At 69.7% G+C, this 50,497-nt stretch carries 40 protein-coding genes and 1 pseudogene (1 of these 41 running past the window's edge); 13 read left to right on the top strand and 28 right to left on the bottom strand.

Annotation, left to right across the window (positions count from 1 at the left end; genetic code table 11):
- On the bottom strand, positions 1-944 hold the 5' portion of the coding sequence (locus tag WFQ05_RS18685) for a 3',5'-cyclic-nucleotide phosphodiesterase (protein WP_337054893.1). Its footprint begins 76 nt before the window's first position; the window shows 944 of its 1,020 coding nt (coding positions 1-944); the start codon lies at positions 942-944; its stop codon lies off the left edge, out of view.
- Between the two features lie 99 nt (positions 945-1,043).
- Here WFQ05_RS18685 and WFQ05_RS18690 point away from each other — a divergent pair, with 99 nt between their 5' ends.
- Both WFQ05_RS18690 and coaE read left to right on the top strand, forming a co-directional pair.
- Entirely contained in the window at positions 1,044-1,547 is a 504-nt protein-coding gene (locus WFQ05_RS18690; RefSeq protein ID WP_235872770.1) for an isoprenylcysteine carboxylmethyltransferase family protein, read from the top strand.
- 195 nt (positions 1,548-1,742) lie between these two features.
- Positions 1,743-2,354, top strand: a complete 612-nt coding sequence (gene coaE, locus WFQ05_RS18695) for a dephospho-CoA kinase (protein WP_337054894.1) — start codon at positions 1,743-1,745, stop codon at positions 2,352-2,354.
- A gap of 15 nt (positions 2,355-2,369) precedes the next feature.
- Here coaE and WFQ05_RS18700 read toward each other — a convergent pair whose 3' ends face one another.
- Positions 2,370-3,329, bottom strand: a complete 960-nt coding sequence (locus tag WFQ05_RS18700) for a Nudix family hydrolase (RefSeq protein WP_337054895.1) — start codon at positions 3,327-3,329, stop codon at positions 2,370-2,372.
- A 351-nt stretch (positions 3,330-3,680) separates the two neighbouring features.
- A complete protein-coding gene (locus WFQ05_RS18705) occupies positions 3,681-4,664 on the bottom strand; it encodes a YafY family protein (RefSeq protein ID WP_130523262.1) in 984 nt (327 codons plus the stop codon).
- A 121-nt stretch (positions 4,665-4,785) separates the two neighbouring features.
- On the opposite strand from WFQ05_RS18705, the gene WFQ05_RS18710 reads away from it, so the two are divergent.
- Together WFQ05_RS18710 and WFQ05_RS18715 are read left to right on the top strand one after the other, a co-directional pair.
- Complete coding sequence (locus tag WFQ05_RS18710; RefSeq protein ID WP_337054896.1) at positions 4,786-5,400, top strand: hypothetical protein; 615 nt, start codon at positions 4,786-4,788, stop codon at positions 5,398-5,400.
- Positions 5,401-5,562: 162 nt separating this feature from the next.
- Positions 5,563-6,315: a DUF481 domain-containing protein gene (locus tag WFQ05_RS18715; protein ID WP_130515669.1), complete on the top strand. Its 753-nt coding sequence runs from the start codon at positions 5,563-5,565 to the stop codon at positions 6,313-6,315.
- A gap of 365 nt (positions 6,316-6,680) precedes the next feature.
- Here the strand turns inward: WFQ05_RS18715 and hemC are convergent, their stop codons facing one another.
- The 5 genes from hemC to WFQ05_RS18740 all read right to left on the bottom strand — a co-directional run bounded on the left by hemC (position 6,681) and on the right by WFQ05_RS18740 (position 10,446).
- Positions 6,681-7,601 (bottom strand): hydroxymethylbilane synthase, encoded by a 921-nt coding sequence (gene hemC, locus WFQ05_RS18720; RefSeq protein WP_337054897.1) that lies wholly within the window; start codon positions 7,599-7,601, stop codon positions 6,681-6,683.
- Positions 7,602-7,739: 138 nt separating this feature from the next.
- Positions 7,740-8,480, bottom strand: a complete 741-nt coding sequence (locus WFQ05_RS18725; protein ID WP_205953480.1) for a LytTR family DNA-binding domain-containing protein — start codon at positions 8,478-8,480, stop codon at positions 7,740-7,742.
- 7 nt (positions 8,481-8,487) lie between these two features.
- Entirely contained in the window at positions 8,488-9,540 is a 1,053-nt protein-coding gene (locus WFQ05_RS18730; protein ID WP_337054898.1) for a histidine kinase, read from the bottom strand.
- A gap of 3 nt (positions 9,541-9,543) precedes the next feature.
- Entirely contained in the window at positions 9,544-10,212 is a 669-nt protein-coding gene (locus tag WFQ05_RS18735; protein WP_130523259.1) for an alpha/beta hydrolase, read from the bottom strand.
- A 42-nt stretch (positions 10,213-10,254) separates the two neighbouring features.
- Complete coding sequence (locus tag WFQ05_RS18740; protein ID WP_130515663.1) at positions 10,255-10,446, bottom strand: rubredoxin; 192 nt, start codon at positions 10,444-10,446, stop codon at positions 10,255-10,257.
- Between the two features lie 64 nt (positions 10,447-10,510).
- On the opposite strand from WFQ05_RS18740, the gene thiE reads away from it, so the two are divergent.
- The gene (gene thiE / locus WFQ05_RS18745) at positions 10,511-11,134 is read left to right on the top strand and encodes a thiamine phosphate synthase (protein WP_337054899.1); all 624 of its coding nucleotides are present in this window, start codon (positions 10,511-10,513) and stop codon (positions 11,132-11,134) included.
- Between the two features lie 27 nt (positions 11,135-11,161).
- On the opposite strand, the gene WFQ05_RS18750 is transcribed toward thiE, so the two are convergent.
- Entirely contained in the window at positions 11,162-12,427 is a 1,266-nt protein-coding gene (locus WFQ05_RS18750; RefSeq protein WP_337054900.1) for a dipeptidase, read from the bottom strand.
- Between the two features lie 117 nt (positions 12,428-12,544).
- A complete protein-coding gene (locus WFQ05_RS18755) occupies positions 12,545-15,748 on the bottom strand; it encodes a TonB-dependent receptor (RefSeq protein WP_337054901.1) in 3,204 nt (1,067 codons plus the stop codon).
- Between the two features lie 312 nt (positions 15,749-16,060).
- On the opposite strand from WFQ05_RS18755, the gene hemL reads away from it, so the two are divergent.
- The gene (gene hemL, locus WFQ05_RS18760; protein ID WP_337054902.1) at positions 16,061-17,353 is read left to right on the top strand and encodes a glutamate-1-semialdehyde 2,1-aminomutase; all 1,293 of its coding nucleotides are present in this window, start codon (positions 16,061-16,063) and stop codon (positions 17,351-17,353) included.
- Positions 17,354-17,534: 181 nt separating this feature from the next.
- Complete coding sequence (locus WFQ05_RS18765; RefSeq protein ID WP_130523691.1) at positions 17,535-20,288, top strand: LuxR C-terminal-related transcriptional regulator; 2,754 nt, start codon at positions 17,535-17,537, stop codon at positions 20,286-20,288.
- 48 nt (positions 20,289-20,336) lie between these two features.
- Here the strand turns inward: WFQ05_RS18765 and WFQ05_RS18770 are convergent, their stop codons facing one another.
- The 5 genes from WFQ05_RS18770 to WFQ05_RS18790 form a co-directional block, all read right to left on the bottom strand.
- Complete coding sequence (locus WFQ05_RS18770) at positions 20,337-21,560, bottom strand: pyridoxal phosphate-dependent aminotransferase (protein ID WP_131660157.1); 1,224 nt, start codon at positions 21,558-21,560, stop codon at positions 20,337-20,339.
- Between the two features lie 22 nt (positions 21,561-21,582).
- Complete coding sequence (locus tag WFQ05_RS18775; protein ID WP_205953491.1) at positions 21,583-22,077, bottom strand: RidA family protein; 495 nt, start codon at positions 22,075-22,077, stop codon at positions 21,583-21,585.
- A gap of 38 nt (positions 22,078-22,115) precedes the next feature.
- Entirely contained in the window at positions 22,116-22,583 is a 468-nt protein-coding gene (locus tag WFQ05_RS18780; protein ID WP_130523254.1) for a cytochrome c, read from the bottom strand.
- A complete protein-coding gene (locus WFQ05_RS18785; RefSeq protein ID WP_130516213.1) occupies positions 22,580-24,166 on the bottom strand; it encodes a flavin monoamine oxidase family protein in 1,587 nt (528 codons plus the stop codon). The genes WFQ05_RS18780 and WFQ05_RS18785 overlap by 4 nt, the downstream gene beginning before the upstream one ends.
- A gap of 135 nt (positions 24,167-24,301) precedes the next feature.
- Positions 24,302-27,082, bottom strand: a complete 2,781-nt coding sequence (locus WFQ05_RS18790; protein WP_130530866.1) for a TonB-dependent receptor — start codon at positions 27,080-27,082, stop codon at positions 24,302-24,304.
- Between the two features lie 264 nt (positions 27,083-27,346).
- Here WFQ05_RS18790 and WFQ05_RS18795 point away from each other — a divergent pair, with 264 nt between their 5' ends.
- Positions 27,347-28,006: an HAD-IA family hydrolase gene (locus WFQ05_RS18795; RefSeq protein WP_337054903.1), complete on the top strand. Its 660-nt coding sequence runs from the start codon at positions 27,347-27,349 to the stop codon at positions 28,004-28,006.
- A 685-nt stretch (positions 28,007-28,691) separates the two neighbouring features.
- On the opposite strand, the gene WFQ05_RS18800 is transcribed toward WFQ05_RS18795, so the two are convergent.
- Positions 28,692-29,270, bottom strand: coding sequence for a YceI family protein (locus WFQ05_RS18800; RefSeq protein WP_130515646.1), 579 nt, complete (start codon positions 29,268-29,270; stop codon positions 28,692-28,694).
- Between the two features lie 79 nt (positions 29,271-29,349).
- On the bottom strand, positions 29,350-29,940 hold the full coding sequence (locus WFQ05_RS18805) for a malonic semialdehyde reductase (RefSeq protein ID WP_337054904.1): 591 nt from the start codon (positions 29,938-29,940) through the stop codon (positions 29,350-29,352).
- A gap of 171 nt (positions 29,941-30,111) precedes the next feature.
- Here WFQ05_RS18805 and WFQ05_RS18810 point away from each other — a divergent pair, with 171 nt between their 5' ends.
- Positions 30,112-31,080, top strand: coding sequence for a mitochondrial fission ELM1 family protein (locus tag WFQ05_RS18810; protein WP_337054906.1), 969 nt, complete (start codon positions 30,112-30,114; stop codon positions 31,078-31,080).
- 462 nt (positions 31,081-31,542) lie between these two features.
- On the opposite strand, the gene glnE is transcribed toward WFQ05_RS18810, so the two are convergent.
- Entirely contained in the window at positions 31,543-34,308 is a 2,766-nt protein-coding gene (gene glnE / locus WFQ05_RS18815) for a bifunctional [glutamate--ammonia ligase]-adenylyl-L-tyrosine phosphorylase/[glutamate--ammonia-ligase] adenylyltransferase (RefSeq protein ID WP_337054915.1), read from the bottom strand.
- Between the two features lie 125 nt (positions 34,309-34,433).
- Between glnE and WFQ05_RS18820 the strand changes: the two genes are divergently transcribed.
- Entirely contained in the window at positions 34,434-34,964 is a 531-nt protein-coding gene (locus WFQ05_RS18820; protein WP_337054907.1) for a hypothetical protein, read from the top strand.
- Here the strand turns inward: WFQ05_RS18820 and lipB are convergent.
- The 10 genes and pseudogenes from lipB to WFQ05_RS18870 all read right to left on the bottom strand — a co-directional run bounded on the left by lipB (position 34,917) and on the right by WFQ05_RS18870 (position 45,975).
- Positions 34,917-35,639, bottom strand: coding sequence for a lipoyl(octanoyl) transferase LipB (gene lipB, locus WFQ05_RS18825; protein WP_130530852.1), 723 nt, complete (start codon positions 35,637-35,639; stop codon positions 34,917-34,919). The genes WFQ05_RS18820 and lipB overlap by 48 nt on opposite strands.
- Complete coding sequence (locus WFQ05_RS18830) at positions 35,627-35,905, bottom strand: DUF493 family protein (protein WP_130515636.1); 279 nt, start codon at positions 35,903-35,905, stop codon at positions 35,627-35,629. The genes lipB and WFQ05_RS18830 overlap by 13 nt, the downstream gene beginning before the upstream one ends.
- Before the next feature lie 176 nt (positions 35,906-36,081).
- Complete coding sequence (locus WFQ05_RS18835) at positions 36,082-37,281, bottom strand: D-alanyl-D-alanine carboxypeptidase family protein (protein ID WP_130523248.1); 1,200 nt, start codon at positions 37,279-37,281, stop codon at positions 36,082-36,084.
- A gap of 71 nt (positions 37,282-37,352) precedes the next feature.
- Entirely contained in the window at positions 37,353-38,768 is a 1,416-nt protein-coding gene (locus WFQ05_RS18840; protein ID WP_235871531.1) for a septal ring lytic transglycosylase RlpA family protein, read from the bottom strand.
- A complete protein-coding gene (mltB, locus tag WFQ05_RS18845; RefSeq protein ID WP_337054908.1) occupies positions 38,765-39,919 on the bottom strand; it encodes a lytic murein transglycosylase B in 1,155 nt (384 codons plus the stop codon). The genes WFQ05_RS18840 and mltB overlap by 4 nt, the downstream gene beginning before the upstream one ends.
- 130 nt (positions 39,920-40,049) lie before the next feature.
- Positions 40,050-41,165, bottom strand: a complete 1,116-nt coding sequence (gene rodA, locus WFQ05_RS18850) for a rod shape-determining protein RodA (protein ID WP_130530844.1) — start codon at positions 41,163-41,165, stop codon at positions 40,050-40,052.
- Between the two features lie 170 nt (positions 41,166-41,335).
- Positions 41,336-43,171 (bottom strand): annotated as a pseudogene (gene mrdA, locus WFQ05_RS18855) (penicillin-binding protein 2); the annotation flags it as partial.
- Between the two features lie 16 nt (positions 43,172-43,187).
- Positions 43,188-43,667: a rod shape-determining protein MreD gene (mreD, locus tag WFQ05_RS18860; RefSeq protein ID WP_130515623.1), complete on the bottom strand. Its 480-nt coding sequence runs from the start codon at positions 43,665-43,667 to the stop codon at positions 43,188-43,190.
- Positions 43,664-44,785 (bottom strand): rod shape-determining protein MreC, encoded by a 1,122-nt coding sequence (mreC, locus tag WFQ05_RS18865; RefSeq protein ID WP_337054909.1) that lies wholly within the window; start codon positions 44,783-44,785, stop codon positions 43,664-43,666. The genes mreD and mreC overlap by 4 nt, the downstream gene beginning before the upstream one ends.
- A gap of 143 nt (positions 44,786-44,928) precedes the next feature.
- A complete protein-coding gene (locus tag WFQ05_RS18870; protein ID WP_130515619.1) occupies positions 44,929-45,975 on the bottom strand; it encodes a rod shape-determining protein in 1,047 nt (348 codons plus the stop codon).
- A gap of 301 nt (positions 45,976-46,276) precedes the next feature.
- On the opposite strand from WFQ05_RS18870, the gene WFQ05_RS18875 reads away from it, so the two are divergent.
- The 3 genes from WFQ05_RS18875 (at position 46,277) to WFQ05_RS18885 (ending at position 50,257) form a co-directional block, all read left to right on the top strand.
- Positions 46,277-47,209: a carbohydrate kinase family protein gene (locus WFQ05_RS18875; RefSeq protein ID WP_337054911.1), complete on the top strand. Its 933-nt coding sequence runs from the start codon at positions 46,277-46,279 to the stop codon at positions 47,207-47,209.
- Between the two features lie 521 nt (positions 47,210-47,730).
- A complete protein-coding gene (locus WFQ05_RS18880; protein ID WP_337054912.1) occupies positions 47,731-49,254 on the top strand; it encodes an oligosaccharide flippase family protein in 1,524 nt (507 codons plus the stop codon).
- A 13-nt stretch (positions 49,255-49,267) separates the two neighbouring features.
- Positions 49,268-50,257: a glycosyltransferase family 2 protein gene (locus WFQ05_RS18885; RefSeq protein ID WP_130515612.1), complete on the top strand. Its 990-nt coding sequence runs from the start codon at positions 49,268-49,270 to the stop codon at positions 50,255-50,257.
- Positions 50,258-50,497 lie beyond the last annotated feature (240 nt).

Consider the following 50,497-nt stretch of genomic DNA (forward strand, 5'->3'; position numbering starts at 1 on the left):
GTCTTCACCAGCGCGCGCGGATCGCGCCCCTGCACCAGGCTCGGCTTGATATGCCCCACCAGCACTGGCAGCCCCTTCAGCGGCGCGGTGCCGCCGGTCGCGGCGGCCAGCGCGTCCAGCTCGCGCAGCAGCCAGGCCGGTGTGAGATGGCCGAACAGCTGCGCATCCGGCACATCGTCCGGGAACGAGGCCTCGATCAGCAGCCCCTTGAGCGCGTGCCGGCGCACCAGCGGCGCCAGCACCTGCCAGATGTCCGCCAGCCGATGCTGGCCGCCGGACAGCGCATCGGGCCCGGTATCGCCGAAGTAGGCGAAGTACGCATCGCCGCTGCGCACCAGCAGCATCGTCGAGGTGAGCCGGTCGTGCCACAGCGGATAGGCGCAGGCCGAGAGCGAGGTCCGGGGCACGTCGAACCACTGCCCCGGTACGACGTCGGTCAGCACATAGCGGCCTAGCGCCGGTGCCGGCCCGCGGTCGGCGAAGTTGGGCCAGGCCTGCCAGTTGAAGTAGTCGGCGCTGAGCGTCTCCAGCGTCGGCGCCAGCCCGTAGATCGGCTTGCGGCCGGCATCGTCGGTGGCCGCGACCAGCAGCCCGCCGACATGGTCCAGATGCGCATGGCTGATGAAGGTGCCGGCGATCAGGTTGCGCAGCACCTGTCCCTGCGGGGTGAGCCCGTCGGCCGGCCGCAGATCGGCGAACGCGCCCTGCCGCAGCGCCTGCGCGATGCCTGGCAGCACGGTGCCGGCATCCAGCGCCAGATAGCGCGTGTCGGCCTGGGCGCGGATCAGATAGGACGACAGGTTGCCCTCATCCAGCCCACCCTCGACCCCAAGCGCCACCAGCTCGAATCCCGCGTCCTTCGGCGCGGCCAGCGCGAGGCTGGCCGGCAGTACCAGCGCCAGCAGGCCAAAGCGGAAGAGCGTACGAAGACGGGCGATGGACATCGGCGAACCCTGGCAGGTGGGGCGGCCAGTCTACGGGCGCTTTCCCGCAGGCCGCGGGCTAAGATGTCGCCCCGGACCCAAGGACGATCACGCGGCGTGCTGGAAGAACACACCCTGGAAGGCGCTGCGCGCCTGTCGAACACCCCGCTGCTGGTCCGCCTGACCGCGCCGGTGCATTTTCTGCTCGCCTTCGGCCTCGCCGCGCTGGCCCAGCGCGTGCTGGCCCTGCCGCTGCCGCAGGGCGGCGCGCTGCTGGCGATGCAGTGGGCCGGCTCGCTGCTGGCCCTGGCCGCGCTGGGCCTGGCGCTGTGGTGCTTCGCGCTGTTCGCCACGCGCCGCACCACCATCCTGCCCTCCAGCCAGCCCTCGTCCCTGGTGGAGCGCGGCCCGTACCGCCTGACCCGCAACCCGATGTATGTCAGCCTGCTGGCCAGCTATATCGGCCTGGCCGGCTATCTGGTCGTGCCCTGGGCGCTGGTCCTGCTGCCGCTGCCGTGGCTGGCGCTGCGGCAGGTGGTGATCCCGTTCGAGGAAGCGCGCCTGCGCGCCGAGTTCGGCCCCGCCTACGCGCGCTACTGCGCCCGCGTGCGCCGCTGGCTGTAGAGCGGAGCTTGCTCCGCTGGGGCCTTGCTCACGGACCGAACGAAGCGCAGCGGAGCTTGCTCCGCTGGGGCCTTGCTCACGGACCGAACGAAGCGCAGCGGAGCAAGCTCGGCTGGGGCCTTTCCCACGAACCGAACGAAGAGCAGCGGAGCAAGCTCCGCTCTACCGTGGCAGGGACGCGTGGATAATGCGGTCATGAGCCAGACCTGCATCGGACTCACCGGCGGCATTGCCTCGGGCAAGAGTGCGCTGGAGCGCGCCTTCCTGGCGCGCGGCATCGTCGTGGCCGACGCCGACCGCATCGCGCGCGCGGTGGTCGAGCCCGGCACACCGGCGCTGGCCGCCATCGTGGCGCACTTCGGCGCGGACGTGCTCGATGCGCAGGCCGGGCTGGACCGCGCGGCGATGCGCCGGCGCGTGTTCGAGGACGAAAACGCGCGCCAGGCGCTGGAGGCCATCGTCCATCCGGCCGTGCGCGCGGCGCTGGAGGCGCAGTGCCGCGCCGCCGCCAGCCCGTATGCGGTGGCGATGATCCCGCTGCTGGCCGAAGGCGGCGGGCGCGAGCGCTACCCGTGGCTGCAGCGCATCTGCGTGGTCACCGCGCCGCTGGAAGTGCGCATGGCGCGGCTGCTGGCGCGCGATGGCATCGACCAGGCGCTGGCCCAGCGCATGATCCAGGCCCAGGCCAGCGACGCCCAGCGCCTGGCCATCGCCGACGACATCGTGCGCAACGATGGCAGCCTGGATGAGATCGACCAGGCCGTGGCCGAGCTGGACGCGCGTTACCGCCTGCTCGCCGGCGCCTGAGCGCCGCACAAGACCTCAGCCCGAAGGCCACAGCCCGCGGAGCGCGGCGATGCCCTGCGCGCCGTGCTGGTGCGCCTGGGCCATGTCGTCCACCCCCAGCCCACCGGTGGCGTAGATCGGCAGCGACACGATCTCGCGCAGGGCGGCGAAGGCGTCCCAGCCCAGCGCGGGCTGGGTGTCGGTGCCGCGCACCGGGCCCAGGGTGACGAAGTCGCAGCCCAGCGCCTCGGCGCGGCGCAGGTGCTCGGCCGATCGGCACGAGGCGGCCAGGCCCACGCCGGCCGCGACCGGGCGCGCCTCGATGCGCATCAGCTGCTCGGTGCGCAGGTGCAGGCCCACGCCCAGATCGCGTGCCAGCTTGGCCGCGCCCTCCAGCAGCACCTCGGCGCCGGCATCGCGGCACAGCGCCACCGCGGCGGCGGCCAGCGGCGGCCAGCCCGCGTCGCCCTCCAGGCTGCGCGCGCGCAGCCGCACGCGGCGCACGCCGCCGGCCAGCGCGGCCTCCAGGCCGGCCAGCCAGGCCGCGGGCTCCGCACCGGGTTCGGGCGTGATCAGGTACCGGTCGGGCTGCTGCAGCACCGCCACCACGGGCTTGTCGGCCGCCGGCATCGGATAGCGCTGCAGCTTGTCCTGCGCCACCCAGGCCAGCGCCTGGCCCTCCATGCCGCGCGGCACGCCCTTCCAGGTGGTCACCCGGCGCACGTCCAGCAGCAGGCGCTTGTCCGGATACAGGTGCGGCACGCGCATGATCGGCGCGCCGACCTGCACGGTGATGCCCAGCTCCTCCTGCAGCTCGCGCACCAGCGTCTCCTCGGTGGATTCGCCCGGCTCGCGCTTGCCGCCGGGGAACTCCCACAGCCCGGCCAGATCGCGGCCGTCGCCGCGCCGGGCCAGCAACAGGCGGCCGCGCGCATCGGTGATGGCGGCGGCCACGACATGGATGAAGCGCAGCGGTGCGGGCTCGGTGGTGGACACGGGCGGTGCGGGATCGTCAGAGGGGAAGGTGCGCACTCGGACCCGGCAGCCGCCAACCGCGCGGCCACCGCACCGATCATGCGGGAACGCCACCATGGTACCGGACGAGCGCCCGTGGGAGCCGCCATGGCGGCGATGGGGCTTTCCTGGTAAAGCCCTCGCCGCCGTTGCCCGACGGCCACAAGGGCGGCCCCCACCTGTAGCTGGGGCCTTCCCCACCAACCGAACGAAGAGCAGCTGAGCTTGGTCCGCCGCGTTTCGGCCGGATCGGCGGAGAGCCCCAGCGGAGCGAGCTCCGCTCTACAGGGAGTCCGCGATTGGATTGGAGGGTACAGCTGTTCCCACAACCGCTCAGTGCTTGTCCGGCACGCGCTCGTAGTTGGACAGGGCCAGTTCGAGCAGGGCCTTGGCCTGCTCGCGCAGCACCGGCGGGGCGACGATCTCGGCGTCCGAGCCGTAGTGCAGCACGTCCATCAGCAGCTCGCGCGAGGCGCTGTAGGGCACCTTCAACTCGTAGCGGCCATCGGGCAGGAAGCGGCCCTCCTGGCGCGCATGCCACTGCTCGTCGGCGACCCAGCGCGCCGCCTTGGGGCTGAACACGATCGTCGCCCAGCCCTTGGGCTCGCCGGAGAAAATCCCGTAGCTGGAGGCCAGGTGCTGGCTCAGCTCGTCCTTGCCCATCTCCACCGCCGCCTCGTCCAGCGCGCGGGCGTTGCTGATGCGGTCCACCGCGAAGCTGCGCAGCGCCTCGCGGCCGTGGTCCCAGGCGTCCAGGTACCAGTTGTCGCGGTAGTGGGTGATGCGCTGGGGCGAGACGACGCGGCGGGTGCGCTCGTCGGTGGAACGGGCGCGGTATTCGAAGCTCAGCTGGCGCCGCTCCAGCACGGTGCTGGCCACGCAGCGGAACGCGGCCTCGTCCAGGCGCCGGCCGCGGTGCGGGATCACCCGCACGCGTTCGACCGGCCAGCGCTGGGCGCCGGCGTGGTCGGCCAGCAGGCCCTCCAGGCGCTTCTGCAGCGGCGCCAGCGCGCCGGCCAGCACCCCGCCGCCGGTGCGCAGCAGCAGCTGCTGCGAGGCGACCAGCGCGTAGAGCTCGTCCGAGCTGAGCCACAGGCCCGGCAGCTCGAAACGGTCGCTCTGCCCGGCCGCATAGCGGAAGCCGGCCTCGCCGTCGCCCTCCACCGGCGCCATCAGCGCATCGCGCAGGTAGGCCAGGTCGCGGTAGACGGTGGCGCGCGAGCACCCCAGCTCGTCCTGCAGGCGCTTGACGGTGACCGGGTAACGCGCGCCCTTGAGGATGCGATGCAGCGCGGTGATGCGTTCGATCTTGTCCATGCGCCCGATTATGGCCGAGCATGGCATCAAGAAGACGCAGGTGCGCTTCAGCCGCCCGCGCGCAGTCTTGCGCCCGCGGGACGGGTTCCCGCCCTGCCCGCCGCCGGAGTCCGTTCGCCCCATGCACCGCCCCGCCGTCCCCGCCCTGGCCTGCCTGCTGCTGGCCGCCTGCAGCCCCTCCTCGCCACCGGCCAGCTCCCTGCCCGCCACGGCAGCCGGCACGCCGCTCGAACGGGTCACCGCGTCGATGCAGGCCTTCCAGGACGCGCGCAGCTTCCATGCCGAGATGCACCTGCAGGGCGCGCGCGAGACCCGCGACACGCTGGATTTCGTCGCCCCCGACCGCTACCGCCTGCAGATGCCCATCGGCACCCAGGTGATCGTCGGCAACGTGCTCTACCTGCAGTCGCAGGGCCGTACCGAGAAGCTGCAGCTGCCCGAAGGCATGGTGGCGCAATGGCGCGATCCGATGCGCGTGCACGAGAGCCGCGGCCAGCTGCGCGTGCGCGAGGCCGGCATCAGCCAGATCGACGGCGTGCAGGCGCGGCAGTACGAGGTGACCAACGGCCCGGCGCAGGCGCCGGTGCAGTTCACCTACTGGATCGGGCCGGACGGCCTGCCGCTGCAGCTGCGCCACAGCGGCCTGTCCCAGCAGCAGCCCTACACCATGACCGTGCGCTACAGCCGCTTCAACGACCCGTCCATCATCATCGACACGCCCGTCTCCACGCCCTGAGGGCGTCGCCGTCTCGGACTCGCCTAGCGTCTGGAGACGAGGACGGCAAGCGGGCGCATTACGTTGACATTCAACGTTGCGAAAAGACACTTTCGCGCCGAAGGCCGGGGATCACCGGCCTTTTTGCTATCCCCGCGTCCCCACCCCACACGGAGATTCCTCATGTTCCGACGCCTTCCCTGCGCCCTGTTGCTCGCCGTGGCAGCGCCGCTGCCCGCCCTGGCCGGCAACCTGGTCGACACGCCCAGCCTGGCCAAGATCGACAACAACACCGGCTGGACCGGCAACGGCGAACTGGGCCTGGCCATCTCGAAGGGCAATACCGACAACGAGACCTTCGTCGGCAAGGCCAACCTCGCCTACAGCGACGACACCTGGAAGCACGCCTTCGGCGTGGCCGGCCAGTACGCCAAGGACGACGGCGAGGAGACCGCGCGCCGCTATGAACTGTTCGGCACCAGCGGCCGCCGCCTGAGCGAGCGCAGCTACATCTGGGGCTCGGTGCGCAACGAGCGCGACCACTACACCAGCTACGAGTACCAGTGGACCACCGCCGTCGGTTACGGCTACGAGGCGATCAAGAACGACACCCAGCACCTGACCTTCGAGATCGGTCCGGGTTACCGCTGGTCCAAGGACCAGGGCGTGCAGGTGCACCACAACGAGACCATCGGCCGCGGCATGATCGACTACGGCTACAAGCTGACCTCGACCACCTCGCTGGTGGACACGCTGCTGGTCGAGTCGGGCAGCGACAACACCTTCATCAAGAACCTGTTCGGCCTGCAGGTGGCCATGTCCGAACGCCTGGCGCTCAAGGCCGGGCTGGAGACGCGCCACAACACCGAGGTCGATCCGGACACCAAGAAGACCGACAACCTGACCACGGTCAACATCGTCTACAACTTCAAGTAAGCCGCGCGCCCGCGCGATCAAAGCCCTCGCCGTGGCGACACGGCGGGGGCTTTTTATGTTGAAGCCCGAGTGCATCGAAGACGCGGGACTCCCCTCCCGTCATTCCCGCGAACGCGGGAACGACGCTTAGAGGTTTGCTCGCGGCCTAGCGCTGCCACCTCAAAGCTCGCCATCCCCGCGAACGCGGGGATCCATGGACTCCCATGCAGGTCCCGCAACGTCCTTGGGTTCACGCCTTCGCGGGAACGACGATGCGTGTTGGGCATGCTGAAGGGACGACGCAGCCCGTCGTTCTCGAACAATGATGCTGCCGGGCGTCGACGCCGCGCAGGGTTCGACCTGCCACCGGCAAGCGATCTGGTGCCTCAGACTTCCAGCTCGGCCAGCAGCGCATCGGCGCCATTGGCCAGCAGCGCCTGGGCGACCTGATGGCCCAGGTTCTCCGGCGTCAGATCGGGCGAGGAGGCCTCCGCGTGCACCAGCGTGCCGGCCTGCGCCGAGCCCACCAGGCCGCGCAGGCGCATGCCGCCGGCGGTTTCCTCGGCGAACGCGCCGACCGGCACGTGGCAGCTGCCGTGCAGGGCGCGGTTCATGGCGCGCTCGGCTTCCACGCAGCGGCGCGTGGGCAGGTGGTCCAGGGCGGCGAACAGCGCCAGCACCTGCGGCGCATCGCTGCGGCATTCCACCGCGATGGCGCCCTGCGCCGGTGCCGGCAGCCACTGCGGTGCGGCAAGGCGCGTGGCGATGCGCGCGTCGAAGCCCAGCCGCTGCAGGCCGGCGCAGGCCAGGATGATGGCGTCGTAGCTGCCCGCGTCGAGCCGGGCCAGACGGGTGTTGACGTTGCCGCGCAGGTCGACCAGCTCCAGATCCGGCCGCAGCGCGCGCAGCTGCGCCTGGCGCCGCAGCGAGGAGGTGCCCACGCGCGCGCCATGCGGCAGCGCATCCAGCCGCCGATAGGCATTGGAGACGAAGGCATCGGCCGGATCGGCGCGCTCCAGGATGGCCGGCAGCACGAACGGCCCCTCCAGCTCCATCGGCACGTCCTTGAGCGAATGCACCGCGCAGTCGGCGCGGCCGTCGAGCATGGCCAGCTCCAGTTCCTTGAGGAACAGGCCCTTGCCGCCGATCGCCGCCAGCGAGCGGTCCAGCACCTCGTCGCCGCGCGTGCTCATCGGCACCAGTTCGACCTCCAGGCCCGGATGGGCCAGGCGCAGCTGGTGGGCGACATACTCGCTCTGCCATAGGGCGAGCGCGCTCTTGCGGGTGGCGATGCGCAGCGATCTCATGCGGGCATTATCGCCGCAAGTGGGGATTGGGGATTGGGGATTGGGGAGCTTAGGGTGACTTTCGTACCGTCATTTCCGCGACCCCAGGAATGACGAGCACAAGCGGAGTACTTTTCCCTGCCCCGCCGATCCCAGCCTCTAGAGTGTCTTGACCGTCTCGCGCAGGGCGGGCACGCAGCGGCGGCTGACTTCCAGCGGCGCAGGCGCATGGCGCAGCACGGCCTGCACCTTGCCGTCGTCGACCCGGCGCAGTTCCATCAGCTCGTGGCGGGCGACCAGGCAGTTGCGGTGGATGCGCACGAAGCGGCTGGCGAACTCCTCCTCCAGCGACTTGAGCGATTCCTCGATCAGGTCCTCGCCGCGCGCGTGGTGCACCACCACGTACTTCTCCTCGGCCTGCAGGTAGTGGATGTCGTCCAGCGGGATCAGCCGCAGGCTGCCGCGCAGGCGCGCGCACAGGTGCGTGCGCGCCTGGCGCTGGGCCGCGCTGGGCGCCGGCGCGGTGCTGCGGCCGGCGGCGAAGGTGCGCGCGCGTTCCAGCGCCGAGGCCAGGCGCTCGGCGCGCACCGGTTTCATCAGGTAGTCGATCGCCGCGGCCTCGAACGCCGACAGCGCATGCGCGTCGTAGGCGGTGCAGAACACCACGGCCGGCCGCGGATCGAAGGCGGCCAGGTGGCGCGCCGCTTCCAGTCCATCGACCCCGGGCATGGAGATGTCCAGCAGCACCAGATCGGGGCGCAGTTCGGCCACCGCCTGCAGCGCGGCCAGCCCATCGCCGACCTCGGCCACCACTTCGGTGCCGGGCTGCTCGGCCAACAGCGTGCGCAGGCGCTCGCGGGCCAGCGGTTCGTCGTCTGCGATCACCACCGTCAGGGGCATGCGCACCTCAGGCCAGGGGAAGGGCGAGTTCACAGGCATAGTAGCCTTGCGCCCAGAAGCCCGTCACCCGCGCCCCGGCGCCGAAGCGATACGCCAGCCGGTGGGCGATATTGCGCTGGGCGTGGCCGGCGCCGCGCCCCACCGCCGGCACCGGCACGCTGCCCGGCTCGGGCGCCGGGTTGCGCACGACGATGCGCAGCGTCTTGTGCTCCACCGTCAGGGCGATGTCGATGGTGCCGCCCTGCGGCAGGCGCGAGATGCCGTGCAGCACCGCGTTCTCCACCATAGGCTGCAGCACCAGGCGCGGCAGCACCAGGTCCCAGGGCAGCGGCTCGGTACGCTCCCAGCGCACCGTCAGGCGCTCGCCGAGGCGCAGCGATTCGATCGACAGATACTGCTCGGCCAGCTCCACTTCCTGGGCCAGGGTGGAGTTGTCCTCGCCCGCGCCCAAGGCCGCGCGGAATAGGTCGGACAGATCCAGCACCGCGCGCTCGGCCACCTGCGGCTTGCTGTGCAGCAGGCCGGCGATGAGATTCATGCTGTTGAAGAGGAAATGCGGGCGGATCCGCGCCTGCAGCGCATCGGCCTCGGCACGCGCGCTGGCCTGCACCTGCGCCGCCCAGCGATCGCTGACATAGAAGTAGCGCAGCGCCAGCGCGCCGATCAGCATCACCATCGCCGCGCTGCTCAGGCTGAAGCGCCAGAAGCCCACCGCCGGCGCGCCCTCGGGCAGGCCGATGGTGGAATACAGCACGAACAACGCGCTGGCCGACAGCAGTCCCACCGCGCCGGCCAGCGCCAGCGCCGCCACGGCGCCCAGGCGCGGCGGCAGGCGGCTCAGCTGCGGACGCAGCAGGCACAGCAGGGCGGTCGCCGCGATCGCCTGCCACAGCGCGAAGGCGCTGATCGAGGCGAAGTGCTCCACGCTCCACTTGCCCGTGCGATCCGGCGCCAGCGCCAGCACCACGACCACCAGCTCGGCCAGGCCCAGGATGATCGTCAGCCGCGGCAGCGTGCACAGTTCGGGCAACCACCCCTGCGCGGCGGGCGTGGTGGTCATGCGTCAGGCGAAGCGCCGCGACATCCAGTCGCCGAGGTCGCGCACTTCCTCGGCACTGACCGAATGCGCCATCGGATAGTCGTGCCAGTCCACCTGGAAGCCGGCGGCTTTGAGCGCCTGCGCGCTGCGCTGGCCGAAGGCCGGCAGTACCACCGGGTCGGAGGTGCCATGGCCCATGAAGATCGGCTGGGCCTTGGCGGCCTCGCTGGCGAAGTCGGCCAACTGGTCCGCGCCGGGCAGATAGGTGGACAGCGCGATCAAACCCGCCAGCGGCACGCGGCGGCGCACGCCGGCGGCCAGGGTGATCGCCCCGCCCTGCGAGAACCCGGCCAGCAGCACGTTGGACGGCGCGATGCCACGTTCACCCTCACGCGCCAGCAGCGCCTCGACCTGGCCGATGGACTGTTCCACGCCGGCGGCGTCGGCCCGCGTGGCGAAATCCATGCCGGCGATGTCGTACCAGGCGCGCATGCGCAGGCCGTTGTTGATCGTGACCGGCCGCACCGGCGCATGCGGGAACACGAAGCGCAGCGCCGGCCAGCCCGGACGCACCAGCTCGGGCACGATCGGCGCGAAATCATTGCCATCGGCGCCCAGGCCATGCAGCCACAGCACGCTCCAGCTCGGCTGGGGGCCGGTCTGCAGTTCGACGGCGTCGAGGAGTTCGGTCATGGGGATTCTCGTGTCAGGGGCGACGACGCGGGCGCCGGAGGCTCAGTCCAGCTCGACCATTTCAAAGTCGTCCTTGGTCACCCCGCAGTCGGGGCAGGTCCAGGTGTCCGGCACGTCCTCCCAGCGCGTGCCCGGCGCGATGCCTTCCTCGGGCAGGCCGTCGGCTTCGCGGTAGATGAATCCACAGACCACGCACATCCAGTTGCGGTAGGTGGTGGCATCAGGCTCGGGCATCGGATAATCGCAGGTCCTAGGGGTGCCCCATTGTCACACAGCCCCCCTGCACACCGGAGTCGCCATGCCTGCTTCCCTGCCCAGTGGCCTGTACCTGCTCACGCCCGACCTCGACGATGACGCGCAGCTGCTGGCGCGCGTGCGACCGCTGCTGGACAGCGGCGCGGTCACCTGGCTGCAGTACCGCAACAAGTCGGTGGGCGATGCCCAGCGCGCGCGCCAGGCCGCCGCCCTGCTGACGCTGTGCCGGGCCGCAGGCGTGCCGCTGATCATCAACGACGATGCCGCGCTGGCGGTGGAACTCGGCGCGGCCGGCCTGCACCGCGAGGACGCCACCACGCCGCTGGCCGAACTGCGCGCCGCCCTGGGCCCCGATGCGCTGCTCGGCGCCTCGTGCTACGACCAGCCGGCGCTGGCCTACGAGGCCGTGGAGGAAGGCGCCAGCTACGTCAGCTTCGGCGCCTTCTTCGCCAGCCGCAGCAAGCCCGGCCCGCACCGGGCGACCACCGCGGTGTTCGACGCCACCGCCGGCCTGGGCGTGCCGCGCGTGGCGATCGGCGGGCTGACGCCTGCCAACGCCGGGCCGATCATCGCCGCCGGCGCCGACCTGGTGGCGGCGATCGGCGGTGTGTTCGACGCGCCCGATCCGGTGGCCACGGCCCGCGCGCTGCGGGCCTTGTTCGACTAGCTGACGTGGCCGCCGCGGCCCGCTCGTTTAATCGAGCGCGGCCTTGACCGCGGCCGGGTCGGCCAGCGACTGCACCGTCTCGATCAGGCGCACGGTGTTGCCGCCGAGGATGGCGCGGACCTGGTCGTCCTTGTAGCCGGCGTCCAGCAGCGCCTGCACCACCTTGGGCAGGGCGGTGATGTCCTCGTAGCCGGCCACGCCACCGCCGCCGTCCCAGTCCGCGCCCAGGCCGACATGCTGCCAGCCGGCCACCTCGATGATATGCAGCAGGTGGCGCATGTAATCGTCGAAGTTGGCCTTCTTGATGTTGTACTTGGCGTCCAGCGCGGCGATCTGCGCCATCGCCTGCTTGCGCGCGTCGGCATCGAGCCCGCGCCGACCGCCGAAGGACTGGTAGATCTTGCCGAGCTCGGCGCGGTACTCCGGCGTGGCGCCGGTGTCGATGAGGTAGCCGCCCAGCGAATTCACCTGGATCACGCCGCCATGCGCGGCCAGCACCTTCAGGCGCTTGTCGTCCAGGTTGCGCGGATGCGGGTAGACGTCCCACGCGCCGCTGTGGGACAGGATGATCGGCGCCTTGGACAGGGCGATCATCTGGTCGAACACCTCCGGCGAGGCGTGCGAGTGGTCCAGGATGATGCCGAGCTTGTTGGCCTCGACGATCATCTGCCGGCCCTTGTCGGTCAGGCCCTCGCGCGCGGTCACCGCGCCGGGCGCGGTGCCGGCCGAGTCGGCGAAGTCGTTGTGGCTGCCGTGCACCAGCGAGAGCATGCGCAGGCCGGCCTTGTAGTAGTAGCTCAGCAGCGTGGGATCGTGCGAGAGCGGATAGGCGTTCTCCATGCTGATGTAGACCGACTTCTTGCCCTCGGCCTTGATCCGCGCCGCGTCGCCGGCCACGGTGGCCAGCGCGAACTTGTCGGGGTTGGCCGCGACCATCTCGCGGATCTCGCCCAGCCGCTTGAGGCCGAAATCGCGCGCCTTGCGCTTGCTCATCTCATCCAGCGGACCCTGGCCGGTGTAGACCACCCAGAAGCCGCCGTCCAGCCCGCCTTCGACCATGCGCGGATAGTCGATCTGGCTGCCGTCGCCCTGGAAGGAATGCCGGTCGGTGATCTTCCAGCCCGGCTGGCCGAACAGCGCCGGCGTATCCAGATGCGTATCCAGATTGATCGCGCTGGCCTGCAGCGCGCGCGCCTTGTCCGACACCACCACATCCTTCGCCAGCACCTGGCCGGACAGGCCCGTGCACGCCAGCAGCGCGGCGACCAGCAACTTCTTCTTCATGACACCCATGACCCACTCCTCATTGTGCTTTCGAACAAGACGACGCCGCGGACGTGCCGCGGCGCCGTGATCCACTCGATGTCCCCAGGCGTCCGCCCCGAGGGTCGGGGCGGACGCGACAGCGGCTTACCAATCGTAGCTGGCGGTCAGACGTGCGTAGCGCGGGGTCTGGTAGACCACGTTCTGGCCGTACAGCGGGTTGACCGAACCATCGGGCAGCTGCGAGAACGGATAGACCGTAGTCGGCTTCTGTGCGTTGAGCACGTTGAACACATTGAAGTTGACTGCCAGCTTGCCGTCGGCGAACACCGGCTTCCAGGTCAGCCCCAAGTCCAACTGGTTGGTCCACGGCACTGTCCCGTGCGAACCGGGGGGCGAAGGCTCGCCCTTTCCGGTGGCCGGGTTGTAGCAGTAGTGGTAAGGACCGCCCGTCACCGAGCTGCCGCCATAGCCGGCCGGATCGGTACCGGTATAGGCAGTGCCGTAGTAGTTGCCTAGGCAGGCCTTGGGAGAACCAGAGATCATGCTCAGGTTGCCCGAGACGCCCCACTCCTCGGTCAGCTGGTAGTAGCCGTACAGCTTGATCTGGTGGCGGTGATCGTTGGACTGATCGCCATTGACGTGCTCCATGAGTGCCGCGTGATCCCAGGTCTGCGTCGTGGACACCGAGGCCTGACCCTGGTAGCCGCCGAGCGCGCCACCGGAACGGAACAGATCCGAGCGCAGCTGACCTTCGGTGGTGCCGTAGCTATGCGACCACACGTAGTTGAACTTGGTGTACCACTTGCCGTCGAACGGACGCTCCAGGTTGAACTCCAGCGCACCATAGTCGCGCTTGAGCTCGGGGAAGCCGGCCGCTTCACGCGTCACCGTCACCTGGCGCAGGTTGCCGCTGGTGTCGTAGACGTTCCAGACATTGGTCTTGCCCGGGTTGATCAGCTCGGCACCGGCGGTGCGGGTCCAGTCGACCGCGACGCCCTGCGCGGCGGCGGACTGCACAAGGCCGCGGTTGTCGGTGTCGAAGTTCTGGTCGTCGATGGCATCGTTGAGGCGACGGTAAGTGGCGCGCACGCCGTAGATCCAGCCGATGCTCAACTCCTGGGTGAAGCCCAAAATCACCTCGTCTTGGTTCTCGCCCTTAATATCCTTGACCACCGCGGCGCTCGGATCCGAGGCGCGGCCGAAGCGCGAGTTGGCCGACACCGCCGGACCCAGCGACTTAGAGATGATCGGCGTGCCGTCAGCATTGATGCCGCGGTAGGTGAAGTATTCGCTCTTGGACACGTTGGCGGTGAACAGACCCACGGCCGACAGCGGCAGGCCCAGATAATAGCGACCGACGTTGCCGTACACCTTCAGGCTGGAGTCGCCGTGCACGTCCCAGCTGAAACCCACACGAGGCGACCAGGCATCGACGCTAATGTAAGGCACATGGCTGATCGGCACGTAGTTGGTGAACTCGTCCTTGCGCAGGCCCAGGCTCAGCAGGAAGTTGTCGGTGACCTGCCACTTGTCTTCCAGGTAGTACGCCTTCTGATCGGCGTCGTAGGAATTCAGACCAAAGGTCGTGTCCTTAGTGACGTAGTAGCCGGAGGCACCATAGACCGGATCGACCAGTCCCGGGCTGGGCGCGCCCTTGCCACCGGCCTCATTGGCCGATTGGCTGATCAGGCCGTTCGCACCAGGCTTGGTTCCATAGGGATCATCGGTACTACCATAGCTCCAAGCATACCCAGGACCAGAGGCGTAGGTGCCGATATTAGTGGCCATCAACTTCTGATTGTCGATGCCAGCGGTGATCGCATGATCCGAAATGCGCCACTCCACGCTCAGGCGCAGATTGCGTTTTTCGTACTCGCGGTCCGATGCGGTGAGAGAGGTGGTCTTTTGCAGGCCCTTAATTCCGTTCGGATTTCCTGCGGTGTAAGCCGGGTTCTGCAGCGTCGCGCCGTTGATGACCGGACCATTAGCCGGATTGTAGGTGTTGTAGATGATCTCATCAGGCGTATTCATCTGGCCATACAACGCACTGACAGTCACGTTATCGCCGAAATAGCCGGTGTACTTGGCTAAGTAGAGCCTTGGTCCGGCCTCGTTGGTGTTCTCGGGGTTATAAAACGCGCCCTTGCTACGGGTGAGGTAGTTATAGCTGTAGATGTCGCCGTTGGTTTTGTATTTGTCGCTAGCGCCAGTGAGCTCCAGCAGGTGGTTATCGGTAATACGCCAGTCCAGCTTGCCGTACCAGCGGTTCTGCTGGTACTCGTAATCTGTCAAACCACCAACATTGCCATTGTCGGCGTCACGGTTGCTTGCGATGCGAGTGCCATGCGAATTGACTCGCTCACCGGCCACAAAGAAGAACAGCCTGTCCTGAATAATCGGGCCGCCAACGTAGGCACTATATGTTTCCGAAGTAGCGGTAGTCTCACTCAACGGCTGGTAGAGCCCGTTTGCACTCTTCGCATACCTGTATGCGCTGGGGGGAGTTTTACCTGCTGGGAACACAGTTGTAAGACTATCCGGGCGCCAGTAGAGGTCCTTCTGATCGGCCTTGAATGCCTCGGGCTCGAACACCGCAGCGGCGCCGAACTTCCACTCGTTGGTGCCGCGCTTGCCGACCTGGTTGATCACGCCACCGTTGGAACGACCGTACTGGGCGCCGTATCCGCCGGTGAAGATTTCCTGCTGATCGATGGCGCCGTAGGGCAGCGTCAGGCCGCCTAGGTTGTTGGCGGTCGAAGTGGTGTTGAATCCGTTGAGGTAGTACGCGTTCTCCGAGGCCGCAGAGCCGCCAAAGCTGGCAAGCGACCCGCCCAGCGGACCGTTGCGGAAACTGCCGCTGTTTACGACGACGCCAGGCGCCAGGAGGGCAATGGCCTCGGCACTGCGACCCAGCGGCAACTGCTGCAGCTGCTCTGAGGTGACCACCGTGCGCGTGTCGACGCTGGACACGTCGATCGGCGACATACTCATCGCCGAGACCTTGACCGCGCCCAGCGTGGTGGCCGAGCCGCCGCCACCGGCCGACAGGCCGACCTCGGTGCCCGCGCCGACCAGGATGCTGACGTTCTCGCGCGTGTCGACCGTCTGGCCGGCGTGCTTGAGGGTGACGGTGTAGCTGCCCAGCGGCAGGCTGCCCAGCGCGTAGCGGCCGCCTTCGACCGGCACTTCGCGCGAGAAGCCGCTGCCGCTCTGGACCAGGACCGTGTCGCCGGTCTCTGCGCCCTGGACGGTACCGAAGATGCGGCCGGTGGTGGACTGGGCATAGGTGCTGCCTGCAGCCAGCGTCAATGCGAGCGCCAGGGCGCTGCGGCGGAGGATGCGCTTCATATGTTGGTGTTTTCCCCGAGTGGAACTGTGGTCGATACACAGCGCCACCCCCATGTGGCGCTGCGTCTTACACAGTGGGAGCTGCATGCCGCAGATGGCGAATGATGCTTCGCCATGACCTTATGCCGGCCACTGTGTGTCGGCCGATGCTATGCGCCGACACGACCTGGCGCCCCATCAGCGGCGGGTAGGGCCCACCCGGCCGGGTAGTTCGGGTCGGGTTGGCCCCGGCAGGGCGCTGCCACGACAATAGGGCGCTGCGTTTCGTCACTTTCCGATGAAACGACCCCCGCCCCGCCAGGACTTGCCTCGATGAACCACGACCGCTCCCACGCCCTCTTCGCCCGCGCCCGGCAGCTGATCCCCGGGGGCGTGAACTCGCCGGTGCGTGCGTTCAAGTCGGTCGGCGGCGAGCCGTTCTTCGTCCAGCGCGCCGACGGCGCGTATCTGTACGACGTCGACGGCAACCGCTACATCGATTACGTCGGCTCGTGGGGTCCGATGATCGTCGGCCACAACCATCCGCACGTGCGCGAGGCGGTGGCCCGGGCGATCGCCGACGGCCTGTCCTTCGGCGCGCCCTGCCCGGCCGAGGTGACCATGGCCGAGACGATCACCCGCCTGGTGCCGGCCTGCGAGATGGTGCGCATGGTCAATTCCGGGACCGAGGCCACCCTATCGGCGATCCGCCTGGCGCGCGGCGCCACCGGGCGCAGCCGCATCGTCAAGTTCGAGGGCAACTACCACGGCCACGGCGACTCGTTCCTGGTCAAGGCCGGCAGCGGCATGCTGACCCTGGGCGTACCGACCTCGCCGGGCGTGCCGGCCGCGCTGAGCGAGCTCACCAGCACGCTGAGCTACAACGACTTCGACGAGGCCAGCGCGCTGTTCGATGCCTGCGGGGAGGAGATCGCCGCGGTGATCATCGAGCCGGTGGTGGGCAACGCCAACTGCATCCCGCCGCGCCCGGGCTATCTGCAGCACCTGCGCGCGCTGTGCACCCGCCACGGCGCGCTGCTGATCTTCGACGAGGTGATGACCGGCTTCCGCGTCGCCCTGGGCGGCGCGCAGGCGCTGTACGGCATCACTCCGGACCTGACCACCTTCGGCAAGATCATCGGCGGCGGCATGCCGGTGGGCGCCTACGGCGGCCGCGCCGACCTGATGCAGCAGATCGCGCCGGCCGGGCCGATCTACCAGGCCGGCACGCTCTCCGGTAATCCGGTGGCCATGGCCGCCGGCCTGGCGATGCTGGAGCTGATCCAGGCGCCCGGCTTCCACGAGCGGCTGACCGCCACCACCGCGCGCCTGTGCGAAGGCCTGCGTGCGGCCGCGCACGAGGCCGGCGTGGCCGTGACCACCAACCAGGTCGGGGCGATGTTCGGCCTGTTCTTCACCGATGCCCAGGTGGACACCTATGCCCAGGCCACGGCCTGCGACATCGGCGCGTTCAACCGCTTCTTCCAGGCGATGCTCGAGCGCGGGGTGTTCCTGGCGCCCTCGGCCTACGAGGCCGGCTTCGTCTCCAGCGCACATGACGATGCGGTCATCCAGGCCACGCTGGAGGCGGCGCGCGGCGCCTTCAGGGCGATCTCCGCACACTGAACTGGCGCAGCCGACGCCCGGCGCTTGGCAAGCGCCTCACGAAACTTTAATGTCTGGAACAGGATGTCCAGTGGATGGGCATGGGCGGGGGCCCACGCGCAGCCGGGTCTGAACCGCCGGGCTGCCACACCACGCGGGATGGCCTTGGACGAGGCCGCCGCTGCGGAGACTCGTCGTGCCCATCGCCAAACCCGTTGCTCTGGTCGGACGCCGTCCACCCGCTGCCCGTGAGCCCGGCTCCACCGGGGACTGGGTGCTGCCGGACAAGCTCGAGCCGCCTCGCCTGCATCTAGACGCCGTGCGCCGTGACCGTCTGCTGACGCACCTGGACGCCGGGATCGGCGTGCCGCTGACCCTGCTGCTGGCGCCGCCGGGGTTCGGCAAGACCACGCTGCTGGCGCAGTGGCATGCGCATCTGCTCGAGCGCGGCACCGTCGATGCGGCCTGGCTGTCCCTGGACGAGGACGATGCCGAGCCCGGCCGCCTGCTGGCCTATCTGGGCCTGGCCTTGGGCGTCACCGCCGGCGAGGCCGGCGCCACGCCGCTGGGCGGGCTGCACTGGCGCGAACTGGACCTGGCCGCGCTGCGCACCGCGCTGCTGCGCGCCATCCGCTGCACGCAGCGCCCGCTGGTGCTGGTGCTGGACGATTACGACCGCGCCGCCTGCCCGCGCAACGACGAACTGATTACCCTGCTGGTCGAACACGGCGGCCCGCATCTGCATGTGCTGCTGGCGACCCGGCGCGCGCCCGCGCTGCCGCTGGCGCGGCTGTCGGTGCGCGGCGCCCTGCAGCGCATCGACGCCGCACAGCTGGCCATGAACGGCGGCGAGACCCGCGCCCTGCTCGGCACGCAGGCCAGCGACGAGGATGCCAAGCGTCTGCGCGGCAAGACCGAAGGCTGGCCGGTGGCCGTGCGCCTGGCTGCCGCCTGGCTCGCCGGCGGCCAGACCCGCGGCGATGACATCGCGCGTTTCAGCGGCCGCTCGGCCGGGCTTGCGGCCTATCTGGCCGAACAGGTGGTCAGCGACCTGGACGAGGAGCTGCGGGACTTCCTGCTGGAGACCTCGGGCCTGGCGCGCTTCAACGCGCCCCTGGCCGATGCGGTGCGCCAGCGCCAGGACAGCGGCCGGCTGCTGGACCGGCTGGGCCACTTCCACGGTCTGCTGGTGCCGCTGGACGACGACCACGCCTGGTTCCGCTATCACCCGCTGTTCGCCGAGTTCCTGCATCTGCAGCTGGAGCGCCGGTCACCGGCGCTGGGCCAGACCCTGCACCGCCGCGCCGCGCTGTGGTGCGCCGCGCACGGGCAGCTGGCCGAAGCGGTGCGCCATGCGCTGGGCGCGCACGATGTGGCCCTGGCCGCCGACTGCATCGCGCGCGCCGGCACCTGGCAGCTGCTGCTCTCCCAGGGCATCGCCGCCACGCGCGCACTGCTGCGCCAGTTCGATCCGCGCACGGTGCGCGATACGCCGGCGCTCAATCTCACCCAGGCCTATCTACACCTGCGCGTGGGCGAATTCGGCCATGCCCAGACCCTGCTCGAGCGGTTCCGCAGCTTCCCCGACGAGGTGCGCGCGCCGCTGGAGCGTGACTACACCGTGGTCGTGGCGCTGCTGCGCGACCTGATGGATCAGATCTGCTCGCAGCCGCGCGGTGTGGCGCAGCTGGCCGCGCAGGCACAGGCGCTGGACCAGGAGGACCACCTCGGCCGCGGCACCCTGCTGTGCATCTGCGCGACCACCGCGCTGGGGCGCGGTCAGTTCGCCCAGGCCGAGCAGCTGGCGCGCGAGGGCGCGCTGGCCTTCGAACAGGACCGCACCCAGATCGCGGTGGGCTACGCGCTGACGCACCTGGGCCAGAGCTATTTCTACCGCGGCGCGCTGGATCAGGCCGAAGCCGTGTACGCGCGCGCGATGCAGCTGGCGCAATCGCACCAGGGCAGCGATGCGGTGCTGGTGGCGGCCTGCCGCTGCCTGATCGCCCAGTTGCTGCTCGAACGCGGGCGCCACGACGAGGCGGCAGACCAGCTCGACGGCGCGCTCGAGGTGCTGGAAGCGGGCGACGGCTGGGTCGATGTCTACGTCGCCGGCTTCGGCACCGCGCTCGCCCTGGCGCGCCAGCGCGACCGCAGCGGCCGTACCGCCTGCGCGCTGCTCGATCGCCTCGACGCACTGGCGGCGCGTCGTCACCTGACGCGTCTGGCCGACCTCTCCGCCGCCTGGCGGGTGGACGTGCAGCTGGACCTGCCCGCCGACCACGCACTGGATGCCGCCCTGGCCCGCAGCGGCGGCGAAATGGCCCTGCAGCACGCGCTGGCCAATGCCCACACCTGGCGCCAGTCGCAGGCGCTGGGCCTGGCGCTGGCGCGCTGGCATGCCGAAGCCGGCCGCAGCGGTCGCGCCCTGGCGCTGCTGCAGGCGTTGGAAAATGATGCGCGCGAACGCGACGACGCGCACCACCTGGACCGCGTGCGCGTGCGCATGGCCCTGGTGCGCCAGCAGCGCGGCGAACTGCAGCAGGCCCTGCCGGCACTGTCGGCCGCGCTGGACCGCATCGCCGCCACGCGCGCCTGGCAGGTCGCACTGGAGCCGGGCCTGCCGGTCAAGGCGCTGCTACGCGTGGCGCGGCAGCACGATCCCGAAGCCGTGGCCGGCACCACCCGCGCCCTGACCATCCAGACCCTGCTGGACAAGCTGTCCTGCGAGGATGCGCTGGCGGTGCAACTCTTCAGCGAGCGCGAGCTGGAAGTCCTGCAGGAACTGGCCAGCGGCCTGTCCAACAAGCAGATCGCCCGACGCCTGTCGCTGTCGGAGAACACGGTCAAGTTCCACCTGAAGAACCTCTACCGCAAGCTGGAAGCCGGCACACGCGAAGCCGCGCTGGGCAACGCCCTGCAGCGCGGGCTGATCGGCGCGGCCAGCAGCCCGGAGTAATGCAAAGGGCCGGCGCATTGCGCGCCGGCCCTTGCTTCAACGCAGCGATCAGACCAGGGTCAGACTGCCGTCGCGGCGTTCGTCGCTGAGCATCGCGGTCTTGACGTCCAGCGGACCCATCTGCCCGGCCATGACCTTGGCGAAGGCGTCCTTGAATCGCGCCATTTCCGCCGGCGTGCCCACAGTGATGCGCGACCAGGTCGGCCACACCGCCCAGGCGCGACCGACGAAGACGCCGTAGGTCGCCATGGCCTTCATGAACTCCGGCGCCGGGCGCTTGACGTCGACCATGAAGCAGTTGCTTTCCGAGGTCGTGCAGGGATAGCCCTGCGCGGTCAGCCAAGTGGTGACCTCATCGCGCAACACGGTGTTGGCGTTGCGCCGCTGCGGGACCAGCTGCGGATCGCGCAGGCTGGCCAGGCCGGCCGCGGCGGCGGTCACCGGCAGCGAGTTGAAGCCGTAGTAGGTCAGCTTGGCCAACAGGTCCGGGCGGGCGGCCGCGTAGCCCAGGCGGATGCCGGCCATGCCGTAGAGCTTGGAGAAGGTGCGCAGCACCACCACGTCTTCGCCCTTGGCCACCAGATCCACGCCGCTGACCGCGTTGGGCGAGAGGTGGATGTAGGCCTCGTCCAGCACCAGGATGCTGCCCTTGGGCTTGTTGGCCAGGGCGTACTCGATGTCTTTGCGCGTGGTCAGCGAGCCGGTGGGATTGTTGGGATTGCAGATGTAGAGCATGCCGGCGCTGGCGTCGGCGGCGCACATGGCCTGCACGTCGTGGCTGTAGTCCTTGCGCAGCGGCAGCTTGTGCACCGGCGCCTTGATCGCGTCGGCCACCCGCCAGGCCTGCTCGAAGGTGGGGTCGGCGGTGACCAGCGCCGCGCTCGGCGAGGTGAAGGCCATCACCGTGTACTGCAACGGCGGGGTCGAGCCGGCGTAGGGCACGATGTTTTCCGGCTTGAGGCCGAGCTGGCTGGCCAGTTCGCCGACCAGCTCGGTCTGCAGATCGCCCAGGTAGCGACCGCCCTGCGGGGCGATGCCGTCGATGGCCTTCAGCGCCGCCGGGCTGGGCCCATAGGGGTTCTCGTTGGCGTTGATGTAGACCGGCGCCAGGCCCGCGGCGGCTGAGGCCGCCGGGTCGACCTTCAGGCGCTTGCGCGACTGGTTCTGGGCCAGGGCTAGGCCGGACAGGGACAGCAGGGGTGCGCCGACGCCCGCACCGGCGGCCAGGGCGGAACCACGCAGGAAACCACGACGGGAGAGCGGCTGCTTCATGGGGACAATTCCTCGATCGGGATCAGGGACGGACGGCGACGACTTCGATTTCGATGCGCATGCCCGGATTGCCCAGGGCGGCGATCTGGAAGGCCGAGCGCGCCGGCAGGTTCATCTGCTTGGCCTCCTTGCCGAAGAACTGGGTATAGCCCTCCATGAAGCCCTTGAAGTCCATCTTGCCGCCGTTCTCCGGGCCGCCGACCAGGAAGGCCTGCATCTTGACCACGTCCTTCATGCCAAGGCCCATGCCTTCGAGCTGCTGCTTGATCTGGGTGAGCACGCTGATGGTCTGGGTCTTGGTGTCGCCGAAGGCCTCCATCGAGTCCTTGGGCGCGGCCGGATCGGCCACGGCCGGCACCTTGCCGCTGAGGTAGATGGTGGTCTTGCCGGCCGGGATCTCCACGGCCGAGGCGATCGGGAAGTCGCTGCCGGGGATGGCGTAGCGCTTGACGTCGGCGGCGTGGGCCGACAGCGCCAGCGGCGCGGCCAGCAGGAACAGGGACAGGCGGCGGGACAGGGTCATGGTGGCTCCTGGGATCTTCATGGATAAGGATGTCAGTCGTCTTGCTCGGGCGTGGCCGTACTTGCCAGCGAGGCGCGCAGCGCCTTGACGTCGGCCTCGCTCACCGCATCGTCGTACTGGTTGCCGAAATGGGTGCGCACGTAGGTGGTGACCTGCGCGATCTGCCCGTCGCTGAGCATAGGACCGAAGCCCGGCATGGCGCCATGGCCGTTCAACACCATCATTTCCACGTACGGCGCCGCGCCCAGCTTGGGGTTGCCCGCCAGCGCGGGGTATTCGCCCGCGCCGCGCGCGCCCTGCCCGGCCGACATATGGCAGCCGGCGCAGATGGTGGCGTACACCTGGGCGCCGTCGGCGTGCGAGAAGTCGCGCGTCTGCAGCAGGCCGGTAGCGTCGGAAGTCTGCGCCTGCGCGCCCGGTGCCCACAGCGCCGGCAGGGCCAGCGCGGAAGCGGCCAGCGTCAGCGCGCCGCCGAAGCGGTACCACGTGCGGCGGCTCATGCCCGGCCTCCGGTCGCCATGACCTTGGCGTGCAGGCGGCCGATGACATCGTGCGCGGACAGCACCGCGCCCTCCTGCCAGGCCGGGATGTAGGAGATGTGTTCGCCGGCCATGGCGATGCGGCCGTCGATCTGCGTGGCCGCGGCGTAGTGCTTGGCGCGCAGCGCTTCGTCCCACTGGCCGAAACAGCCGTGGTTGCTGGGCACGCGATGCCAGGCCACCGACACACCGTTGTCGAACTCGGCCGGGTACTGCGGATGGATCTGGCTGCCGAAGGCCACCGCGCGGCGCACGCGCTCGGCCGGGCTGTGCGAGGTGAAGTCGTAGGCGTCGAGGCCCCAGATGTAGGCGCCCAGCAGCACGCCCTTGCCCGCGGCGTGGAAGCCGGTGCTGGGATAGCTGATGTTGGTGATCGGCAGGTTGGTGTAGCTGATGCCGCCGTAGATGTTGTCGTCCTCTTCCCAGAAGCGGCGCTTGAACTGCAGGCCCACCTTGACCGAGGAGGCGTAGGGCAGATTGGTGATCGCCTCGGTCATGGCCGGGCCGACCTTGACCGGGATGCGGCTGAGCACCGAGAAGGGAATGGTGCAGATGCACCAGTCGGCCTTGGCGACCTGCTTGTTGCCCGGCGCGCCGGTGTCCTCGTAGGTGACACTGACGCCGTGGTCGTCCTGGTCGATATCCACGACCTTGGCGTTGTACTGGATCACGCCCGGGCCCAGTTCGCGGGCGAAGGCCTTGCCGACCATGTCCATGCCGCCAACCGGCTGGAACATGGCGGTCTGCATCTCGATGTTCTTGCCGGCCGCCAGCTGGTTCCACAGGTGCGAGCCCAGCACGTCCTGCAGCGACATCGGCTTGGAGAACTCCGGCTTGCCCGACACGCCGCCGCCGGGGTACTTGGCGAAGCCGCGGCGCATGCTGCTGATGTCGCTGGTGGTGTAGGCGAAGTTCTTGTCCAGCGCGCCCCAGCTGCGCAGCGATTCGAGCAGCAGCTCCTGGTCCTCCTTGGTGACCAGCTTGTCCAGCGCGCCCTGGCGGGTGATCTTGGCCAGCAGCTCGGAGACATTGCCCTGGTAGTCCGCATCGATCTCGCGGAAGCGCTGCGGCTTGCCGCCGAAGGCGTTGGTGTTGTGCAGGTAGGCGTTGTAGTTGACCTGGACGAAGGACTCCAGCGCGACGCCGAACTGCTTGCAGTAGGCCAGCATCGCGCGGTGGTGGTGCGGGATGCGCCACGGACCGGGATTGATGTACAGGCCGGGATCGAAGCCGCAGTGCTGCGTCTCGCCGCCCAGCTCGGTATAGGTGTCGCCGCCGCGCAGGGTCCAGTTGCGACCGCCGGGACGGGCGTTGTACTCGAGGATCTTGACCTTGTAGCCGGCCTTGCGCAGCTCGTAGGCCGCGCTCATGCCGGCCAGGCCCGCGCCCAGGATCAGCACGGTGGCGCCCTTGGGATTGCCCTGCAGCTTGACCGGGCCGGCGTAGCCGGAATCGGCGGCGAACCCCAGGCTGGTCATCGCCTGGTACATCATCGTGCCGCCGGCGGCCAGGCCGATGCGGCCCAGCAGCTGGCGACGGGTCATGCCGTTACGAACACTGTCTTGCATGTCTGACTCGTCTGCGTGGCCGCCGAAGCGGCCTGTTTCGGGAGAACGCGGAAACGCACCCGCGCAAGGCACCGCCGATGCGCGCACCAGGCGCGCACCGGCGGGTTTGGATCAGAAGCGGTAGGTGAGCTTGGCGTAGTAGCGCGCGCCGAAGTAACCGATCGGGCTGCCGCTGAAGCCGGCGTAGTTGCTGCTGGCGATGTACTCGTTGTTGCCGTTCTGGTAGTTGGCCACGTCGTAGTTCCACACCGCCGACGGGATCTTGTCGGGGTACTTGTTGAACACGTTGTCGCCGCCCACGCTCAGGGTCCAGCTGTCGGTGGGTTTGAAGCTCAGGTCGAAGCCGGTGGTGGCCATCGTGCCGAGCTTGAGCTTGTAGTACTCGCCGCTGCCCAGGGTGATCACGTCCAGCTGGTCGGCCAGGCTCTCATAGCCGGCCAGGCTGTTGACCTGGGTCTGCGGGCCGTAGATCGACTCGCGCAGGGTGAGGGTGAACTTCTGCCAGTTGAAGGTCGCCGCCAGGTTGACGCGGAACTTCGGGCTGGCGTGCTCGATGTCGTAGATGTTGGCTTCGGTGAACAGCGGGATGGTCTCGAAGCCCGGCACGCGGCCGGCCCGGGTCACCTCGGTCTTGTTGTAGTTGGCGGCCAGCAGCCAGTCGATCGAGCCCCAGGACATGTCGCTGGTGTAGTTGGTCACCCAGTCCACGCCCGTGGTCTTGGTATCCAGCACGTTGCTGAGGAAGCTCAGGTTGATGTTGGCGCGCGCGGTCTGGTCGAAGCTGCCGCCCGGCGCGGACGGGTCGTTGGCGTTGCTGATGAAGCCGCCGGCGACCAGGGCGTTGCCCAGGATCTGGTTGTAGTTGTCGTCCGGAACGCCGTCGCCGTCGGTGTCGGCCGGATCGGGCAGGTCGGCGTTCCAGCGGCCCGTGGTGCGGCCGGTGCGGGTGGCCGCCGACTGCGCCTGCGAATAGGCGAAGGAGCCCATGTAGGTGCGGTCGGAGATCTTGATCTGGTAGGCGTCCAGGGTCGAGGTCAGGTTGGGCAGCGGCGAGAACACCAGGCCCAGCGAGAAGTTCGTGCTGGTCTCCGGCTTCAGGCCGTTGCCGACCGAGGCGCCGGCCAGCGTGGCGGTCGCGCCGGTCGGGCTGACCTGGATGGCGGTGTAGTAGTTCTCACCCATGTTCGGCGCGCGGAAGCCGGTGCTGGCCGTACCGCGTATGGCGAAGGTGTCGGAGAAGTCGTAGCGGGTGGTGAACTTGCCGATCGCCTTGCTGCCGAAGTCGCTGTACTTCTCGTAGCGGCCGGCGATGTCCACCAGCCAGGCATCGACCGGGTACAGGATCACGTCGGCGAACACCGCCTGGCTGTGGCGCGAGTAGTCGCCGGCCGAGAGGGGGTTGTAGCCCGGGAAGGACGAGGCGCCGGCGCCGTAGTAGGAGGCCGGCTCGCCGGCTTCGATGCCGTAGCCGTCGCGGCGGTAGTTCAGGCCGGCGTTCAGGGTCAGCGGGCCGCCGCTCAGGCCGATGTCGAAGTCCTTGGTGACGCTGGCGTTGGTGTCCCACTGGGTGCTGTAGAAGGTGCCGTCGTAGAAGTTCTCCGGCGAGCTGCCGGTGGCCTGCCACAGCGAGAAGTTCATCGAGTTGACGGTGTAGACGTCCATCTCGTTGCGGCCGTACTCGGTCGAGATGTCCCACATCCAGCCGTCGGCGAAATCGCCCTTCAGGCCTGCAGTGATGTCGTAGTCCTTCTCCTCCGAGCGCTCGGACGGATTGAAGCCGTAGGCGTACTTGTGCTTGACCTCACCGGTGGTCGGATCGGTGTAGCCACCGTCCTGGGAGGGACGGCGATAGTTCTCCTCGGACTGGGCGGTCTTCTTGCCGTAGCTGCCGAAAGCGTAGAACTCCAGGCCGTCGCCGAAGTCGTAGCCGGCGTTGAACATGGCGATCTTGCGGTGAATCTCGGGCGGGTTCAGCCAGGCGTTGAGACCGGGGAAGCGCTTGTTGAGCAGCGCGCCCTGGTCGTTGGCCAGGCGGCTGAGCAGGTCCGAGCGACCGTTGGCGGTGGCATAGGCGCGGCACGCGTCCTGGTTGAGCAGGCAGTTGGCGTAGCTGGGGTTGGAGAAGCGGTAGACCGACTCGCGGTTCTCGGCCTCGACGCTGATGCTGACGAAACCGTTGTCGCCGCCCAGGCCGATGTTGCCGCCCCACGAATCGGTGCCGCCACCGCCGTCGGAATAGCCGGCATAGCCGGCGTTGAACTCGCCGCCGGAGGAGTTCTTCTTCAGGATGATGTTGATCACGCCGGCGATGGCGTCCGAGCCGTACAGCGCCGCGGCGCCGTCGGTCAGCACTTCGACATGGTCGATCGCGGACTGCGGGATGAAGGACAGGTCGGTCGCCATCTCGCCGCTGCCGGCCACGCCGAAGTTGGAGGTGACGTGGCGGCGCTTGCCGTTGACCAGTACCAGGGTGTGGTTGGCGGTCAGGCCGCGCATGGAGGCGGTCAGGGTCTGGCTGGCCATGTCGCCGCCGACCTGGGAGGCGTTGTACGAGGGCACCTGGTTGGCGATGGCGTTCATCAGGTCGGGCGCGGCGGTCTTGGACAGCGCCTCGGCGCTGACCAGCTGGATCGGCGCCGGGCTGTCGGTCACGGCCATGTTGGCCTTGCGCGTACCGGTGGAGATGACGCTGACGGCGTCCAGGGTCTTGGCCTGGGGCTCGGCCGGCGTCTCGTCGGCGGCGGGCGCCGCGGGCAGGTCGGCGGCGCTGGCCGCCTGGACCGCCAGGCCGAGCAACATGGCCGAGGACAGGCCACGCAGGCTCGCACGGGAGGGGGCGAGGGAAGCCGCGACGGCGACGGCGAGGGAATGGCGGGTGAAGCGACTGCGCATGACCTGTACTCCTTGCAAGGCGGAATAGGTAAAGCGAGGTGGGGGGGTGGGGCGCAGGGCGGCGCAACGGCCCCCTTGACCGTGCGGCGTGCGGGAAGGCGACGCCCTGCGTTGACACGAAGCTAACCTCAGCTGTCACCCCGGCCATCTCCCGTGACGGGTGAGTGGCGCCTTGGTGGGTAGGCCGGGACAGGAATTGGGACAACCTCGGCCCACCCGCCCGGAGGCGGCTATGCTCGGCAGCTCGCTCCGATCGGCCTGTTCATGTTGTCCACACCCCAACCCCGCTCCCGGCCACGCCCGTTCCGCCAGCCCAGGCTGGTGCTGTTCGATCTGGACGACGTGCTGGCGCGCTACGACCGCCGCCTGCGCCTGTGCGAGCTGGCGCGCCGCAGCGGCACCACGCCGGGCGCGGTGCAGGCGGCGCTGTTCGACTCGGGGCTGGAGCACGAGTCGGACGTCGGTCTGTGGCGGCCGGTGGACTATGCCGACGAGCTCTCGCGCCGCCTGGGGGCGCGGCTGACGCTGGAGGACTGCATCGCCGCGCGTGCGCTGGCCACGCCAGCCGATCCGGCGATGGTCGCGCTGGCCGGGGCGGTGTCACGGCAGGCGGCGGTGGCGATCTTCACCAACAACGGGCCGTTCCTGACGCTGCACCTGGGGCGCATCTGTCCGCCGCTGTTCCCGCTGTTCGCCGACCGGGTCGTGGGCGCGGGCGATGTCGGCATCGCCAAGCCTTCGCCGGAGGCCTACCTGCGTGCGCTCGCGCTGCTGGACGCGGCGCCGGCCGAGACGCTGTTCATCGACGACCGCGACGAGAACGTCAACGGCGCCCGCGCGGCGGGACTGGACGCGCTGGGCTTCTCGAGCGCCGCCGCCCTGCGGCGTGCACTGGCGCTGTACGGGCTGGAAACCGGCGCCTGAAAGAGCTCCTGCGCCCCTGTCCGCTCCCTGTGGGAGCAACTGTCTCCTCAAATCTCGCAGCGGCCTGCCTGTAGAGCGGGCTTGCTCCGCTGCTCTCGTTCGGTTCGTGGGGAAGGCCCCAGCGGAGCAAGCTCCGCTCTACATGTGGGAGCCGCCATGGCGGCGATGGGGGCTTTCCCGGCGAAACCTTTCGCCATTGATCAAACGACCACGGGGCCGGGGCTCACGCTGGGGTGTTGCTCACTTCGGAAGGGCAGCGGTTCGAGTCGGAAGGCTTCGGTTTGAGCCCCCTCCCTTGCGCGTAGCGCAGGGGAGGGATGGGGAGGGGTCGGGGCTTTACCGGGCAACCCACTGAAGCAAGAGCAAAAGCAAAAGCACCCCACCCCGGCCCTCCCCTTCGCCTGCGGCGAAAGGGAGGGGCAGAGCGCTTCGAGTTGGAAGGAGTCCTGTTCTGTACGCTCGCAGCGCCTCGACCCGGATAGGCGCGCGGAGGGATGGCCCGCGCGGCGAGTCGCCGTCGAGGGTGGACCGAGCCGAGGACCCGGGCCCGGCCGGGTCGAGGCTGGTCGGCGAAGTGGGATCAGCGACCTCGCACCGCGCGAAGCACCCAAAAGAAAAAAGCCGCCGGGACATCCCCAGCGGCTTCCGTGCTTGCGCAAGACGCGGCCGAGGCGGCCGCGCGGGCTTACTTGGCCTTGGCCGCGTCGGCCTCGGTGGTGATGTGCAGCTTGACCTCGTCGCTGACCATCGGCGCGTAGGCGCCGACGCCGAAGTCCGAACGCTTGACCGTGGCGGTGGCGTCGAAGCCGATCGACTGCACCTTCTTCATCGCGTGCTCGCCGGCCTTGTTCAGGGTCACGTCCAGCACGACGGGCTTGGTGATGCCCTTGATGGTCAGGTCGCCGGTCACCTTCAGCTTGTCCTTGCCGGTCGACTGGACCTTGGTGGACTTGAAGGTGGCGGTGGGGAACTTGGCGGCGTCGAAGAAATCCGAGCCGGCCAGGTGCTCGTTCAACTTGGGCACGAAGCTCTCCAGGCCCGACAGCGGCAGGGTCACCTGGACGCTGGAGGCGGCCACGTTGGCCGGATCGTAGGTCAGCGTGCCGTCGACGTTGCCGAAGTGGGCGCTGGGGTTGGAGAAGCCGAAGTGGTTCCAGGTGGCGATCACATCGGTGTGGCCCGGGTCGAGCTTGTAGGTGGTCGGGGCGGCGAAGGCCGGGGCGACCAGGGCCGACAGGGCGGCGGCGAGCAGGAACTTGCGCATGCGAGGAACTCCTTGGTGGTGTGGCGCTAAGGGAACAGCGGTGGCGTTGGAGCCGGGTGAATCGCAAACGACCGCGGCATCAGACGATGCGCGCGGCCTCGTCGAAGGACAGCCGGGGCAGGCGCGGATGCAGCGCGGACGCATCGCCATAGCCCAGGTTGACCAGAAAGCTGGCGCGCAGCGAGGTGCCGGCGAAGAAGGCTTCGTCGGCCTTGGCCGCGTCGAAGCCGGACATCGGGCCGGCATCCAGGCCCAGCGCGCGGGCGGCCAGGATCAGGTAGGCGCCCTGCAGTACGGCGCTGAGCAGGGCCGGCTCGCGGCGGGCCTCCTGCGGGCCGTCGAACCAGGCCTTGGCATCGGTGTGCGGGTAGAGCTTGGGCAGGTGTTCGTGGAAATCCAGGTCGTAGGCCACGATCACCGTCACCGGCGCGGCCATGGTCTTGTCCACGTTGCCCGGAGCGAGCGAGGGCTTGAGCTTGGCCTTGGCCTCGAGGGAGCGGACGAAGACGAAGCGCGCCGGGGTGCTGTTGGCGCCGGTCGGGCCCCACTTGAGCAGGTCGTAGAGCGCATGCAGCGTCTGATCGGTGACCGGCTCGTCGGTGAAGGCGCTATAGGTGCGCGCGCTGCGGAACAGCTGATCCAGCGCGGCGGCATCGAGGGACTGCGACATCGGAACCACTCCGTCAGAGCAAGGGGGTACGTACGCCGAACCAGCGCGACGACCGGGCGCAGTGTAGGGTGCGACCACCCCGGCGACACCAAGGGGACCCGCAACGGATTGTTTTGGGTTGCAACACCAATCCCCTCCTGACAGCTTTGTCGGTTTCGTCGAACGTTGCCCATGACGCCCGCGCGCACCTGGACTCTCACCAATGGCCATGCCGGCAACGTGCGCCAGGCCGAGGCGCTGGCGCGGGCCTTGCGGCTGCCCGCGCAGGCCTGGACGCTGCAGCCGCGCGCGCCGTGGAAAGCGCTCGCGCCGCGCTGGCTGCCGGGCGCGGACCAGGCGTTCGGGCCGGGCTTCGCCCAGGCGCTGGCGGCGCCACCGCGGCTGGCGATCGGCTGCGGGCGCCAGGCGGCGCTGGCCACGCGGCTGCTGCGGGCGCGCGGCGCACAGGCCGTGCAGATCCTGGATCCGCGCCTCGCGCCGCGGCACTGGGACCTGGTGATCGCCCCGGAACACGACGGCCTGCGCGCGGCCAATGTGCTGACCTTGCTGGGCAGCCTGCATCCGGTCGATGACGCCTGGCTGGCGCAGGCGCGCGCGGACTTCCCTGCCCTGGGCGCCCTGCCCGGCCCGCGGACCGCGCTGCTGGTCGGCGGGCCCAGCGCGCATGCGCGGCTGGAAGCGGAGGATCTCGCCACGATCACCGCCGCGCTCGATGCCGCGCTGCGCGCGCACGGCGGCACGGTGATGGCCACCGTGTCGCGGCGCACGCCGCCGGCGCTGGTGGAGGCGCTGCGCCGCCACTACGTCGGCACGCCGCACCTGGTGTGGACCGGCGCGCAGGACGGGCCCAACCCCTACCCTGGCCTGCTCGCCTTTGCCGACCGCATCGTCTGCACCGCAGACTCGGTCAACATGCTGTCCGAGGCCTGCGCCACGTCTGCGCCGGTGTTCGTGCATGCGCCGCAGCGCGTGCGCGGCCGGCCGGCGCAGTTCATCGCCGCCCTGCAGGCGCGCGGGCGCATCGCCGCGCTGGACGCGGGGCTTGCGCCGTTTGCCGTCACCCCGCTGCGCGAGACCGCGCGGATCGCGGCGCTGGTGCGCGAGCGGTTGGGTGGGTGGGATGAGGCGGGCGCTCAGTAACGCGAGCAACTGCTTCCTCAAATCTCGCGGCGGCCTGCCCGTAGCGCGGAGCTTGTGGCGATCCCCTTGGGGGGGATTCTGCTGCGCTTCGTTCGGTTCGTGGGGAAGGCCCCAGCGGAGCGAGCTCCGCTCTACAGGTGGGAGCCGCCCTTGTGGCCTTTTCGGCCAATGGCGGCGATAGGGCTCTACCGGTAAAGCCCGATCGCCGCCATGGCGGCTCCCACAAAAGAAGCGAACCTTTGCGCGTGCCTCAGCAGCCGCTGCGTTCTGCGGCGGCGACTGAGCCGCTTCGCTCAGGCCAGGTCGGGCAAGTTGGGGCGCGCGCACTCAACCCGGCCGTCGTTCCCGCGAATGCGGGAACCCAGGGACTTTCGCGCGGAACGACACAGGCACTGGACTGTCGGACATGCGTCCGCCGAACAGCCATTCGCGCGTGCGCGGGATGACCGAGTCTTTGGGCTTTCAGACCTCCTTCCCTGGGGCGAACGCCAAGCCATGCGCCCGACAGGCCGCCGTCACCGCCTGCCGCGCGTGCTCCAGCGCCGGCGTCGGCGCGGTCAGGCGCGGGCGGCGGTCCAGCGTGCACGACAGCCCGGCGGCGAGCAGGGTCGCGTGCGCGTCCAGCAGCGCCATGCGCTCGCCGGCCTCAAGCAGCCCGGCCTCGGCCAGCGCGGCGATCAGGTCGCGGGTGTTGCGGGGGGCCAGCACGGCCGGGTGCGCGGCGGCATGTTCGAGCACGCGCGCCTGCAGCAGGAATTCCAGATCCACCAGGCCGCCGGCACCCTGCTTCAGGTCGAAGCGCCCCGGCGCACTGCGATCCAGCTCGGCGCGCATGCGGCCGCGCATGTGCACCACGTCCTGTTGCAGCGCCTCCGCTTCGCGCGCCCGGCCCAGCGTCTCGGCGCGGATGCGTTCGAAAGCCTCGAGCAGCGCGGCATCGCCGACCACCGGCCGCGCACGCACCAGCGCCTGATGTTCCCAGGTCCAGGCGCGCTGGCGCTGGTAGTCCTCGTAGCTGGTGCGCGAGGTCACCAGCAGGCCCTTGGCGCCGTCCGGGCGCAGGCGCACGTCCACCGCGTAGAGGCGGCCGGCGCCGGTCATGGTTTCCAGCAGCGCGACGACCTTCTGCGCCACGCGTGCGTAGTAGCGCCCCGGCTCCAGCGCGCGGGCGCCGCCCGCGTGCGCGGAAACAGGCGCGGAGACCGCATCGGCCGGCGCGTCGTAGAGGAACACCAGGTCCAGGTCCGAGCCGAAGCCCATCTCCAGCCCGCCCAGGCTGCCATAGCCGATCAGCCCGAACTGGCCGCCGGCGACCCGGCCGTGCGCCGCCTCGACCGCGGCCCGCGCCATCGCCAACACCTGCACGCACACCGCATCGGCCAGCCAGGCCAGCTGCCGCGCCGAATCCTGCGGCGGCTGGCGCGCGTCCAGCGCCGCCAGCGCGATGCGGAAACTGAAGGCCAGGCGCGTCTCGTTGAGCCGGCGCAGCGCCTGTTCGGGGTCGGCGTGCTGGCCCGCGGCCGCGCAGGCGGCCTGCATCGCGGCGCGATCCGGCAAGGGACCGGCGGCGCGCGCGTCGAGCAGTTCGTCGAGCAGCAGCGGGTACTGGGCCACGCGCTCGGCCAGCCAGGCACTGCGCGCGACCACATCGACCAGGCGCGCCAGCGCGCTGGGCACCTCGTCCAGCAGCGCCAGATAGCTGGTGCGGCGCAGGATCGACTGCAGCAGCGCCAGGCAGCGCTGCAGGGCGGCATCGGGCAGGTCGGAAGCCGCCGCGGCCTGCAGCATGGCCGGCAGCACGCGCTCCAGCCGCGTGCGCGCGCTGTCGGACAGATGCGCCACGCCCGGCGAGGCGAGGAAGTCCTGCAGCCGCGACGCCGACTGCGCGGCATCGGCGAAGCCGGCATCCTCCAGCGCCTGGCTCGCATTGGCGCCATCGAGCATGCGCTGGAACGGCGCCAGCGCCGCGCCGTCCTCGGCGTCCTCGGGCGCGGCCATCAGCGGCGCGAAGGCCGCGCTCACCACCGCGCGCTGCGCGGCCAGGGCGGCGCGCAGCGCGTCGCCGTCCGCATGGCCCAGCCCGCGCGCGATGCGCAGCGTGTCCTGCGCGTTGTCCGGCAACACATGGGTCTGCGCATCGCGCAGCATCTGCAGGCGGTTCTCCAGTACGCGCAGGAAGCGGTAGGCCTCGCCCAGCGCCGCGCCGGTCTCCGGCGCGAGCAGGCGCGCCTGCACCAGCGCCTGCAGCGCCGCGCGCAGGCCGCGCTGGCGCAGGCGCGCATCGCGGCCGCCGTGCACCAGCTGCAGCGCCTGGGCCAGGAACTCGATCTCGCGGATGCCGCCCGGCCCGCGCTTGATGTCGTCGGCCAGCTCGCGACGCGCGACCTCGGCGGTGATCATCGCCTTCATCGCGCGCAGGCCATCGAGCGCGGTGAAGTCCAGGTAGCGCCGGTACACGAACGGCTGCAGGGTGCGCAGCCAGGCCTCGCCGGCGGCGATGTCGCCGGCCACCGCGCGCGCCTTGAGCCAGGCGTAGCGCTCCCAGTCGCGGCCTTCGGTCTGGAAGTAGCGATCCATCGCCGCGAACGACAGCGCCACCCGCCCGGCGCTGCCGTACGGCCGCAGGCGCAGGTCGACGCGGTGGCTGAAGCCCTCGGCGGTGGTCTCGTCCAGCAGCCGCGCCAGCCGCTGCCCCAGGCGGGAGAAGTACTCCTCGGCCGCCAGCGTCCGCGGCTTCCCCGCCTGGGCGGAGACAGGCTCGGACTCGCCGCCGCCGGCGAAGGCGTAGACCAGGTCGATGTCCGAGGAGAAGTTCAGCTCGCCACCGCCGAGCTTGCCCAGGCCGAAGACCACCAGCCGCACCAGCTGGCCCTGGGCATCGCGCACCACGCCGTGGCGCTGGGCGAACTCGTCCTCCAGCGCGTCCAGCGCGGCATGCAGACAGGCCTCGGCCAGGGCCGTGCTGCCGGCCAGGATCTCGTCGACATCGGCGCCCTCGACCACGTCGCGCCAGATCAGCCGGGTGGATTCGGCCGCGCGGAAGCGGCGCAGCAGCGCCGGCCACTGCGCGGCCGGTGCCTGCCGCAGGTCCGGCGGCGCGAAGGCAGTGGCCGCATCGTCGAGCAGCTCCTCCAGCAGCGCCGGCTGCCGGCACAGCGTGTCGATGGCGAAGTCGCTGACCAGCGCAAGTTGGCCCACGCTGGCAACGGTCAGCGGCTCGGCCAGCATGCTTTCCAGCGTCGCATCCGTTGCCCGCAACCGGCGCAACGCCTTCTCTGTGAGCTCTGGCAGACTGATCATCGGCGGCAAGTGTGCATCAGCCGCTGCCAGGACGTTTCATCAAAAGGATTCGCATGCACGACAACCCCTATGCCGCACCGCGAGCCCAGGTGCGCTCCCCTGCGGACGATCCGACTCCGCCACGTTCAGGCAAGCAACTTGTGCTGGATGTGCTACGCGGCCTGCGCTACTTCCTAATACGAGGCATTCCCGCAGCGGCGGTGAGCATGTGCCTGTTCATGATGACAGGTAACGCGTTTGACGATCGCGACTGGGGACCTGTCATCCAACTGGAGCCTTCCGCATTCGGCCCTTCTGCCCTCGCCGGCGCAACGGCCTACCTCCCTGCGGGCTTGTGCGCAGGCGTCTTGGCGGGCCTGTTGCGACCAAGCCTGCGTCGGAGCAGGAGCCAACATGCAATATTTTCAGCGGCGGTGTGCCTGCCTATCGGGCTGCTGGAATGGATGCTGTTCTCCGTGTCTTCTACTGCTTCGCTCGGCGTCTGGCTGCACCTGCTCTTCGTGGCCCCACTCGTGCCGATCCCTCTGCTGCTTTGGCTATTCGCCCGCCCGCAGCGCCCCAGGCAGCGCATCGGCTCGGCTTAGCACCAGCCCGAACTGCGCGGCGATCTTTTCCAGTAGCACCGCCTTGACCGCCTCCATCGAGGACGGGCCGCCCAGGTCGGACAGGGCCACGGTCTGCAGGCCCTCGTAGCCGCAGGGATTGATGCGGTGGAACGGCTCCAGGTCCATGGCGATGTTGAAGCTCAGGCCGTGGAAGGTGCAGCCACGGCGCACGCGGATGCCCAGCGCGCCGATCTTGGCGCCGGCCACGTACACGCCGGGCGCACCGTCCTTGCGCTCGGCATCGATGTTCCATTCGGCGCAGGTGTCGATGATCGCCTGCTCGATGCGGCATACGTAGTCGCGCACGCCGATCTTCAGCCGCTTCAGGTCCAGCAGCGGGTAGAGCACGATCTGGCCCGGCCCGTGGTAGGTCACCTGGCCGCCGCGGTCCACGTGCAGCACCGGGATGTCGCCCGGCGCCAGCACGTGCTCGGGCTTGCCGGCCTGGCCCAGGGTGAACACCGGTTCGTGCTCGACCAGCCACAGCGCGTCGGGCGTGGTCTCGTCGCGCGCGTCGGTGAAGGCCTGCATCGCGCGCCAGACCGGTTCGTAGGGCTGGCGACCCAGCTCGTACACGCTGGCCGGCAGCGGCGCGCGCGCGGCGATGGCCGCATCGCCCTGCGGCGAGGGACAGGCCGCGGCTAGAGCGTCCACTTCACTTCCGGATGGCCACGCAAGGCCCGGTGGGCCGCGTCGTACTGCTCGCGCGAGTCGGCGCGGAAGGCGATGCGCACCGAGACGTACTTGCCATTGGCCGAGTGCTTCCAGCTCACGCGCTCTTCGAGCACGTCCACGCCGGCGCCGGCCAGCAGGCGCGGCAGTTCGCGCTCCAGTTCAATGCCGGCCCGGCCCATGGCGCTGAGCTCGAAGGTGCCGGGAAACTGGAAGCCGTGTTCGGGATTGTCCGAGGTGATGTCCATCGGCGGATTATCGGGTCGGACCCGCGCAAACCCAAGTCCGCCGCGGCCCGGACGCGAAGAAGCCGGCTTGCGCCGGCTTCCCCGTTCCAACATGCGGTCTCATCGTCGTGCCCACGAACGCGGGACGCTCAGACAAAGGCGCCCAGCTCACACGTTTGCAGGCGCCTCGGGTCTGGTCAGACCGATTCCCACCACATCCAGAACGCATCCCACAGCCGGCGGAAGAAGCCACCCTCCTCGACCGCATTGACCGCCACCAGCGGCGCCTGGGCGATGACCTTGCCATCCAGGCTGACCTTGACGGTGCCGATCTGCTGACCCTGCTTGATCGGCGCCACCAGCTGCTTGGGCACGTCCATCGACGGCTTGAGCTGCTCGTAACGCCCGCGCGGCACGGTCACCAGCAGCGGCGCGGCGACGCCCAACTGCACCTGGCGCTGGTCGCCCTTCCACACCTTCTGCGTGGCCAGCACCTTGCCCGGCTCATACAGGCGATGGGTCTCGTAGAAGCGGAAGCCCCAGTTGAGCAGGGCCAGCGAGTCCTCGGCGCGCTGCTTCTCCGACACATCGCCCATGATCACGGTGATCAGGCGCTGATCGCCGCGCTTGGCCGAATTCATGATGCAGTAGCCGGCCTGCGAGGTATGCCCGGTCTTGATGCCGTCCACGCTCGGGTCGCGCCACAGCAGCAGGTTGCGGTTGGGCTGGGTGATGCCGTTGACCGTCAGTTCCTTGATGCTGTTGTAGGCGTAGGTGTCCGGGTAGTCGCGGATCAGCGCGCGGCCCAGCAGGGCCATGTCGTAGGCGCTGGAGTAGTGGCCGTCGGCGGCCAGGCCGTGGACGTCGACGAAGTGGGTGTCCTTCATGCCGATGCGCTGGGCGTAGGCGTTCATCAGCTCGACGAAGGCCTCTGCGCTGCCGGCGGTGTGCTCGGCCAGGGCGATGGCCGCGTCGTTGCCCGACTGCACCACCATGCCCTTTTCCATGTCCTCCAGACGCGCGGTCTGGTTGACCGGGAAGCCGCTGTAGCTGCCGTCGGTGCCGGCGCCGCCCTCGCGCCAGGCGCGCTCGCTCATCATGACCTGGTCGTCGCGGGTGATCTTGCCGGCCTTCAGCTCGGCGGCGAGCACATAGGAGGTCATCACCTTGGTCATGCTGGCCGGGGCCAGATGCTCATGGATGTTGTTGCCGGCCAGCACCTGGCCGCTGGCCGCGTCCATCACGATCCAGGCCTTGGCCACGGCCGGCGCCGGCGCGTCGGGGATCTTGATGTCCGGCGGCGGCGCGGTGACGGCGTCGGAGGGCGGCGGCGTCTGGGCGATGGCCGCGCCGAAGGCGACGGTCGCCAGGGCGGCGAAGGCGAAACGGAACTTCATGGAAGACTTACCTTTGCAAAAGCGAAGACGAAGGAGAGACGCCGGCCGCGACCCGCGCGGCGGCGTGCGGGTCACTCGCGCACGACCTGCGGCCGCGCGAAGCCCAGCCCGGCGATGCGCGCGGCCAGGGCGTCGGCCCCGTCATTGTCCGCTGCGCCGACCCGCACGCGCCACAGGGTCCGACCGCCGGCGATGACATCGCTCAGCGTCGCGGTAGGAATGCCGGCCGCCACCAGCCGGGCCAGGGCGCGCTCGGCATTGTCGCGGCTGGCGAAACTGGCGACCTGCAGCAGCACGGCCATGGCCGACTGGCCATAGGTGCCGTTGCCGGCGCTGGCGGCCGAGGCGACCGGCCGGGCCGGCGCTGGCGCCGGGCGTGCGGCAGGCGCCGCCTCGGCCGCGCCCTTGCCGGCAGCGACGGGCGTCGCCACGGCGACCGCGGTCGCCGGCGCGGGTGCCGGGGCACCGGGCTTGCCGGTGGCCACGTGCACGCCCTGGCTCTTCATCCAGGCCTCGAAGCGGTCCGCGCTGGCCGGCTTCTTGGTATTGGGAATGGTGTAGTAGCGCAGCGAGGGATCGCTCGGCGCCGCCTTGGTGTCCGTCGGGGCGGCGGCGGCCACAGCGGCGGCAGGCACCGGCTGTGCCGCGACCGCCGCGGTCCGCGACGCGGCCGGCAGGCCGCCGACCAGCTGATCCATGGCCGAGGGCCTGACCGCGGCCGGCTTGCCGGTGGCGATGGTGGTGGGCACGCCGGTCGCCACGGTGGTGGCCACCGGCCGGCGCACGGTGTTGCGGCTGGCCAGCAGCGCCGGCAGCTTGGGATCGTCCGGATGCAGTGCCTTGACCTCGACCCGGCCCGTGCCGCGCCCGGTGATGCCCAGCTTGACCGCCGCGGCGTAGCTCAGATCGATCACGCGGCCATCGTGGAACGGCCCGCGGTCGTTGATGCGCACGATCACGTTCTTGCCGTTGTCCAGGTTGGTCACCAGGGCGAAGCTGGGCAGCGGCAGCGTCTTGTGCGCGGCGGTGAACTGGTACATGTCGTAGACCTCGTGGTTGGAGGTCTTGCGGCCATGGAACTTCTGCCCGTAGTACGAGGCCAGGCCGGTCTCTTCGTAATCGGCGGCGGTGTCGAGCACCGTGTAGTTCTTGCCCAGCACGCTGTAGGGCGACTTGTTGCCGTAGTCCGACAGCGGCTCGGCGGCGATAGTCGGCTCGGCGATGCAGTCCACGTCGGGGACTTCGGTGGGCGTGCTGTCCGACACGCCGGGTTTGTACAGCCCGCCGGCGGTGTAGTCGCCGCGCGTGGACGGGTCCTCGACCGCCGGGGCGTAACGCCCCAGGCAGCCGGCGGCGACCGCGGCCGGGGCCTTCTCGCCCTTGGGAACGATGATGGTGGCCTCGCCTGGCTTGGCGCCCTTGCTGCGCGGCGCGCTGCTGCATGCCGCCAGGGTCGCCACCAGCCCCAGGAGCAGCCAGGTTTTCATGCCGGCGGCAGCGGGCGGCCGGCGATCGCTTCTGAAAGTTGCCATACGGCCATCGCGTACATTTTGGAGTTGTTGTATCGGGTAATGGCGTAGTAGTTGCGGAAGCCCAGCCAGTACTGCGGGCCGCTGCTGGTGGACAGGGTCACCGGCGTGGCGGTCTCGCCGGCCGGCACCGGCGCCAGCGGGGTGTAGCCGCGCGTGGCCAGCTCGCCCAGCGTCCAGGTCGGGGTCCAGTCGTCGGGGTTGAACTCCACCGCGTCGGGCGCCAGCCTGGCCTGCACGGCCACCGGGCCGCCGCGTTCCCAGCCGTAGGCGCCGCCCTTCTTGACGAAGTAGTTGGCCACCGAGGCGAAGACATCGTCCAGGTCGGTCAGCAGGTCGATGCGGCCATCGCCGTCGCCGTCCACACCGAAGTCGCGATAGCTGGAAGGCATGAACTGCCCCAGCCCCATCGCCCCGGCATAGCTGCCGGTGAGCGTGGACAGGTCCAGCCGCTGCTCCTTGGCCAGGGCGAACAGCTGCGCCAGCTCATCGCGGAAGAACAGCTCGCGGCGCGCCTCGTACTGGGCGCGGTCGGGATTGCCGCTGCGCGGATAGCGGAAGGCCAGCGTGTAGAGCGCATCGATCACCGGCGTCTTGCCGGTGTAGCCGCCATAGCTGGTCTCCACGCCGAGGATGGCCACGATGATCTCGGCCGGCACGCCGGTGCGCTGCTCGACGCGGCTGAGCTGGGCGCGATGCTCGGCCAGGAAGGCCTGCCCGGCGCTGATGCGCGAGGCGGTGATGAAACGCGGCCGGTATTCGTTCCAGCCGATGGTGCGCTCGGCCGGCTTGGACATCAGCTTGATCGTGTCCTCGCGCCAGTTGGCGCGGGCCAGCGTGGCCTCGATGAAGGCCGGATCCAGGCCGAAGCGCGCGGCGGTGTCGCGGATGAAGTTGGCCCGCGCCACCTCGAAGGGAACCGGGGTCAGGTCCACCGGCGCCGCATCGGCACGGCGCTCGACCGAGGTCTCCGCCGGCACGGAACCGGTCGGCGCCGGCACGGGACGCGGCTGCGGAGCGGTCTGTTTCGGCGGGGTCGAAGGCCTTGGCTGGGTCGCACAGGCGACCAGGCCGAGCGTGAACAGGCAGGCAAGTGCGCGTCGGATCATCGGCGCCGAGATTAGCACGCGATAACGGGAAATGAACCCTGTCGCGTCAGTCACTTGCCCGATTTTGTTCATGTGTCGTCGCGGGATTGCGACGGACATCGAGGGCCTGCGATCGGTGCCCAGGCAGGCGCTAGCGATTCACCGGCCGGTGCGAGCGCACCGCCATCACCAGGCCCAGTCCGGCCAGCAGCGATACCGCCGAGGTGCCGCCGTAGCTCATCAGCGGCATCGGCACGCCCACTACCGGCAGCAGGCCGGAGATCATGCCGCCGTTGACCAGCACGTAGACGAAGAACGCCAGCCCCAGCGAGCCGGCCAGCACGCGCGAATAGGTGTCGCGCGCCTGCATGGCGATCCACAGGCAGCGCCCGACGATCACCAGATACAGCGTCAGCAGCGTGGCCACGCCGATCCAGCCGAACTCCTCGCTCAGCACCGAGAAGGCGAAGTCGGTGGTCTGCTCGGGGATGAAGTTCAGATGCGACTGGCTGCCCAGGCCCCAGCCCTTGCCGGTCAGGCCGCCCGAGCCGATGGCGATCTTGGACTGGATGATGTTCCAGCCCGCGCCCAGCGCATCGCTCTCGGGATTGAGGAACATCATGATGCGGTCCTTCTGATAGGGCCGCAGCAGGAAGAACCAGGCCAGCGGCGCGGCGCTGGCCACGCCGGCCACGCCGATGCCGACCCACCACCACGGCAGCCCGGCCAGCAGCAGCGCGAACGCGCCGGAGGCGGCGATCAGCACGCCGGTGCCGAAGTCCGGCTGCAGCATGATCAGCCCGGTGGGAATGCCGATGATCGCCGCGGCGATCAGCACGGTGGTGAAGCGCGGCGGCAACGGCACGCGGTACAGGTACCAGGCCACCATCATCGGCATGGTGATCTTGAGCAGTTCGGCCGGCTGCAGGTAGAACACCTTCAGGTCCAGCCACTGGCGCCCGTACTTGCCGGTGCCCAGCACGAACACCGCCAGCAGCGGCAGCATGGACAGCGCGTAGATCAGCGGCGTCCAGGCGCGCAGGCGCGGCATCTGCACGCGCGAGAGCGCCCACATCGCACCGGCGCCGATGACGAAGCGCATGCCCTGGGCGATCACCAGATGGGTGCCGCCGGTGGCGCCGCCGGCGCTCTTCATCACCGCCAGGCCGAAGCACATCACGCCGGCCAGGGCCAGGCACAGCACCCAGTCCAGGCTGCGCGCGAAGCGCCAGACCAGATCGCCCAGGTAGCGCAGCAGGCCGGTCATGGCGCGGCCTGCGGTTCGCGCGGCGCCTCGGCCGGCACCGGCGCGGCGGTCGGGGCCGGCGGCGGGGTCGGTCCGGGCGCGCCCGGGATCTCGGACGGGGCCGGCGGCGCGGCGCCGGTGTCGGTGCCGTCCTCGGGCACGACGATGTCCGGCGCGTCCGGCGTGTCGCCCGGCATCTTGCCCAGCAGCCAGGCGTCGAAGATCTTGCGCGCGATCGGCGCGGCGGTGCTGGCGCCGTAGCCGCCGCCCTCCACCGCGATGGCCAAGGCGATGGTCGGCGCCTGGGCGGGGGCGAAGCCCTCGAACAGCGAGCGGTGACGCAGGTGCATGGGCAGGCTGCGCGGATCGACCGCGGCCAGTCCCTTGCGGCTGACCACCTGCGCGGTGCCGGTCTTGCCGGCCATCTGGTACGGCGCGCCGACGGCGATGGCATAGCCGCTGCCGCCCGGACGCATGGTGTCCATCATGCCCTCGCGCACCCACTGCAGATTGTCCGGGCGATCGCTGATCGGCTTGGTCGGGCCGGGCGCGATCGGCTGCCAGGGCTGGTCGAAGCCGTTGCGCGTGTCCATCACCAGGCGCGGGGTGCGCAGCTGGCCGTCGGCCACGCCGGAGATGGCGCGCACCAGCTGCAGCGGGGTGACCTTCCAGTCGCCCTGGCCGATGGCGATGTTGACCGTATCGCCGGGATACCAGGCCTCCTTGCGGCTCTTCATCTTGTAGGCCGGCGACGGCACGATGCCGCCGATCTCGCCGGCCAGGTCGATGCCGGTAGGCGCACCGAAGCCGTACTTGGTCATGTACGCGTCGACCTGGGTGATGCCCATGTCCACGGCGAGCTTGTAGTAGTAGGTGTTGACCGACTGGGCGATGGACTTGCGCAGGTCGGTCCAGCCATGGCCGCCGCGGTGCGAGTCGCCCCAGCCCCGGCTGACGCCGGGCAGGTAGAACATGCCGGTGGACAGGATCTTGTCCTGCGGCCGGCGCGTGCCGCTGTCCAGCCCGGCCAGGCCCATCAGCGGCTTGATGGTCGAGCCCGGCGCCACGCCGCCCAGCACCAGCCGGTTGAACTGCGGGCGCGAGGGGTTCTCGTTGAGCGCCTTGAAGTCGCGGGTGGAGATGCCGTTGACGAACAGGTTGGTGTCGTAGCTGGGCAGGCTGACCATGCCCAGGATCTGCCCGGTGCGCGGGTCCATCGCCACGGCCGCGCCCTCGTATTGGCCGAAGGCCTCGGTCATGGCCTGCTGCAGCTTGATGTCGATGGACAGCTTCAGGTCGGTGCCGGCCTGGGCCGGCACGCGCCCGACCACGCCCAGGGCGCGGCCTTCCACGTTGGTCTCGACCTTCTCGTAGCCGACCTTGCCGCGCAGCTGCTGCTCGTAATAGCGCTCCAGGCCGGTCTTGCCGACATGGGTCAGCGCAGAATTGCCTTCACCGAGCTGCGCCAGGTCGGCCTCGTCCACGCGCCCGACATAGCCGATGACGTGCGCCAGCAGCGGTCCGTAGGGGTAATGGCGCGTCAGGTAAGGCACCACCTCCACGCCCGGGAAGCGCCAGCGGTCCACCGCCAGCGCGGCGATCTCCTCCTCGCTCAGCTTGGGCTTGATGGTGATGCCGCGAAACCCGCGGCTGACCTTGCGCACGGCCAGGAAGTGCTTGACCTCCTCCGGATCCAGCGCCACCACCTTGCCCAGCGCATCCAGCCACTCGTCCGGATCGCCGGCCTGGTCGGGCACCACGTCCAGGCGGAAGGCCGGGATGTTCTCAGCCAGCAGCACGCCGTTGCGGTCGTAGATGCTGCCGCGCGCGGGCACCACCGGGCGCAGCTTGATGCGGTTGGCCTCCGAGCGCGTGGCGTACTCGGCGTGATCGAGCACCTGCAGCTTGAAGTACCACGCGCCCAGCCCGGCCAGGCAGACGAACACGCCCAGGAAGCCCAGCGCCGCGCGCCGGCGGAACTGGTCGGCCTCGGCATGGGCGTTCTTGAGCGGGCGGCGACGCGACATGGTCAGGGCTGCCCGCTTAGGAACGCCGGCCCAGGCGCAGCGCGTCGAGCAGCACGAACACCGGCGGCCACAGCGCCATGCCGATCAGCGGCGCCCACCAGTAGGCCCAGGGCAGCAGCGGCTCGCCGATGGCCAGATGGATCGCACTGGCGACGATGCGGTCGTTGAGCAGCAGCCCGCCTAGCGCCAGCGCCTGCTGGGAGAGCGGGAAGAAGCGCAGCCGCGCGCGGAAGCGCTGCAGGATGAAGGCCATCACCACCAGCCGCAGCGCCTGTTCGCCGAGCAAGCCACCGAAGCTGATGTCGGCGATCAGCCCGACCACGAACACGAAGCCCAGCCCGACCCGCTCGGGTTCCTCGATCACCCAGTAAGCCAGCACCAGCGCCAGCCAGTACGGCCGCAACGGCTGCAGCAGCGGCGGCAGCGGCAGCAGGGCCAGCAGCAGCGCCACCAGCACGCTCACCGGCAGCACCCAGCCCTTGCGCTGGCGGCTCATGGGCGGGGCTCCTGCGCAGAGGCGGGGGCCGGGCTCGGGGAGCGTGAACCGGCAGCCGGGGCAGAAGCGGACGCGCCGGGAGTTGGGGTTGCGGGCTGGGCGCTAGGTGCCGGGCGAGGCGCGGAAGCGGCAGATGCCGAGGGCTGCGAAAGTGTCGCGCCTGCCACGCCACCGCCGTCGTTCCTGCCGCTGGCCTTGCCGTTGCCTTTCGCCGGCTCCTGGCCCCCGGCCTCCGGTCCCTCGCCTGGCATCCCGACATTGGGGACCGCCGGCACCGCCGCGGCGGCCTTGAGCAGCAGCACATTGCGCCCGCGGTCCAGGTGCGCGGCCGGACGCAGCTCGCCGACCAGGAAGGTGCGGCTGTCGTCGGCGTGCAGGTCGGCCACGGTGCCGACCGGGAAGCCGGGCGGGAAGCGCCCGCCCAGTCCGGAGGTCACCACCACGTCGCCGTCCTTGATGTCGGCGTTGAGCGGCACGTTGACCAGCTGCAGCTGGTCGCTGCGGCCATTGCCGGAGGCCAGCAGGCGCACGCCGCTGCGCTGGACCATCACCGGCACGGCGTGGTCCGGGTCGGTCAGCAGCAGCACGGTGGAATAGGTCGGCACCACCTGCACGATCTGGCCGAGCAGGCCGCCGGCGTCGATCACCGGCTGGCCCACGTGCACGCCGTCGCGGCTGCCGGCGTCGATCACCAGGCGCTGCCGGGTCGGGTCCAGGTCGATGTTGAGCACCGCGGCCAGCTGCACGTCCAGGCCGCGGTTGCCGGCCGCGCCCAGCAGGGCGCGCAGCTGGGCGTTGTCGGCCACCGCCGCGCTCAGCCGGGTCAGGCGCGCGTTGGAGATCAGCAGCTCGTCGCGCAGGCGGCGGTTTTCCTCGGTCAGCTGGCCCAGCGTGGCCGCGTCGTCCTGCAGACGCGCGCCCAGCTTGCCGGGCAGCCCGGCCACCCACCACAGCGGTTGCGCGGCCAAGCCCAGCTGCTGCCTGGCCTGGGCCAGCCAGCCGCCGCGGTGGTCCAGGATCACCAGCGCCACGCCCAGCGCCAGGTACGCCAGCAGCCGCAGGGAGCTGGCGATCTCGCCCGGACGGGGGGCTACGGGAGGGCCGGCGTAGGAAGGCATGAACTCGGCAGGGGCCAGGGGTCGGAGGCCAGGGATCAGGAAACAGCGGACGCGGGCAGCACCGACGGCGCGCGCACGGGAGACGGACGATCAGGCGCCTTGCACTGGCCGCTGGCCCCTGGACTCCGCTCCCTGCGCTGCTCTCATTCCGGCGCGAAGAACTCGTTGCCGTGCATGTCCACCAGCTCCAGCGCGCGGCCGCCGCCGCGGGCCACGCAGGTCAGCGGATCGTCGGCGACCTGCACGTGCAGGCCGGTTTCCTCGGAAATCAGCTTGTCCAGGTCGCGCAGCAGGGCGCCGCCGCCGGTCAGCACGATGCCGCGCTCGGCCACGTCGGCGCACAGCTCCGGCGGGGTCTGCTCCAGGGCCAGCTTGACCGCGCTGACGATGCCCGACAGCGGCTCGTGCAGGGCCTCGAGGACCTCGTTGGAGTTGATCCGGATCATCTTGGGCACGCCCTCGGCCAGGTTGCGGCCGGAGATCTCCATCTCCTCCACCACCGGCGGCGGATAGGCGCAGCCCAGTTCGACCTTGATCCGCTCGGCGGTGGCCTCGCCGATCAGCATGCCGTGGTTGCGGCGCACGTAGTTGGTGATCGACTCGTCGAACTTGTCGCCGCCGATGCGCACCGACTGCGAGTAGACGATGCCGTTGAGCGAGATCACCGCCACCTCGGTAGTGCCGCCGCCGATGTCGATGACCATCGAGCCGCGCGCCTCGGTCACCGGCAGGCCGGCGCCGATCGCCGCGGCCATCGGTTCCTCGATCAGGTAGACGTCGCGGGCGCCGGCCTCTTCGGCCGATTCCTTGATCGCGCGGCGCTCGACCTGGGTGCTGCCGGCCGGCACGCACACCAGCACGCGCGGCGAGGGGCGCAGCACGCGCGACTTGTGCACCTTCTTGATGAAGTACTTGAGCATCGCCTCGGTGTAGGTGAAGTCGGCGATGACGCCGTCCTTCATCGGGCGGATGGTGGTGATGTGGCCGGGGGTGCGGCCCAGCATCTGCTTGGCCTCCGAGCCGACCGCGGCGACCGAGCGGGTGCCGCCGATGGCGCGGTCCTGGCGCACGGCGACCACCGAGGGTTCGTTGAGCACGATGCCCTGGCCGCGCACGTAGATCAGGGTATTGGCCGTGCCCAGGTCGATGGACAGGTCGTTGGAGAACATGCCGCGCAGCTTTTTGAACATCGGGGGACCAGATCCTTCGAAAGAAGTGCGAATGCCCTGCGCCGCTGGCGAAAAAATGGGCAAAAAAGGGGTCGGCTAGCCTAGCAATCCCCCCTGCGCCATACAAGGAAAATCGCTGGCTGAACAAGGCCCTCGGCCACCTTCGGCGGGTCGGCCGCCGCACGCGCGTCTGGCCCTGCCCGGCCCCAGACGATACCCTTGTCGCCGTTTGCCGCCCCGGTCGGGTCGGTTCCTCTTATCCCGAGCCTGCCGCGTGCGACCCGCGCCGGCCGGCCGCGCAACGCCAGCCAGACACGAGCCAATGTCCGCACTGATCTGTGGTTCCCTCGCCTACGACACCATCATGGTGTTTCCGGACCAGTTCAAGAACCACATCCTGCCGGACAAGGTGCACATCCTGAATGTGTCCTTCCTGGTCCCGCGCATGCGCCGCGAGTTCGGCGGCTGCGCCGGCAACATCGCCTACAACCTGCATCTGCTGGGCGGCAAGCCGCTGCCGATGGGCACGGTGGGCCAGGACTTCGGGCCGTACCGGGAGCATTTCGAGTCGCTCGGCATCGATCTGTCCTGTGTGAAGGTGATCGATGAGCTGTTCACGCCCCAGGCCTTCATCACCACCGATCACGACAACAACCAGATCACCGCCTTCCATCCGGGGGCGATGATGCGGTCCTACGAAAACCACGTGAAGGATGTGTCCGGGGTGACCATCGGGCTGGTCGGGCCGGACGGGCGCGAGGGCATGCTGCAGAACTCGCAGGAGTTCGCCGAAGGCGGGATCCGCTTCATCTTCGATCCGGGCCAGGCGATGCCGCTGTTCAACGGCGAGGAGCTGCGCACCTTCATCGAGCAGGCCAACTACGTGGTCGTCAACGATTACGAGTCCAATCTGCTGCAGGAGCGCACCGGCTGGAACGAGCAGGACATCGTCTCGCGGGTGGAGGCCTACATCACCACGCAGGGCCCCAAGGGGGCGCTGGTGCATACGCCGGGCAAGACCTACGACATTCCGCCGGCGCACGAGCGCCGGGTGGTGGACCCGACCGGCTGCGGCGATGCGTTCCGCGCGGGGCTGATCTTCGGCATCGAGCGTGGCTGCGACTGGCTGACCATCGGCCGCATGGGCAACCTGATGGGCGCGCTCAAGGTCGAGCATCCGGGCACGCAGAACCAGCGTTTCGACTTCGACGAGTTCAACGACCAGTTCAAGCAGCAGTTCGGCTACGCGCTGTAGGGGCTGCGCTGGTCGCGGCCTGGGTGTGAAGGGGCGGCCTTTGGGCCGCCCTTTGTTTTGGTTCTTCCTTCGGCTTGGGGATCGCGGCGGTTGAGAGCGCTCTGGCTTCGGAAGGGGCAGCGGGCCGGCGGGCGGGGGCCGCTTATCCCTCAATCAGGGCATCCTGCCCTGATTCGGGCGCTCGGCTCCTGCCTCGCTAGGCGCGGCCCCTGCCCGCCGGCCCGCTGCCTCTCGCGTCAGGTTAAGGGGCTTCGGTTTGAGCCCCCTCGCTTGCGCGTAGCGCAGGGGAGGGGTCGGGGCTTTACCGGTTAAGCCACCGAAGCAAGAGCAAAAGCACCCCACCCCGGCCCTCCCCTTCGCCTGCGGCGAAAGGGAGGGGGCAGAGCGCGTACACGGACTTCGCACCGCCTCGACCGAGAACCCCCTTTTTGTCAGGACGTTACAGATTCGTGCGACGGCGTCCTAAAAAGACCGGTCCGCGCGTTATGTTCTCTCGCAACTTTCGGCCACACCTGGATTCCATGACCCGCTCCCCCTCCGTGCGCATGAATGCGCTGGCCAACTATCTGGGGCAGGGTGTCTCGACGCTGGTCGGCATCGTGTTCGTGCCGTTCTATCTGAAGTACCTGGGGGCCGAGGCCTATGGCCTGGTCGGGTTCTTCGTGGTGCTGCAGCTGTGGCTGGGGCTGCTGGACGTGGGGCTGTCGCCGATGCTCAACCGCGAGGTGGCGCGTGCGCGCGCCACGGCGGAGGGCTTCACGGACTTCCGCCGGATCCTGCGCAGCGTCGAGCTGATCTTCGCCGGCATCGCACTGGTGACCGGGCTGGGTATGAGTGCGGCCAGTCCGCTGATCGGTGCGCACTGGTTCAAGGTGCAGACGCTGGACCCGGGCCAGGTCAGTCTGTGCGTGGCGCTGATGGGCTGGATGATCGGCCTGCGCTTCTTCGCCTCGATCTACCGCACCGCGCTCAACGGCATGGAGGCGCAGGTCTCGCTCAACGCCATCAACATCGTGCTGGCGCTGGTCAAGGCGCTGGGGTCGCTGGCGGTGCTGAAGTTCGTCAGCCCCACGCCGCTGGCGTTCTTCCTGTTCCAGCTGGTGGTGGCCGTGGTCGAGCCGCTGGTGCTGGCATGGCGCAGCTACCAGGTGTTCCCGGCCACGGCCATGCGCATCGGCCTGCGCTTCGCCCGGGCGCCGCTGGTGGCCGCCCTGCCCTTCGGCCTGAGCGTGGCCTATACCTCGGTGCTGTGGATGCTGCTGTCGCAGCTGGACCGACTGCTGCTGTCCGGCCTGCTGCCGTTGACCGACTACGGCTATTTCTCGCTGGTCACCGCGCTGTGCGGGGCGGTGATCCTGGCGGCCTCGCCGATCAGCAGTGCGCTGATCCCGCGCCTGACGTATCTGCACTCGCGCGGTGAGATCGGGCCGCTGGTGCGCCTGTACCGCAGCGCCACCCAGCTCACCGGGGTGGTGATGATTCCGCTGACCGGCATGGTGGCGGTCTTCGGCCAGGAGCTCATGTACGCCTGGACCGGCAACCTGGCCGCGGCGCAGTGGGCCGCGCCGATCCTGTTCTGGTACATGGTCGGCATCGCGTTCCTGACCTTCACCTCCTACCAGTACTACCTGCAGTACGCCTTCGGCGACCTGCGCCTGAACCTGCGGGTGAGCACGGTGCAGGCCGTGCTGGGGGCGCCGCTGATCGCCTGGTCGGCCTACCGCTACGGGGCGATGGGCACGGCGCTGTCCACCTGTGCCGTGCAGGTGGTGACCTTTGTGGCCTACCCGCCGGTGGTGCAGCGGCGGCTGGTGCCGGGCCTCTATGGCGCCTGGATGCGCCAGGATCTGCTGCCGATCGCCGCCTGTGCGCTGGTGACGCTGGCCGTGCTGTACGGGCTCGGGCGGCACTGGGTCATGGGCCTGGGCCGGCTGGAGATCTTCCTGGCGCTGAGCGCGATGGGCCTGTGCGTGATGGCCGCCGCGGCGCTGGGCAGTTCGGTCCTGCGCGCGCATCTGATTCGCAAACCCCTCCCCCACGCATAGGCAGCCCTCCCCCATGGCCCCTCTGGTTTCGATCGTCATTCCCGCCTACCGCGCGGCCGAGTTCATCGGCCGTGCGGTGGCCTCGGTACAGCAGCAGACGCTGCAGGACTTCGAGATTCTCATCGTCGACGACGCCTCGGGCGACGACACGCTGGCCACGGCTCAGGCGTTGGCCGCGCAGGACGCGCGCATCCGGGTCTTCACGCAGGCGCGCAACGGGGGCGTGGCGGTGGCGCGCAACACGGGCATCGATCAGGCGCGCGGGCGCTATCTCGCGTTCCTGGATGCCGACGATGCGCTGCTGCCGGAGCGGCTGGAGCGGCTGGTCGCGCTGGCCGATGCGCAGGCGCTGGACGTGGTCGGCGACAACCAGTGGCTGCGCGATGTGCATCTGGATCGCAACGTCGGGGTGATGGCGTTCAATCCGGGAGACGCGCCGATGCGGCTGGATGCGGCGACGTTCCTGCGCAACTCCGACAACGTGCCCAAGGTGCGCGAGATCCTGTCGGGGCGGATCGCCGCCTATTTTCCGGTGATCAAGCCGATCGTGCGCCGCGAGTTCCTGCAGGCGCATGCGCTGCGCTACGACCCGGCCTGCAAGATCGGGGAGGACTTCGATCTGCACATCCGCTGTCTGCTGGAAGGCGCCAGCGTGGTCATCGTGCCGGAGGCGTACTACGTGTACACCCTGCCGTACAGCGAGGTGTCCAGGACGCGCTCGCCGCATTCGCGCACGGTGATGAATCTGCAGCCGGTGCTGCGCAACGTGGACCATCTGCTGCACGCCTATCGCGATCGTCTGTCGCCCGAGCTGCGGCGGGCGCTGGCGCGCTGCAAGCAGGGGGCGCAGGGGCTGCAGCAGTTCGAACAGATCAAGGCCGATCTCTACGGGGGCCGCGCCGCGGCGGTGCTGGACCTGGCCACCACGCCGCGGCTGTGGGGTTACGCGGCGCGCTCGACCTCGATCAAGCTGCGCAACCTGTCGTCGCGGTTGGCTTCTTGAGCGGCAGCGACGGGGCGAACTAACCGCGCTTCTCGCTTTCGGTGGACCAGGTGGCGTCGGCACTTCGACTTCGGAAGGGCAGCGGTCCGGCGGGCGGGGGCCGCTTATCCCTCAATCAGGGCATCCTGCCCTGATTCGGGCGCTCGGCTCCTGCCTCGCTAGGCGCGGCCCCCGCCCGCCCGCCCACAGCCACGCGCCTCAAGTTGAAGGGCGTCGGGTTGAGCCCCCACCCGTGCGCGA

Origin of the sequence: Pseudoxanthomonas sp. USHLN014 (assembly GCF_037153335.1) — a bacterium.
GTDB classification, from domain to species: domain Bacteria; phylum Pseudomonadota; class Gammaproteobacteria; order Xanthomonadales; family Xanthomonadaceae; genus Pseudoxanthomonas_A; species Pseudoxanthomonas_A winnipegensis.

Excerpts from the sequence above, each read along its gene's own strand:
- coaE (WP_337054894.1), top strand. The coding sequence starts at position 1,743 with ATGAGCCAGACCTGCATCGGACTCACCGGCGGCATTGCCTCGGGCAAG.
- WFQ05_RS18705 (WP_130523262.1), bottom strand. The coding sequence starts at position 4,664 with ATGGACAAGATCGAACGCATCACCGCGCTGCATCGCATCCTCAAGGGC.
- WFQ05_RS18710 (WP_337054896.1), top strand. The coding sequence starts at position 4,786 with ATGCACCGCCCCGCCGTCCCCGCCCTGGCCTGCCTGCTGCTGGCCGCC.
- WFQ05_RS18715 (WP_130515669.1), top strand. The coding sequence starts at position 5,563 with ATGTTCCGACGCCTTCCCTGCGCCCTGTTGCTCGCCGTGGCAGCGCCG.
- hemC (WP_337054897.1), bottom strand. The coding sequence starts at position 7,601 with ATGAGATCGCTGCGCATCGCCACCCGCAAGAGCGCGCTCGCCCTATGG.
- WFQ05_RS18725 (WP_205953480.1), bottom strand. The coding sequence starts at position 8,480 with ATGCCCCTGACGGTGGTGATCGCAGACGACGAACCGCTGGCCCGCGAG.
- WFQ05_RS18730 (WP_337054898.1), bottom strand. The coding sequence starts at position 9,540 with ATGACCACCACGCCCGCCGCGCAGGGGTGGTTGCCCGAACTGTGCACG.
- WFQ05_RS18735 (WP_130523259.1), bottom strand. The coding sequence starts at position 10,212 with ATGACCGAACTCCTCGACGCCGTCGAACTGCAGACCGGCCCCCAGCCG.
- WFQ05_RS18740 (WP_130515663.1), bottom strand. The coding sequence starts at position 10,446 with ATGCCCGAGCCTGATGCCACCACCTACCGCAACTGGATGTGCGTGGTC.
- thiE (WP_337054899.1), top strand. The coding sequence starts at position 10,511 with ATGCCTGCTTCCCTGCCCAGTGGCCTGTACCTGCTCACGCCCGACCTC.
- WFQ05_RS18750 (WP_337054900.1), bottom strand. The coding sequence starts at position 12,427 with ATGGGTGTCATGAAGAAGAAGTTGCTGGTCGCCGCGCTGCTGGCGTGC.
- WFQ05_RS18755 (WP_337054901.1), bottom strand. The coding sequence starts at position 15,748 with ATGAAGCGCATCCTCCGCCGCAGCGCCCTGGCGCTCGCATTGACGCTG.
- hemL (WP_337054902.1), top strand. The coding sequence starts at position 16,061 with ATGAACCACGACCGCTCCCACGCCCTCTTCGCCCGCGCCCGGCAGCTG.
- WFQ05_RS18770 (WP_131660157.1), bottom strand. The coding sequence starts at position 21,560 with ATGAAGCAGCCGCTCTCCCGTCGTGGTTTCCTGCGTGGTTCCGCCCTG.
- WFQ05_RS18780 (WP_130523254.1), bottom strand. The coding sequence starts at position 22,583 with ATGAGCCGCCGCACGTGGTACCGCTTCGGCGGCGCGCTGACGCTGGCC.
- WFQ05_RS18785 (WP_130516213.1), bottom strand. The coding sequence starts at position 24,166 with ATGACCCGTCGCCAGCTGCTGGGCCGCATCGGCCTGGCCGCCGGCGGC.
- WFQ05_RS18790 (WP_130530866.1), bottom strand. The coding sequence starts at position 27,082 with ATGCGCAGTCGCTTCACCCGCCATTCCCTCGCCGTCGCCGTCGCGGCT.
- WFQ05_RS18795 (WP_337054903.1), top strand. The coding sequence starts at position 27,347 with ATGTTGTCCACACCCCAACCCCGCTCCCGGCCACGCCCGTTCCGCCAG.
- WFQ05_RS18800 (WP_130515646.1), bottom strand. The coding sequence starts at position 29,270 with ATGCGCAAGTTCCTGCTCGCCGCCGCCCTGTCGGCCCTGGTCGCCCCG.
- WFQ05_RS18805 (WP_337054904.1), bottom strand. The coding sequence starts at position 29,940 with ATGTCGCAGTCCCTCGATGCCGCCGCGCTGGATCAGCTGTTCCGCAGC.
- WFQ05_RS18810 (WP_337054906.1), top strand. The coding sequence starts at position 30,112 with ATGACGCCCGCGCGCACCTGGACTCTCACCAATGGCCATGCCGGCAAC.
- glnE (WP_337054915.1), bottom strand. The coding sequence starts at position 34,308 with ATGCTGGCCGAGCCGCTGACCGTTGCCAGCGTGGGCCAACTTGCGCTG.
- WFQ05_RS18820 (WP_337054907.1), top strand. The coding sequence starts at position 34,434 with ATGCACGACAACCCCTATGCCGCACCGCGAGCCCAGGTGCGCTCCCCT.
- WFQ05_RS18830 (WP_130515636.1), bottom strand. The coding sequence starts at position 35,905 with ATGGACATCACCTCGGACAATCCCGAACACGGCTTCCAGTTTCCCGGC.
- WFQ05_RS18835 (WP_130523248.1), bottom strand. The coding sequence starts at position 37,281 with ATGAAGTTCCGTTTCGCCTTCGCCGCCCTGGCGACCGTCGCCTTCGGC.
- WFQ05_RS18840 (WP_235871531.1), bottom strand. The coding sequence starts at position 38,768 with ATGAAAACCTGGCTGCTCCTGGGGCTGGTGGCGACCCTGGCGGCATGC.
- mltB (WP_337054908.1), bottom strand. The coding sequence starts at position 39,919 with ATGATCCGACGCGCACTTGCCTGCCTGTTCACGCTCGGCCTGGTCGCC.
- rodA (WP_130530844.1), bottom strand. The coding sequence starts at position 41,165 with ATGACCGGCCTGCTGCGCTACCTGGGCGATCTGGTCTGGCGCTTCGCG.
- mreD (WP_130515623.1), bottom strand. The coding sequence starts at position 43,667 with ATGAGCCGCCAGCGCAAGGGCTGGGTGCTGCCGGTGAGCGTGCTGGTG.
- mreC (WP_337054909.1), bottom strand. The coding sequence starts at position 44,785 with ATGCCTTCCTACGCCGGCCCTCCCGTAGCCCCCCGTCCGGGCGAGATC.
- WFQ05_RS18870 (WP_130515619.1), bottom strand. The coding sequence starts at position 45,975 with ATGTTCAAAAAGCTGCGCGGCATGTTCTCCAACGACCTGTCCATCGAC.
- WFQ05_RS18875 (WP_337054911.1), top strand. The coding sequence starts at position 46,277 with ATGTCCGCACTGATCTGTGGTTCCCTCGCCTACGACACCATCATGGTG.
- WFQ05_RS18880 (WP_337054912.1), top strand. The coding sequence starts at position 47,731 with ATGACCCGCTCCCCCTCCGTGCGCATGAATGCGCTGGCCAACTATCTG.
- WFQ05_RS18885 (WP_130515612.1), top strand. The coding sequence starts at position 49,268 with ATGGCCCCTCTGGTTTCGATCGTCATTCCCGCCTACCGCGCGGCCGAG.